Annotated in this window: 53 protein-coding genes and 1 tRNA gene (1 of these 54 cut by a window edge); 43 read left to right on the top strand and 11 right to left on the bottom strand. The window is 61.4% G+C overall.

What is annotated here, in order from left to right; all coding sequences use genetic code 11:
* The 17 genes from I2E13_RS05475 to hisE all read left to right on the top strand — a co-directional run.
* Positions 1-2278, top strand: partial view of a phosphoketolase family protein gene (locus I2E13_RS05475; RefSeq protein WP_195404423.1) — the 3' portion only. It extends 251 nt beyond the left edge of the window; 2278 of the gene's 2529 nt are visible here — the last part of the coding sequence; the start codon falls outside the window, past its left edge; the stop codon is at positions 2276-2278.
* Positions 2279-2598: 320 nt separating this feature from the next.
* Positions 2599-3537, top strand: a complete 939-nt coding sequence (locus I2E13_RS05470) for an AEC family transporter (RefSeq protein WP_124786581.1) — start codon at positions 2599-2601, stop codon at positions 3535-3537.
* A gap of 339 nt (positions 3538-3876) precedes the next feature.
* Positions 3877-4365, top strand: coding sequence for a hypothetical protein (locus I2E13_RS05465; RefSeq protein WP_118385235.1), 489 nt, complete (start codon positions 3877-3879; stop codon positions 4363-4365).
* A 38-nt stretch (positions 4366-4403) separates the two neighbouring features.
* On the top strand, positions 4404-5171 hold the full coding sequence (locus I2E13_RS05460; protein ID WP_118260373.1) for a GntR family transcriptional regulator: 768 nt from the start codon (positions 4404-4406) through the stop codon (positions 5169-5171).
* The gene (locus tag I2E13_RS05455) at positions 5156-5869 is read left to right on the top strand and encodes a GntR family transcriptional regulator (protein WP_195404422.1); all 714 of its coding nucleotides are present in this window, start codon (positions 5156-5158) and stop codon (positions 5867-5869) included. Before I2E13_RS05460 ends, I2E13_RS05455 begins: the two co-directional genes overlap by 16 nt.
* A gap of 193 nt (positions 5870-6062) precedes the next feature.
* Positions 6063-7178, top strand: a complete 1116-nt coding sequence (locus tag I2E13_RS05450; protein ID WP_195361938.1) for an SIS domain-containing protein — start codon at positions 6063-6065, stop codon at positions 7176-7178.
* A 60-nt stretch (positions 7179-7238) separates the two neighbouring features.
* Positions 7239-8300 (top strand): SIS domain-containing protein, encoded by a 1062-nt coding sequence (locus tag I2E13_RS05445; RefSeq protein ID WP_195404421.1) that lies wholly within the window; start codon positions 7239-7241, stop codon positions 8298-8300.
* Between the two features lie 73 nt (positions 8301-8373).
* Positions 8374-9210 carry a sugar phosphate isomerase/epimerase family protein gene (locus I2E13_RS05440; RefSeq protein ID WP_195404420.1) on the top strand — a complete coding sequence of 279 codons (837 nt, stop codon included), beginning with the start codon at positions 8374-8376 and terminating at the stop codon, positions 9208-9210.
* 170 nt (positions 9211-9380) lie between these two features.
* Entirely contained in the window at positions 9381-11096 is a 1716-nt protein-coding gene (gene hisG, locus I2E13_RS05435; RefSeq protein ID WP_195404419.1) for an ATP phosphoribosyltransferase, read from the top strand.
* Between the two features lie 105 nt (positions 11097-11201).
* The gene (gene hisD / locus I2E13_RS05430) at positions 11202-12623 is read left to right on the top strand and encodes a histidinol dehydrogenase (RefSeq protein ID WP_195404418.1); all 1422 of its coding nucleotides are present in this window, start codon (positions 11202-11204) and stop codon (positions 12621-12623) included.
* A gap of 1 nt (position 12624) precedes the next feature.
* Complete coding sequence (gene hisC, locus I2E13_RS05425; protein WP_195404417.1) at positions 12625-13740, top strand: histidinol-phosphate transaminase; 1116 nt, start codon at positions 12625-12627, stop codon at positions 13738-13740.
* Positions 13741-14328, top strand: coding sequence for an imidazoleglycerol-phosphate dehydratase HisB (gene hisB, locus I2E13_RS05420; protein ID WP_117779030.1), 588 nt, complete (start codon positions 13741-13743; stop codon positions 14326-14328). It begins immediately after the preceding gene.
* Positions 14329-14407: 79 nt separating this feature from the next.
* Positions 14408-15109 (top strand): glutamine amidotransferase-related protein, encoded by a 702-nt coding sequence (locus I2E13_RS05415; RefSeq protein WP_195404416.1) that lies wholly within the window; start codon positions 14408-14410, stop codon positions 15107-15109.
* Positions 15106-15849, top strand: a complete 744-nt coding sequence (locus I2E13_RS05410) for a 1-(5-phosphoribosyl)-5-[(5-phosphoribosylamino)methylideneamino]imidazole-4-carboxamide isomerase (RefSeq protein WP_195404415.1) — start codon at positions 15106-15108, stop codon at positions 15847-15849. Before I2E13_RS05415 ends, I2E13_RS05410 begins: the two co-directional genes overlap by 4 nt.
* Before the next feature lie 3 nt (positions 15850-15852).
* On the top strand, positions 15853-16635 hold the full coding sequence (gene hisF, locus I2E13_RS05405) for an imidazole glycerol phosphate synthase subunit HisF (protein ID WP_117769949.1): 783 nt from the start codon (positions 15853-15855) through the stop codon (positions 16633-16635).
* A gap of 141 nt (positions 16636-16776) precedes the next feature.
* The gene (hisI, locus tag I2E13_RS05400) at positions 16777-17106 is read left to right on the top strand and encodes a phosphoribosyl-AMP cyclohydrolase (protein ID WP_055285578.1); all 330 of its coding nucleotides are present in this window, start codon (positions 16777-16779) and stop codon (positions 17104-17106) included.
* Positions 17107-17151: 45 nt separating this feature from the next.
* Positions 17152-17469 (top strand): phosphoribosyl-ATP diphosphatase, encoded by a 318-nt coding sequence (gene hisE / locus I2E13_RS05395; RefSeq protein ID WP_195404414.1) that lies wholly within the window; start codon positions 17152-17154, stop codon positions 17467-17469.
* A 27-nt stretch (positions 17470-17496) separates the two neighbouring features.
* Here the strand turns inward: hisE and I2E13_RS05390 are convergent, their stop codons facing one another.
* Positions 17497-18408 carry a PHP domain-containing protein gene (locus I2E13_RS05390; protein WP_229057841.1) on the bottom strand — a complete coding sequence of 304 codons (912 nt, stop codon included), beginning with the start codon at positions 18406-18408 and terminating at the stop codon, positions 17497-17499.
* Between the two features lie 340 nt (positions 18409-18748).
* Here I2E13_RS05390 and larC2 point away from each other — a divergent pair, with 340 nt between their 5' ends.
* From larC2 to I2E13_RS05360, 6 genes are all read left to right on the top strand, one after another.
* Entirely contained in the window at positions 18749-19234 is a 486-nt protein-coding gene (larC2, locus tag I2E13_RS05385; RefSeq protein ID WP_229057840.1) for a nickel pincer cofactor biosynthesis protein LarC2, read from the top strand.
* Positions 19235-19287: 53 nt separating this feature from the next.
* On the top strand, positions 19288-19836 hold the full coding sequence (gene yfcE / locus I2E13_RS05380) for a phosphodiesterase (protein ID WP_195404412.1): 549 nt from the start codon (positions 19288-19290) through the stop codon (positions 19834-19836).
* 2 nt (positions 19837-19838) lie between these two features.
* Positions 19839-20699: a nucleoside triphosphate pyrophosphohydrolase gene (gene mazG, locus I2E13_RS05375; RefSeq protein WP_195404411.1), complete on the top strand. Its 861-nt coding sequence runs from the start codon at positions 19839-19841 to the stop codon at positions 20697-20699.
* Between the two features lie 189 nt (positions 20700-20888).
* Positions 20889-22178 carry a phosphopyruvate hydratase gene (gene eno / locus I2E13_RS05370; RefSeq protein WP_117629967.1) on the top strand — a complete coding sequence of 430 codons (1290 nt, stop codon included), beginning with the start codon at positions 20889-20891 and terminating at the stop codon, positions 22176-22178.
* A gap of 195 nt (positions 22179-22373) precedes the next feature.
* The gene (locus I2E13_RS10915; RefSeq protein ID WP_229057839.1) at positions 22374-23135 is read left to right on the top strand and encodes a hypothetical protein; all 762 of its coding nucleotides are present in this window, start codon (positions 22374-22376) and stop codon (positions 23133-23135) included.
* A gap of 20 nt (positions 23136-23155) precedes the next feature.
* Entirely contained in the window at positions 23156-24157 is a 1002-nt protein-coding gene (locus I2E13_RS05360; protein ID WP_195404410.1) for a Ppx/GppA phosphatase family protein, read from the top strand.
* Between the two features lie 150 nt (positions 24158-24307).
* Here the strand turns inward: I2E13_RS05360 and I2E13_RS05355 are convergent.
* A tRNA-Leu gene (locus I2E13_RS05355) sits at positions 24308-24392 on the bottom strand.
* A gap of 31 nt (positions 24393-24423) precedes the next feature.
* Entirely contained in the window at positions 24424-25047 is a 624-nt protein-coding gene (locus I2E13_RS05350; RefSeq protein WP_195404409.1) for a hypothetical protein, read from the bottom strand.
* 163 nt (positions 25048-25210) lie between these two features.
* Between I2E13_RS05350 and I2E13_RS05345 the strand changes: the two genes are divergently transcribed.
* Entirely contained in the window at positions 25211-25498 is a 288-nt protein-coding gene (locus I2E13_RS05345; protein WP_006235903.1) for a PTS sugar transporter subunit IIB, read from the top strand.
* A gap of 11 nt (positions 25499-25509) precedes the next feature.
* Positions 25510-25884, top strand: coding sequence for a VOC family protein (locus I2E13_RS05340; protein WP_117862613.1), 375 nt, complete (start codon positions 25510-25512; stop codon positions 25882-25884).
* Between the two features lie 74 nt (positions 25885-25958).
* Here I2E13_RS05340 and I2E13_RS05335 read toward each other — a convergent pair whose 3' ends face one another.
* Genes I2E13_RS05335 through I2E13_RS05325 form a run of 3 tightly spaced genes read right to left on the bottom strand, consistent with a single transcriptional unit; the run spans position 25959 to position 28584 of the window.
* Positions 25959-27254 (bottom strand): sensor histidine kinase, encoded by a 1296-nt coding sequence (locus I2E13_RS05335; RefSeq protein ID WP_195404408.1) that lies wholly within the window; start codon positions 27252-27254, stop codon positions 25959-25961.
* Entirely contained in the window at positions 27238-28023 is a 786-nt protein-coding gene (locus I2E13_RS05330; RefSeq protein WP_195404407.1) for a response regulator transcription factor, read from the bottom strand. Before I2E13_RS05330 ends, I2E13_RS05335 begins: the two co-directional genes overlap by 17 nt.
* 18 nt (positions 28024-28041) lie before the next feature.
* A complete protein-coding gene (locus tag I2E13_RS05325; protein WP_117769939.1) occupies positions 28042-28584 on the bottom strand; it encodes a UBA domain-containing protein in 543 nt (180 codons plus the stop codon).
* Positions 28585-28937: 353 nt separating this feature from the next.
* Between I2E13_RS05325 and I2E13_RS05320 the strand changes: the two genes are divergently transcribed.
* Both I2E13_RS05320 and I2E13_RS05315 read left to right on the top strand, forming a co-directional pair.
* A complete protein-coding gene (locus tag I2E13_RS05320; protein ID WP_195404406.1) occupies positions 28938-29177 on the top strand; it encodes a hypothetical protein in 240 nt (79 codons plus the stop codon).
* A gap of 85 nt (positions 29178-29262) precedes the next feature.
* Positions 29263-29988, top strand: coding sequence for a metallophosphoesterase (locus I2E13_RS05315; RefSeq protein WP_117840481.1), 726 nt, complete (start codon positions 29263-29265; stop codon positions 29986-29988).
* A gap of 15 nt (positions 29989-30003) precedes the next feature.
* On the opposite strand, the gene gluQRS is transcribed toward I2E13_RS05315, so the two are convergent.
* Entirely contained in the window at positions 30004-31023 is a 1020-nt protein-coding gene (gene gluQRS / locus I2E13_RS05310; protein ID WP_267472472.1) for a tRNA glutamyl-Q(34) synthetase GluQRS, read from the bottom strand.
* Between the two features lie 509 nt (positions 31024-31532).
* Between gluQRS and I2E13_RS05305 the strand changes: the two genes are divergently transcribed.
* The gene (locus tag I2E13_RS05305) at positions 31533-33479 is read left to right on the top strand and encodes a DUF2207 domain-containing protein (protein WP_195404405.1); all 1947 of its coding nucleotides are present in this window, start codon (positions 31533-31535) and stop codon (positions 33477-33479) included.
* Between the two features lie 411 nt (positions 33480-33890).
* Here I2E13_RS05305 and I2E13_RS05300 read toward each other — a convergent pair whose 3' ends face one another.
* Complete coding sequence (locus tag I2E13_RS05300) at positions 33891-34532, bottom strand: GNAT family N-acetyltransferase (RefSeq protein ID WP_195404404.1); 642 nt, start codon at positions 34530-34532, stop codon at positions 33891-33893.
* A 276-nt stretch (positions 34533-34808) separates the two neighbouring features.
* On the opposite strand from I2E13_RS05300, the gene purH reads away from it, so the two are divergent.
* The 4 genes from purH to I2E13_RS05280 all read left to right on the top strand — a co-directional run bounded on the left by purH (position 34809) and on the right by I2E13_RS05280 (position 39302).
* Positions 34809-36416 (top strand): bifunctional phosphoribosylaminoimidazolecarboxamide formyltransferase/IMP cyclohydrolase, encoded by a 1608-nt coding sequence (gene purH, locus I2E13_RS05295; RefSeq protein WP_195404403.1) that lies wholly within the window; start codon positions 34809-34811, stop codon positions 36414-36416.
* A 274-nt stretch (positions 36417-36690) separates the two neighbouring features.
* A complete protein-coding gene (locus I2E13_RS05290; RefSeq protein WP_229057838.1) occupies positions 36691-37398 on the top strand; it encodes a hypothetical protein in 708 nt (235 codons plus the stop codon).
* 179 nt (positions 37399-37577) lie between these two features.
* Complete coding sequence (locus tag I2E13_RS05285; RefSeq protein ID WP_117564915.1) at positions 37578-38249, top strand: response regulator transcription factor; 672 nt, start codon at positions 37578-37580, stop codon at positions 38247-38249.
* 9 nt (positions 38250-38258) lie between these two features.
* Entirely contained in the window at positions 38259-39302 is a 1044-nt protein-coding gene (locus tag I2E13_RS05280; RefSeq protein ID WP_195404401.1) for a sensor histidine kinase, read from the top strand.
* Positions 39303-39614: 312 nt separating this feature from the next.
* On the opposite strand, the gene I2E13_RS05275 is transcribed toward I2E13_RS05280, so the two are convergent.
* Positions 39615-40052: a universal stress protein gene (locus tag I2E13_RS05275; protein ID WP_117583590.1), complete on the bottom strand. Its 438-nt coding sequence runs from the start codon at positions 40050-40052 to the stop codon at positions 39615-39617.
* 249 nt (positions 40053-40301) lie between these two features.
* Between I2E13_RS05275 and I2E13_RS05270 the strand changes: the two genes are divergently transcribed.
* The 4 genes from I2E13_RS05270 (at position 40302) to I2E13_RS05255 (ending at position 46659) form a co-directional block, all read left to right on the top strand.
* Positions 40302-41282 (top strand): undecaprenyl-diphosphate phosphatase, encoded by a 981-nt coding sequence (locus I2E13_RS05270; RefSeq protein ID WP_195404400.1) that lies wholly within the window; start codon positions 40302-40304, stop codon positions 41280-41282.
* Between the two features lie 333 nt (positions 41283-41615).
* Positions 41616-44516 (top strand): ATP-dependent helicase, encoded by a 2901-nt coding sequence (locus tag I2E13_RS05265; RefSeq protein ID WP_195404399.1) that lies wholly within the window; start codon positions 41616-41618, stop codon positions 44514-44516.
* 365 nt (positions 44517-44881) lie between these two features.
* On the top strand, positions 44882-45904 hold the full coding sequence (locus I2E13_RS05260) for a hypothetical protein (protein ID WP_195364285.1): 1023 nt from the start codon (positions 44882-44884) through the stop codon (positions 45902-45904).
* Positions 45892-46659: a hypothetical protein gene (locus tag I2E13_RS05255; protein WP_195364286.1), complete on the top strand. Its 768-nt coding sequence runs from the start codon at positions 45892-45894 to the stop codon at positions 46657-46659. Before I2E13_RS05260 ends, I2E13_RS05255 begins: the two co-directional genes overlap by 13 nt.
* 240 nt (positions 46660-46899) lie before the next feature.
* Here the strand turns inward: I2E13_RS05255 and I2E13_RS05250 are convergent, their stop codons facing one another.
* Together I2E13_RS05250 and I2E13_RS05245 are read right to left on the bottom strand one after the other, a co-directional pair.
* Positions 46900-47832, bottom strand: coding sequence for a type I phosphomannose isomerase catalytic subunit (locus tag I2E13_RS05250; RefSeq protein ID WP_411161260.1), 933 nt, complete (start codon positions 47830-47832; stop codon positions 46900-46902).
* 73 nt (positions 47833-47905) lie between these two features.
* Positions 47906-48625 (bottom strand): GntR family transcriptional regulator, encoded by a 720-nt coding sequence (locus I2E13_RS05245; RefSeq protein WP_117565003.1) that lies wholly within the window; start codon positions 48623-48625, stop codon positions 47906-47908.
* Between the two features lie 304 nt (positions 48626-48929).
* Here I2E13_RS05245 and I2E13_RS05240 point away from each other — a divergent pair, with 304 nt between their 5' ends.
* The 7 genes from I2E13_RS05240 (at position 48930) to nhaA (ending at position 56513) form a co-directional block, all read left to right on the top strand.
* Positions 48930-50330 (top strand): glycoside hydrolase family 1 protein, encoded by a 1401-nt coding sequence (locus I2E13_RS05240; protein ID WP_055251261.1) that lies wholly within the window; start codon positions 48930-48932, stop codon positions 50328-50330.
* A 120-nt stretch (positions 50331-50450) separates the two neighbouring features.
* On the top strand, positions 50451-51803 hold the full coding sequence (locus I2E13_RS05235) for a PTS sugar transporter subunit IIC (protein ID WP_195404396.1): 1353 nt from the start codon (positions 50451-50453) through the stop codon (positions 51801-51803).
* A 153-nt stretch (positions 51804-51956) separates the two neighbouring features.
* Positions 51957-52259 carry a PTS sugar transporter subunit IIB gene (locus I2E13_RS05230; protein WP_195404395.1) on the top strand — a complete coding sequence of 101 codons (303 nt, stop codon included), beginning with the start codon at positions 51957-51959 and terminating at the stop codon, positions 52257-52259.
* Positions 52260-52268: 9 nt separating this feature from the next.
* Positions 52269-52601, top strand: a complete 333-nt coding sequence (locus I2E13_RS05225; protein WP_229057837.1) for a PTS lactose/cellobiose transporter subunit IIA — start codon at positions 52269-52271, stop codon at positions 52599-52601.
* Between the two features lie 241 nt (positions 52602-52842).
* Positions 52843-53796 carry an ROK family protein gene (locus I2E13_RS05220; RefSeq protein ID WP_229057836.1) on the top strand — a complete coding sequence of 318 codons (954 nt, stop codon included), beginning with the start codon at positions 52843-52845 and terminating at the stop codon, positions 53794-53796.
* A 167-nt stretch (positions 53797-53963) separates the two neighbouring features.
* Positions 53964-54887, top strand: a complete 924-nt coding sequence (locus I2E13_RS05215; RefSeq protein WP_195404394.1) for a manganese-dependent inorganic pyrophosphatase — start codon at positions 53964-53966, stop codon at positions 54885-54887.
* Positions 54888-55154: 267 nt separating this feature from the next.
* Positions 55155-56513, top strand: coding sequence for a Na+/H+ antiporter NhaA (gene nhaA / locus I2E13_RS05210; protein ID WP_195404393.1), 1359 nt, complete (start codon positions 55155-55157; stop codon positions 56511-56513).
* Positions 56514-56824 lie beyond the last annotated feature (311 nt).

Here is a 56824-nt window from a genome sequence, read left to right as displayed (position 1 = left end):
GTTCGGTCACGTCAATCGACTGATCGCCGACCACAACCAGAATGCTATCTTCTTGATGGGCCCTGGTCACGGTGGCCCCGCCGGTACTGCTCAGTCGCTGCTCGACGGTACCTACCGCGAGATTCGCCCCGACATCACCAATGACGAGGCAGGCCTGCAGAAGTTCTTCCGCCAGTTCTCTTATCCCGGCGGCATCCCGAGCCACTTTGCGCCCGAGACGCCCGGTTCCATCCACGAGGGCGGCGAGCTCGGCTACACGCTCAGCCACGCTTACGGTGCCGTCATGGACAACCCGAGCCTGTTGGCCGTGGCCGTGGTGGGCGACGGCGAGTCCGAGACCGGCCCGCTCGCGACCTCTTGGCAATCCAACAAGCTCGTGAACCCGGCAACCGACGGTATCGTTTTGCCGATCCTGCACCTCAACGGCTACAAGATCGCCAACCCCACCATCCTCGCCCGCGTGTCCGACGAAGAGCTCACCAAGTTCTTTGAGGGCATGGGCTATAAGCCGCACTTCTTTGTCGCCGGCTTTGACGACGAGAGCCACGCAAGCATTCATGCGCGTTTCGCTGCCCTGTTTGAGCAGGTCTTCGATGAGATCTGTGACATCAAGGCAACCGCGCAGGCCCAGGCCGCCGCAGGCGAGACCGTGGTCCGCCCGGCCTACCCCATGATTGTGTTCCGCACGCCCAAGGGCTGGACCTGCCCCAAGCAGATCGACGGCAAGAAGACCGAGGACTCCTGGCGCGCGCATCAGGTGCCGCTGGCGAGTGCCAAGGACACCCACGAGCACTTCCGCGTGCTGCGCGAGTGGCTGCGTTCCTACAAGCCCGAGGAGCTCTTTACGCCCGAGGGCCAGGTGCGCCCCGAGGTGACGGCCTTTATGCCGACCGGCGAGCTGCGCATCGGCGCCAACCCCAACGCGAACGGCGGTAAGGTGCGTCGCGAGCTCGAGCTGCCCGATATCCACGCCCACGAGGTCCCCGTCGACACTAATGGTCATGGCTGGGGCTCCACCGAGGCCGCCCGCGTCTTTGGTGAGTACACTGCCGACGTTCTGGCCAAGAACATGGATGACTTCCGCATCTTCGGTCCCGACGAGACCGCGTCCAACCGCCTGCAGGCTGCCTACAAGGTGACCAAGAAGCAGTGGGACGCCGGCTTCTACGAGGACGAGGCCAACGACGAGCTGCTGGCAGGCTCCGGTAAGGTCGTCGAGCAGCTGTCCGAGCACCAATGCGAGGGCTTCCTCGAGGCCTACGTGCTCACTGGCCGTTCCGGCGTGTGGAGCTCCTACGAGAGCTTTGTCCATGTGGTCGACTCCATGGTCAACCAGCACTGCAAGTGGCTCGAGGCTACCAAGCGCGAGATTCCGTGGCGTGCCCCCATCAGCGGCCTTAACATTTTGCTGTCGAGCCACGTCTGGCGTCAGGACCACAACGGCTTCTCGCATCAGGACCCCGGCTTTATCGACCTGCTGCTCAACAAGGCCAACGACACGCACATCGTAAACGCCTACTATCCGGCCGACGCCAACATGGCTCTCGCCGTGGCCGAGCGCGTCTACCAGTCCACTGACTGCGTCAACGCCATCTTCTGCGGCAAGCAGCCTGCTCCGACCTTCCAGACGGTCGACGAGGCCAAGGCGGAGCTCGCCGAGGGCGTTGCGACTTGGGAGTGGGCATCGACCGCCGATTCGCTCGCCGAGGCCGACGTCGTGGTCGCCACCTGCGGTGACGTGCCGACGCTTGAGGCTCTGGCTGCAACCGACATGCTGCGCGAGCTGGGCATCAAGGTATGGTTCGTCAACGTGGTCGACCTGCTCAAGATCCAGAACGTCTGCGAGAACGACCAGGCTCTCAGCGACGAGCGCTGGGCTGAGCTGTTCGGCTGCGGCGAGAAGCCCGTCTTCTTCGCGTTCCACGCCTATGCCGGCACGATTCGCCGCCTGATCTGGAACCGCCCCGGCCACGATGCCTTCCGCGTCCACGGCTACGAGGAGAAAGGCTCCACGACAACGCCGTTCGACATGCTGCGCCTGAACAACATGGACCGCTGGGCACTGGCCGCCGACGTGCTGCGCATGGTCGACGCCGATAAGTTTGCCGAGCAGATTGATAAGTGGGAGGCATTCCGCACCGAGGCCTTCGAGTTCGCGTGCGATGAGGGCTACGATCACCCGGCCTTCACCGACTGGGTCTGGCCCGACGCCGCAGCCGCAACAGCAGCCGACGGCGCGCTCTCCGCAACGCAGATGACCGCGGGCGACAACGAGTAAGTAGGCATCCGGGACGGTCTCGCGCTGGGGCCGCCTCCGGGCTGGTGCCCTTCCTCGGAGAAGTGGGCTTCGCGAACTTCTCCGAGGAAGGGCACCAGCCCGGAGGCGGCCCTCTCGACCGTTTCGATATGCGGGGGCTGATATTTTTTAATGTAATGGGGACTTTGCCGTTGCGGCCTTGGGGCTGCGCATCTTCCTTTGGTCAGCCAAAATTACATTGCCGGGGCCGGGGCGCCTGCTTTGTTTTGAGAAGTTCGCGAAGCCCACTTCTCAAAACAAAGCAGGCGCCCCGGCCCTCGTGGAATAGATAAGGGGGAAGCATGAGCTTTACGAGTGTGGCGCTTCAGATGTTGACGGTTTCGCTGCCTATTTTGTTGGGGTGGTGTATCGCCAAGCTGGGGTTTATGAAAGCGGAGTTCGAGCGCGAGCTGTCGCATCTGCTGTTGCAGGTGGCGCTACCGTGCTTGGTGCTTTCGTCAGCGCTGGGCGATGATGTGAAGCTTCCGAGCATTGCCGAGACGTTTTCGCTCATGGGTCTGTCCTTTGTGATGTATGTAGTGGCGACCGTTATCGCGTTTGCTGTCACCGCTGCTCTTCGCGTTCCCAAAGGGACAGAATGCTCGTATCGCTTCGCCGTGCTTTTCGGTAATGCCGGGTTTATCGGTTTTCCGGTTATTTCGGCGGTGTTGGGAAAACAAGCGCTGTTGTATGCATCGATTGCGCTTATCCCCCTAAACCTTCTTATGTTTACCGTCGGTGCCATGTTATTTAGCGGAATGGATGGCGGCCTTAAAAAGCAGATGCGCAATATTGCCGCCTGCTGCAAGAGTCCTGGTCTCATTGCAAGTGCCGTTGTGCTTGGGATCGTGCTAACCGGATGGACCGATTGGGGCGTGTTGGGCGACTCGATTTCCATCGTTGGCACCATGACCACTCCAGCGGCATTGTTGCTCATGGGATCGTCTATCGCCAAGTACCGTCCGCTCGAGATGCTTACCAACTGGCGCGCCTATGTCGCCGTGGCGTTTCGCCTGGTTGTCGTGCCGGTGGCATGTCTTGCCGTCGCGCGCTTGTGGCCCGGCATGACGCCCATGTTTATCGCGACGCTTGTGCTCGAGATGGCAATGCCGGTGGGTAGCAACGGTACGCTGTACTGCCTACAATACGGCAAGGATGCACGCCCCATGATGCAGTGCACGTTTTTGTCGATCATCTGCTCCATTTTGACTATCCCACTCGTAACCACGCTGTGCGGGTAGGCATTCGGGACGGTCTCGCGCCGGGCAAGGCCCTCTCGACCGTTTCGTTTTGCGGGGGCTGATTATTTTTAATGTAATAGGGACTTTGCTGATGCTGCCTTGGGTACTGTGCATGTAACTTTGGTCAGCCAGTGATACATCGCCGGGGACGGGGTGGGGTGCTTGGTTTTGGAAGTTCGCGAAGCCCACTTCCAAAACCAAGCACCCCACCCCGTCCCTCGTCCGTATGTTCTTCCGCTGGGCGAGCCATAGAGGCCGCGTACCGATAGGGTAAGGCGGCGACTTGAAATTGGTGCTATATTTGGCTTGAGTTGTTTAATGCTAGTACGGGAGGCTGATATGGGGCTGTTCAAGAAGAAAAACCCGCAGGATGCCTTTGATCCCGATGTGTTTACCATCACGGATACGATTTTGGACCCGCCGCGGTTTACGTTTTTGCCGGCTATCTACCAGGATGCCACGCATCGCAAGTGGGCCGTGCATCAGCGTGGTGCAGAGCCGAAGATTTTTGACTATGCGGACGTGTTGCAGTGCGAAGTGGCCGAGGCGGGCGATCCGGAGGCCGAAGAAGCGGTCTCTAAACAGGAATTTGCCCAGCGTATCCTGGCAAACCCTGCCAAGGCGGCGAAAATAAACGCTGCCAAGCGTAATATGTGTCTTGGTATGGGCGTTGTTGTGGCGGTTCAGACGGGAAAAGACGAGGTTTCCAAATTAGAGATTCCCGTTATGACCGACGAGGTCAAACGCGATTCAAGTCTATATAAGTCGTATCGGAATGTCGCCGAGAAGATCAAGGCCGAATTTGATGCCATGGGAGGGCTGGCCTAATTTTGGCGGCATACGTGTCTGAATGAGGAGTCTGTGCAATGGCAGGCGAATCTTATGCAATTCCCCCCAAAGATCGTGCTGTTGAGGGAATTCTTTGGTATATCCAGCACCATCAGCTTGCCGGCGGCGATCGCCTGCCGGCCGAGCGCGTGCTGTGCGAAGAGATTGGCGTTTCGCGTACGGCGTTGCGTGCCGGTATCACGCGGCTTATCTCGTGTGGAACGCTCGAGAGCCGTCGCGGATCGGGTACGTATGTGTGTCCTCCCAAGCCGTTGAACATCTTCCAGGAAACGTATAACTTTTCCGATGCTGTACGGACTGCCGGCCTGCACCCCTCTTCTCGTCTGGTTTCCACCGGGACCATCGAGGCGGATGAGGCGCTTGCCGACAAGCTTGGGGTGGCTGTAGGCGCTCCCTTGCTCCGCATGCAGCGCGTTCGACTTATTGAGGGCGAGCCGGCGTCAATCGAGACCGCTCACGTTAACCTGTCCCTGTGCCCATCGCTTCCCGAACACGATTTTGAGTGTGAGAGCCTTTACGATGTCTTGCTCAAAGAAGGTGGCGTGCGTGTTGAGCATGGACGTGAGCATATCTCCATCTCGCGTTTGAACGCCGAAGAGGCCGAGCTGCTCCAGCAAGAAGAGGGAACGCCGGTGTTCTATGAGAGCTCGATCGAATTTGATAAGGACATGCGTTTTGTGGAGCATTGCAAATCGGTGATTTTGCCCACAAAGTTCCGCTTTGCCGATAACGGCGAAGAGAACGGCATGAGGAGCGTGGCAGGTGAACAATGGCTGAAACAGTAGATGCCACCCCGGTTTATATGCGCATTCGACGCGGCATCGAGGAACGTATCGAGCGCAGTATATATCCCACGGGTTCCATGATTCCGTCCGAAAAAGACCTTGCCGAGGAATTTGGTACGACACGCTTGACCATCCGAAGCGCTGTCGATGAGCTGGTTCGGCGCGGGCAGATTCGCCGTGTTCGGGGAAAAGGTGCCTTTGTGGCGCAGAAAGTACCTGCTTTTTTTGAACGCACGGTCGGTTTCCGTGAATCGGTCCGTGCTTCGGGCGGCGAGCCGTCCGTCCGTATTCTCGCGCGTTCCAAGCGTTATGCGGGGCCATATTACGCCGACCTGTTTGGCATCGCCGAGGACGACCTGCTCTATTCCGTTCGACGCCTGAACTGCATAAACGGTAGCCCCGTATCGATTGAGACGGCGCTGATTCCCTGCCTGCTGTTCCCAACCATCGAAGATATTGACGTGTCGGTCTTCAGTTTGTACGAGACCTATGAGATGCTGGGCCGAAAGCCAGTCATGGCACAGGAAAAGCTCGATATCGAAGCGCTGGGCGCACGAGATGCCGGCCTCCTTGGACTGGAACAGGGCGATCTTGTTTTGCTTTTGGAATGCGTGAGCTATGACGCGAGCGGTCAGGCTATCGAGTATGTAAAGTCCTTCAATCGTGGCGATACGGGCGGCTACACCTATACGTACTAGCTGGTATTTTGTGAATAACGGCTGGGAAACTAACCAGTTTTGATCGTTGGGTCAGCTGTATATACAACCTTACAGGGCTCAAAATCGACCGTTCGCCGATGGGGATAAATTAATCGACAAAGAGGTATCAAAAAGCCGTAACCTGTAACTGTGATTGGTATCAAATACTAATGATTTGTTACGAGGTGAGACGATGAAGATGCTCGATTACGTTCAGCTTGCCCATGTGCGTATGGGGGAGAACCTCGAGCGTTCGTCTGAGCTGGTAGCGCAGCTCGTTGATATTTTCCAGTCCGGTTCTTTTGACGCGCTGCGCATCGTTGCTTCGGGTTCGTCGCGCCATGCCGCCGATTGCGCCCGCGATTACCTGCAAGATGCCCTGCAAATGCAGGTGTCCGTTGTGACGCCCGAGGCCTTCGTTGATTTTGAACACACCTATCCGCAGCATGCGCTCAACATTGCCGTTTCGCAGAGTGGCTATTCGACCAATACGATTGCGGCGCTCGATTACATGCGCGCACACGATATGGCTGCAGTTGCGCTCACGGCAAACGTCGAGGCACCCATCAAGGAACACGCTGACATCGTTCTTGACTACGGTGTGGGCGTCGAGTCGGTGGACTTTGTGACTCTGGGCGTCGAGGTTCTCGTTGAGTACCTGGTGCTCTTTGGTATTTACGGCGGTCAGGCGCGCGGAACGATTGACGCCAAGGGCGTTGCCCAGCGTCTTGACGACCTGCGCGAGGCTATCCAGGCCAATGCCGTGATGTGCAAGACCGCCGAGGCATATGTCCAAGACCACATGCTCGAGCTTTCTGAGCACACGCCCGCTATGGTCGTCGGCAACGGCCCCAACTATGGTGTTGCCGAGGAGGCAGCGCTCAAGCTGAGCGAGACCATCAAGATTCCTGCCATGCATCACGAAGGCGAGGAGTTCGTCCACGGTCCCGAGATGCAGATCGTTCCGGGCTATCTGGTGTTTATTGTCGACGATCCGCAGGGGTCGGAGCGTCTTGCGAATATCGCCGATGCGCTATCGAACGTTACGACAAAAACGGTGCTGCTCACGGCCCATCCCAAGGGTGGGGCTCACGAGGTTGTGGTGCCTCAGGTGGCTCCGCTGCTCAGCGCAATTCCCAATCTCGTGTTCTTCCAGACGATTGCGGCAATAATCGCCGAGCGTCTGAAGTCATGGGACGTTCACCCGTATCTCGATGCTGTCTCCAAGCAAATGGAGGTCAAGGCAGAGGGCTACGAAGAGTCAGTCAATGCGCTTAAGGCCAAAGCGGCTGAGTGTTACGGAATGTAAGCGGGTTTTGATGCCCGTTGGCATGGGGGATGTGGAAACAACCCCAGAAAGGAGAGACAAATGAAGGAAACCGAGAAGATCGAGATCATGCATTTCGACCAGGAGGGCTATCTCGAGGACGGCAAGGCGCTCTACGAGACCGGCAAGAAGATGACCGCGCTCGCCGACAAGGTCGCCGACGAGGGCTACGACGCCGTGTTCCTGATGGGCGTCGGCGGCACCTGGGACGAGCTCATGCAGCTCGAGTACCTCATGAACAAGTTCGGCGACCGCGACCTCGAGGTCTACCTGATCCACGCCGCCGAGTGGAACGTCATGGGCCACAAGCGCATGACCGAGAAGTCCGTCGTGCTCACCGCCTCCGAGTCCGGCACCACCCCCGAGGTCCTCGAGGCCGTCAAGAAGATGAAGGGCATGGGCGTGCGCGTCTACGCCATGACCAAGCCCGAGGGCCCCATCGGCCAGGCTGTGGGTGCCGAGAACTGCGTCGCCATGGCTTCTGACCATGGTTCGGGCGGCTGCGAGAAGGGCTACTACCTCGCCGACTGCTTCGGCCTGCGCCTGCTCAACCGCCGCGGCTGCTTCCCGCAGTTCGATAAGTTCATCGAGCAGACCAAGGATGTTTGGACCCACCTGGTCGACATCCGCAAGAGCTTCGAGCCGCGCGCCGAGGAGCTCGCCAAGAAGTACGCCCTGGCCCCCTACACCATGTTCATCGGCTCCGGCGCCCTGTGGGGCGAGACCATCCTGTTCTCGATGTGCATCCTCGAGGAGATGCAGTGGAAGCGCACCCGATACATCACCTCGGCCGACTTCTTCCACGGCACCCTCGAGCTCGTGGAGCCCGGCGTCCCCGTGTTCCTGTTCATGGGCGAGGACGAGAACCGCAAGCTCGACGAGCGCGCCCGCGCGTTCCTGACCCGCGGCGTGACCGGCGACACCGACATCAACATCATCGACACCGCCGAGTTCGCGATCCCCGGCCTTGACGACGAGTTCCGCGTCATCGTCTCCCCGTGGATCCTCTCCTCGCTGATCACCGATCGCCTTGCCGCTTACTACGAGACGGTCACCAAGCACAACCTGAACTATCGTCGTTACTATCACCAGTTCGATTACTAAGAGCAAATATCGTTTGTGTAATTGGGCCCCGCTCCTATATGGAACGGGGCCCCGTTTGGGTTGGAGAGTAATTATGAGCTACCCCCAGCTTGCCGTTATGAATATCAGCCATCGTTATTTTGACCTTGAGGAATTCTTTTCTTCGGCAGCGGCCTCGGGCTACACGTGTTGCGAGCTTTGGACCGGGGCGATGCATCTGTATGTCGATTGCCATGGATACGATTCGCTCGAGCGGGTACGGGAGCTGTCGCAGCGGTATGGGGTTCGGATTGTGGGGCTTTGTCCCGAACAGAACAACCCCAAGCCGTGGAATATCGCGGCGCGCGGGAATGGGGCGCGTACCCGCACGCTCGCGTACTTTAAGAACGTTGTAGATATCGCGGCGGAACTTGGAGCCGAGCAGGTCATGGTCTCGAGCGGCTGGGCATTTTTGAACGAGCCGATCGAGGACGCGTGGGGTCGCAGCGCCTCGATGCTGCGTGCGATTGCCGAGCATGCGGGAGAGCGCGGCGTGCGACTGGTGCTCGAGGCCCTACAGCCGGTTGAGTCGATGATCGTGAACTCGGCGGCCGATACGAAGCGCATGATCGAGGCAGTTGATCATCCGGCACTTAAGGCGTGTCTGGATTTGGGCGCTATGGCGGTGGCGGGGGATACCATCGACGATTATTTCGATCTGCTTGGCGATGATGTCGCCCACGTGCATTTTGTCGATGTTGCGGCAGATAGCACGACGCATCTTGCCTGGGGTGACGGCGACCGCGATATGCGCGCCGACCTGGATAGGCTGGTGGCGCGCGGCTATCGCGGAGTTGTTTCGGCCGAGACCTATGACTGGCGCTATTTTGCCGACCCCGCAGCTGCCGATGCGCAGGTAATGGCAGAGTATCGTCGTGCGATTGGCGTCTAGGCGGGGTTGGGTTGCGACAATCCGCTCCTATGTTTCCAAATGAATACGGTGTGAGCCGAGGAGGACGATTTTCCCCGCAAACACTCTAGTATGCTAAAGTACCCAGAAGACCGGCGGAGCTATGCCGGTCTTCTGCTCTATATGAACCGCAGCATGAGGAGGCTCACCAGATGACGGCCACACCGTGGGGATTCCGGGACATATTGCCCGAGGAGGCTCAGGCGCGCGAGGAGATCGCATGTACGGTGAAGGGCTGCTTTAGGGAGCATCATTACCTGCCGGTCGAGACGCCGCTACTCGAGGACAAGGGTTCGCTCGAGGAGGGCGGCCGCATTGCGGACACGCCGTTTAAGCTCTTTGACGATGATGGCCGCCTGCTGGTGGTCCGTCCCGACAACACATTGCCGATCGTGCGTCTGGTTTCGACCCGCATGCGCGCGGCCGACCTGCCCCTACGCCTTCGCTACGAGGCGCCGGTGGTTCGCGAGTGCCAGCGCAATGCCGGTGGCTCGCGTCAGTTTACGCAGCTGGGCTTTGAGCTTATCGGTGCGGGCGATACCGCGGGCGATGTCGAGATCGTCTCGCTCGTGGCCGAGGCCGTGCGTAAGCTGGCACTGCCCGATGCGCGCATTATCGCAGGTAGCGTGCGTCCGTTTAAGGAACTGCTCGCGGCGTGCGAGGATCGCGAGCTGGCTGCCGAGGCCCTGCGCTGCGTGCATGCTAACGACTTTGTGGGCCTCGATGCCCGCGTGGCGGTAAGCGTCGAGTCCGATGCCGTCAAGGCCGCCATTAGCGAGCTGCCGCGTCTGCACGGCGGTGCCGAGGTGCTCGACCGCGTGGACGCGCTGCTGGAGGCCGCCGGTATCGTCGCGCCGCTGACGCGCGAGCTGCGTGCCCTGGTCGAGGGCCTGGCACCCGAGGACGCCCAGGTGCTGTCGTTCGACTTCTCTATCATGAACTCTTTCGATTACTACACGGGCCTGGTCTTTAAGGCCTATGCCGGTGGCTTGCCCGATCCGGTCGGTTCGGGCGGACGCTATGACTCCATCTTTACCGGCGCGTTCGGCGACGGCATCGAGGTGCCGGCGGCGGGCTTCGCCTTTTCGCTCGAGCGCCTGGAGGCCGCGCGCACCTCGGCCGAGGATGCCGCTTCCGACGGCGATCACGCCGCGGGCCGTGGCGCTGAGGGCCCGCTGCGCATCGCCGTGCCCAAGGGCTCGCTTAAGGCTGACACGCTCGACGTGCTCGAGGCCGCGGGCCTGGATGTCTCTGAGCTGCGCGACCCCGGCCGTCACCTGATCGTGCGCGGTCGCGACACGCGTGCCGGCGAGGGCACGGTCGGCGATATCGAGTTTGTCATCGTGCGCCCCAGCGATGCGCCCGCCTTTGTGGGCTGCGGCGGCGCCGACTGCGGCATCTGCGGTTGGGACTCGCTCATCGAGGCAGACCTCAACCTGCTGCAACTGGTCGACCTGGGCTATGGTCTGTGCACCTTTATCGAGGCGGAGCCCGCGTGGCGCGCCGGCCAGGCCGAGCGCAACTATGCCCGTCGCGGGTCGCTTCGCGTGGCCACCAAGTACCCGCGCATCGCGAGTGCCTGGTATGCCGAGCGAGGCGTGAACGCCGACATAGTTTCGCTGCACGGCAATATCGAGCTGGGGCCCATCGTCGGCATGACCGATCGCATCGTGGACATTACCGCCACTGGTGCCACCCTGCGCGACAACGACTTGGTCATCACCGGCCGCATTATGGACTGCACGGCCCGCTTCTTTGTCAATCCGGGCGCCGCACGCCTGGATCCGCGCGTGCGCAACCTGGCAGATCGCCTGGCCGCGGCCGTGAAGGACAAGCATTTTGAGCCCGTCGCGGGCTCGGCACAATAGCGCGAGCGCGCACGGGCGCCCCAACGTCCGGGCTGCGGGCCGATTGGCGCCGCCGCCCGGTCTCTCGTTTTTCGAACACAACCTCGACCGATAGGGGATACCGATATGAAGACCATCAAGCTTGCTCCCGGTGAGCGCCTCGTTACCAACCAACTCAACCGCAAGGGCGTGCTGCCGCAAAACATCGTCGACGCCGCTCGCGATATCGTGGCCAACGTGCGTGCCAACGGCGATGCCGCGGTGCGCGATTACTGTCAGCGTTTTGACGGTGTTGAGCTGCAGAGCTTCCGTCTGCCGCAAGAGCAGATCGATGCCGCGCTCGAGGGCCTCGACCCGGCCTTTGTCGCCGCGCTCGAGAAGGCCGCGCGTCAGATTCGCGAGTTCCACCAGCGCGAGGTCGAGCAGAGCTGGTTTACCACGCGCCCGGATGGCACGATGCTCGGCGTTAAGGTGACCCCGCTCGCGGCTGCCGGCATCTACGTGCCGGGCGGTCGCGCGCAGTATCCCTCCACCGTGCTCATGAACGCCATTCCCGCCAAGGTCGCCGGCGTCAGGCGCGTGGTCATGGTGACCCCGCCGCAAAAGGACGGCCTGATCAGCCCCTACACGCTTGCCGCGGCCAAGCTCGGCGGCGTGGACGAGATCTATATGGTGGGCGGCGCCCAGGCCGTGGCCGCGCTGGCGTACGGCACCGAGACCATTCCGCGTGTCGACAAGATTACCGGCCCGGGCAACGCCTTTGTCGCTGCGGCCAAGCAGATTGTTTCGGGCGATGTGGGCATCGACATGGTCGCCGGCCCGTCCGAGGTCTGCGTGCTGGCCGATGCCACGGCCAAGCCCATGGTGGTCGCGGCAGACCTGATGGCCCAGGCCGAGCACGATCCGCTGGCAGCCTGCTACCTGGTGACCTGCGACGAGCAGTTTGCGCGCGAGGTCGAGGCCGGCATCGACATCCTGGTGGCGCAGTCCCCGCGCGCCGAGATCACGCGCGCCTCGCTCGATAACGAGGGCACCATCGTGGTTGCCGCCGACATGGCTGCCGCCGTCGAGGCCGTGAACACCGTGGCGCCCGAGCACCTTGAGCTGCACTGCAAGGACGCGATGGGTCTGCTCGGCGGTATTCGCAACGCCGGCGCCATCTTTGTGGGCGCTTGGAGCTCCGAGCCGCTCGGCGATTACGTCGCTGGCCCCAATCACACGCTGCCGACCGGCGGCACGGCCCTGTTCTCCAACCCGCTTTCGGTGGAAGAGTTCGTTAAGCGCTCGAGCGTCATTTGCTATACGCCCGAAGGCCTGCTTTCCGACGCTCCTGCTACGCAGCGTCTGGCCGAGGCCGAGGGTCTATGGGCGCACGCACTTTCCGCCGCTCTTCGTCGCCGTGTGCTGGAACAGGGCGAGGATGCCGTGAGTGCCGAGTCGCTGGCCGCGGCCGACCTGACCAAGGTCGCCTGGCCGGGCGATACGACCGCGACGGTCGCCGAGGGCGTGGACCTGGCTTCCGCTAGCGCGACCGGCGAGGAGGCCTAACATGGCCGAGCTGACGCCGCGCATGAAGGAGCTCGTCCAGCCCTACCTGTCTGGCATCGAGCCCTATGATCCCAACTTTACGCCCACGCGCATCAACCTTTCGGCAAACGAGAACACCTATCCCGTGCCGGTCGGCGTGCGCGAGGCGGTTGATGCGGCGCTTGCCGCCACACCGCTCAACCGCTATCCCGATCCCATGTCCAACGACCTGCGCGACGAGCTGGCCGCCTGGCATGGCGTGACGCGCGAGAATATCTGCGTGGGCAACGGCGGCGACGAGCTGCTCTATAACTACCTGCTGGCGTTTGGCGGCACGGGGCGGACCCTGCTCAACTGTCCGCCGTGCTTTAGCGAGTATGCGTTCTTTGCATCGCTCTGTCAGACCGAGGTGCGCGACGTGTGGCGCGACCCCGCGACCTTTGAGCTCGACCAGGCAGCTGTGCTCGCGGCCGCACCCGAGTGCAACCTTGCGATCGTGAGCTCGCCCAACAATCCCACGGGCGATGTGGCGCCGCTCGACTTTGTCGCTGCCCTGTGCGATGCGTGCCCCGGCATGGTGATGGTCGACGAGGCCTACGTTGAGTTTGCCGACGATTCGTTTGGCGCGGCCACCACGGCGCAGGGACTTATCGCCGAGCATCCCGACCTGGTGATTCTGCATACGCTGTCCAAGGCGTTTGGCGCCGCCGGCACACGTCTGGGCTATGTGATCGCGGCGTCCGAGGTCATCGACGTGTTCGCGGCGATTCGCCAGATCTACTCGGTCAACGTGCTGAGCCAGGCCGCAGCGCTTGCCTGCGTGCGTGCCCGCGATGCATACGCGCCCGTGGTGGCGCAGGTTGCATCCGAGCGCGAGCGCGAGCTGTGCGCCCTACGCGCAATGGCTGCCGAGGGCCTGCCCGTGGAGGTATGGCCGAGCGCGGCGAATTTTGTGCTCGCGCGCACGCCGCATGCCACGCGCGTGCGCGAGCGTCTGCGCGACGAGTATTCGATTTTGGTGCGCGACTTTAGCTACGCGCCGGGGCTCGCGGACTGCCTGCGCATTACCGTGGGCACCCCGCAGGAAAACGACGAGGTGCTGGCCGCGTTTGCCGCGCTGGTGAAGGAGGAGATGTAGATGGATCGCTATGCCGAGGTAACCCGCAAGACGGGCGAGACCGACATTGTCGTAAAGCTCGACCTGGACGGATCTGGCGTGTGCGATATCTCGACCGGCGTGCCGTTTTTCGACCACATGCTCAATGCTTTTGGCCGCCATGGTCTGTTCGATCTGACGGTGCACGCGGTGGGCGACGTGGAGGTCGATGCGCACCACACCGTCGAGGACACGGGTATCGTGCTGGGCGAGGCGTTTTGTCAGGCGCTGGGCGACAAGGCGGGCATTACGCGCTTTGCCGACGCGGCGATCGCCATGGACGAGACGCTTGTGATGGCTGCTGTTGATATTTCGGGCCGCGGGCAGGCCTACTGCGAGCTGCCCGTGCCCACCGAGCGCGTGGGCAGCTTTGATACCGAGCTGGCCGTCGAGTTCTTCTACGCCTTTGCGCGCGACGCCAAGCTCACGCTGCATGTGCGCGAGCTGGCGGGCGGTAACTCGCATCACATTATCGAGGCCGCCTTTAAGGCCGTGGGCCGCACGATGCGCCACGCCTGCGAGCTCGATCCCCGCGTGCAGGGCATCCCCAGCACCAAGGGCTCGCTGTAACCGCTACAAAGGTAAAACCACTACGAAGGTGCCTGTTCCCTTTGTGGTGGTTTTGGACAAGACGAGGAGGAGGGGTCGCGTGGGCGAACCGAAGATCGTGGTGGTCGACTACCACAAGGGCAACTTGTCGAGCGTCGTGCGCGGGCTTGCGCGCGCCGGTGCCGCTGCCTGCACGTCGGACGACCCGGAGCAGATCCGCCGCGCCGGCGGCCTGGTCATCCCGGGCGTGGGCGCGTTCTATGACGCGATCGCCTTTATGCGCCAGAGCGGCGAGGAGGCGGCCGTGCTCGATGCCGTCGCCGCCGGAACTCCGCTGCTCGGCATCTGCCTGGGTCTTCAGCTCTTTTTTGAGCGCGGCAACGAGGGCGTGCCTGCGGACGAGGGCGTGGCCGCGGATGGCGGCACCCCCGAGCAGGCTGGCGGCCCCTGGGTCGATGGCCTGGGCATTATGCGCGGCTCGTGCACGCGCTTGGAGTCGAGTCGCCTGAAGGTGCCGCACGTGGGCTGGGACCAGGTGCACATGACGCCCGCCGGGGCGGCCGATCCGTTGCTCGCCGGTTTTGCCGAGGGCGCCAACATGTACTTCACCCACAGCTACGCGGTGGCCGACGACGCCGATGCCGCTGATGTTTTGGCGTGCACGCACTACACGCGGAGTTTCCCGTGCATTGTGCGTCACGGCAACGTGTGGGGCTGTCAGTTCCATCCCGAGAAATCCTCGGCCCTGGGACAGCGCATTCTTAAGAACTTCGTCAACATCGTCGAGGAGGTTGGCCGATGATCCTGTTTCCCGCAATCGATCTGATCGGCGGCAAGGTTGTGCGCCTGGAGTGCGGCGACCGCAGCCGCTGCAAGGTATATTCCGACGACCCCGTCGCCGTCGCCCGCTCGTTTGCCGAGCAGGGCGCGAACTGGGTGCATGTCGTCGACCTGTCCGCTGCTTTTGGCGAGGACGAGGACGCGTGCGCTGCCAACTCGGCGGCGATTAAGGCTATCTGCGGCGTCGACGGCCTGTCCGTGGACGTGGGCGGCGGTGTCCGCTCGCTCGCGCGCATCGACGAGCTGGCCGGCTATGGTGCTCGCCGCATTGCGCTGGGCACCGTGCTGGTGACCGAGCCGGGTTTTGCCGAGGTGGCAGCCCAAGGCTTTGGCGAGCTGCTGGTGGCAGACATCGCCGCGCGCGACGGTCAGGTCAAGGTGAACGGCTGGCGTGACGGCGCGGGCGTGGTGCTCGACGATGCCGTGGCGCAGCTTACCGAGCTGGGCTTTAAGCATCTGGTGTATACCGACATCGCGCGCGATGGCATGCAGACGGGCATCGATGTGGCGGCGTATCGCCATGTTGCCAAGGTCGCGGGCTTTCCTGTCGTGGCTTCGGGCGGCATCTCTACGCTCGATGACATTCGCGCGCTGGCTGCGGTGGGTGAGGACGCCATCGAGGGTGCCATTACCGGTCGTGCGCTCTATGAGGGCAACTTTACGCTGGCCCAGGCGCTGGCCGCCGCCCGAGGGGAGGAGTAGCCCATGCTTACCAAACGCGTGATTCCCTGCTTGGACGTCAAGGACGGCCGCGTGGTCAAGGGCGTCAACTTTGTGAGCCTGCGCGATGCGGGCGACCCGGTGGAGCTAGCCCGCGCCTACGACCGCGAGGGTGCGGACGAGGTTGTCTTCCTGGACATTACCGCCACGAGCGACAACCGTGCGACGACCATCGAGATGGCGGCGCATGCGGCCGAGGAGCTGGCTATTCCCTATACCGTGGGCGGCGGATTTCGCGACCTGGCGGGCATGCGCACCATGGTTGCCGCCGGTGCCGACAAGGTATCGCTCAACTCGGCGGCCGTGCGCGACCCGTCGTTGATTAGCCAGGCTGCCGCGGCGTTTGGCAGCCAGGCCGTGGTCGTGGCGATCGATGCCAAGCGCGTCGGTTTGCCCGGCGCATCTGGTGCCGACAAGTGGGAAGTCTTTACCGCAGGAGGCCGCAACGCCACGGGCATCGACGCGGTGGCGTGGGCCGAGGAAGCGGCTCGTCGCGGCGCCGGCGAGATCTTGCTGACCAGTATGGACCGCGACGGCACCAAGGCCGGCTTTGACCTGGCGCTCACCCGCGCCGTGGCGCGCGCGGTGCCGATTCCCGTCATCGCGAGCGGCGGCGTGGGCACGCTCGAGCATTTTGCCGAGGGTGTGATTGAGGGCGAGGCTGACGCCGTACTGGCGGCAAGCGTCTTTCACTTTGGAACCTTCAGCATCCGCCAGGTGAAGGAATATATGGCGTCGCAGGGCATTCCTGTGAGGTTGGACTTCTAGTGCTGCGGCTTGCCCAGGCACCGCATCTTGCCGCTCAAACCGTCGCTCGCGTACCAAAGTACGCGTCGCTCCTCTTTTGCGGCAACCTGCGGCACCTGGACAACCCTCACCGACCTGCGAAGTTTGAATTTGGGGAGAGAAATGGAAGAGATAACCGATCCTTCAAAGCTTACATACGACGCCAAGGGGCTGATTCCTTGTGTTGTTCAGCAGTATGACACTGGCGAGGTGCTTATGGTTGCCTGGATGAACGAGGAATCGGTGGGGCTGACGCTTAAGACCGGTACCACGTGGTTTTGGAGCCGCAGTCGCCAGGAGCTCTGGAACAAGGGTGCGACGAGCGGCAATATGCAAGAGGTCAAGGAGCTCTGGGCCGACTGCGATAGCGATACGCTGCTGGTCAAGGTCGACTCGCCGGGTCCGGCCTGCCATACCGGCAACCGTACCTGCTTCTTTAAGAAACTCGCGTAGGGCGGGCGCTCGATTAGACGCTCGGCCACCAGAAAGGATTGAACTATGGGTGTGCGCACCGCAAACGTTCAGGATGGAAATATCGGAGAGACGCTGACAGGTCTGGCCGAGGTGATTCACGGTCGTCGTGATGCATCGCCGCAGGAAAGCTATACCGCGCGTCTGCTGACCGACGTCGAGGATGAGCTGCTCAAGAAGCTTGCCGAGGAGTCGAGCGAGGTGATCATGGCCTGCAAGGATAACGATCACGATCACATCCGCTACGAGGCCGGCGACCTGATCTACCACCTGCTCGTAACCCTTGAGCGCTACGGTATCACCCTCGACGAGCTTGCCGGCGAACTCAACGCCCGCCGTCACTAGTCATTGGGGACGTTCTTAAACGACTAGTTAGGCGAGGGGTGTGGATTCCCATTCGCCGGTGGGGTGGGGGACGTCGAAGGTTCGGTAGCCACAGTCGTAGGCGTGTGCCTGGGTCTCACGGATGTTCCAGCAAATGTCGCAGGCGCGGTGTGCGTCCGAGCCAAAAGTGATCGGCACCTCGGCGTGGGCGAAGCAACGCAACAACCCGGTCGTGGGATAGTAGTCGTCGAGTCCCTTGCGCGGTGCGGCGGTCGAGACCTCAACGCGGCGGCCCGCGTCGTGTGCACACTCTGCCATCTGCCCCCAGAACGGCGCGGGGTCAAAGTCGGGCGCAAAGCCCTCTTTCGAAAAGCGCATGACCAGGTCGGGGTGAGCCATTACATCAAAGTTGAGCGGGCTCTCGCAGGCGCGGCACCAGTCGTCGACGTAGCGCTCCCACACGCCGCGCACGCCCAGGTTTTCCCAAACGTGCAGGTCGGTGTCGTCGTCGATCCAACCGCAAAGGGAATCGGGTGTATCGGGGCGAGCGACGTTTTCCGTTTTCGCCGTACCCGCGGCACCGGTCATGATATCGCCTGGGTTGCCAATCCAATGCACGCTGCCAAGGCGTACGACGGCGCCCTGGGACCAGCGCTCTACCAAGGGCTCGCAACCCTCGTACCAATCGCATTCAAAACCGTAGATAAAGGTGAGCTCCGGAGCGATCTGCGCGGCGAGTTTGCGGGCGTCCTCAAAGGCCAGACGATGTGCCGTCAGGTCACCCTCGACAACCTGTACTTCGCAGTTGGCGTCCATGCTGGCGGGCAGGGTGAGGTGATCGGTCGAGACCATGACGCGGCAGCTGGCCGCAGCAGCGGCGCGAACGTTGTCCTCAAACGAGGCATGACCGTCCGAGAACGAGGTGTGGGTGTGGCAATCGACCAGCGGGCAAGCAGGCATGGCAGCTCCTTTGCGTCAAGCGAATCCGCTTCATTGTAATGGCGTAGCTCTCAACACGCCGGACACGCCGGGGGTCGAAATCGATTGGAAAGGCTGCGCGACGCGCGGTGCGGCCTCGCTTGCGCTCTCAAAACGTGTACATCAGCCTCCAAAAGCTGCAAAAAATGACATGTTTGGAGGCTGACGTACACGTTTGAGTGGAGCGGGCCGGCATTGGAGCGCGCCAGCACTTGCGCCCAGCAAAAGTCGCACCTATCCCATGACGCCGCCCCTGCGCCGCCCGCGATGTGCTAGCGTTTGGATGAACAAAACGAGCCCGCGCGGAAAGGAGCCGGACCGTATGCCATGCGATAGCACATCCCCGCTGTCCCGCGAGACCGATGCGCCCGAAACCATCGTCAAGCTGGAATGCGATATTGATGACGCGTCGCCCGAGGTGCTTGCCTACGCCGCCGACCGCCTGCGCGAGGCGGGTGCGCGCGAGGTGCACTGGCTGCCCGTCTATTGCAAGAAAGGCCGTCCCGGCTGGCAGCTGCAGGTAATCTGCGCCCACGAGGACATCGAGCGCCTGCAGACGATCATCTTTTTGGAAACCACGACCAATGGCATCCGTCGCCAGGTCATGGAACGCGTTTGCCTGCCACGCCGCTTTGAGCAGGTGACGACGCCATGGGGCGAGGTGTCCGTCAAGGTGGCCACCCTGCCCGACGGCAGCGAGCGTGCAGCGCCCGAGTACGAGGACTGCGCTCGCCTTGCCCGCGAGCACGGTGTGCCGCTCCAGCGCGTGATGCAGGCAGCACAAGCCGCGGCTCTGCAATTTGAGTGACACGGTCGGCGACGCGCCACACCCACCCCATCAACCTCACCGAAAGGACCACCATGAAATACCTCATCGCCTCCGACATCCACGGCTCGGCATACTGGGCTGAGCGCCTCTGTGCCGCCATCGAGTCCGAGCAGCCCGACCGCATCGTTCTGCTGGGCGACCTGCTCTACCACGGTCCGCGCAACGACCTGCCGCGCGATTACGCCCCCAAGCACGTGATCCCGCTGCTCAACGCCCTAGCCGACCGCATCATCGCGGTGCGCGGCAACTGCGACGCCGAGGTCGACCAGATGGTCCTCGACTTTCCCGTCATGGCGGACTACGCCATGCTGTTCGACGAGACCGGCCGCGAGCTGTTCCTGACGCACGGCCATGTCTTTGGCGCCGGCATGCACAACAGCGTCGACCATGCGCCCGCGTTGCCCGAGGGTTCCGCGCTCGTCTACGGTCACACGCACATCAAGGTCAACGAGGAAAGCGCTGCGCACCCGGGTCTGTGGCTTTTCAACCCCGGCAGCGTGAGCATTCCTAAGGACGGCTCGCACAGCTACGGCATCTACGAGGGCGGCGCGTTCCGCCACGTGATCCTGGAGGAGGACTAACCATGGCCGAGCATATGGCTCAGCAAAATGCCGAGGGCTCGCGCGATCTGTCCACGCTGGTCGACGCGTCGGCCGAGCTGCAGCATCTGGTGCAGACCATCTGGCGCCTGCGTCAGCCCGACGGCTGCCCATGGGACCGTGAGCAGACGCACCGCAGCATTGGCAAGAACATGATCGAGGAGGCCTACGAGGCGCTCGACTGCATCGAGACCGACGACGCGGCACACCTGCGCGAGGAGCTCGGCGACGTGCTCATGCAGGTCGTACTGCATGCGCAGATTGCAGCGGACACCGGTGAGTTTACGCTGGCCGATGTGGCGCGCGATATCGACGCCAAGCTCATCCGTCGTCACCCGCACGTGTTTGGCGATGCGGATGCCGACAACCCCGACGAGGTGCTCAAGATTTGGGACGAGGTCAAGCTTGCCGAGAAGGCGGCCAAGGACAAGGCCGTGGCGACAGGCAAGGCGCTGCCCGAGGGTCTGCTCGACGGCGTACCCACACATCTGCCGGCGCTGATGCAAGCTCAAAAGGTGTCGCGCAAGGCGGCGGCCGTGGGCTTTGAGTGGGAGACGGTCCAGGATGTGTGGGACGAGGTCGCCGAGGAGCGTGCCGAGTTTGAGGCCGAGGCTCCCGGCTCGCCCGAGCGCGAGATGGAGTTTGGCGACCTGCTCTTTGCTCTGGTCAACGTTGCGCGCAAAGAGGGGATTGACGCCGAGAGTGCCCTGCGCGCGAGCACGGCCAAGTTCCGCCGCCGCTGGGCTGCGATGGAGCAGATGGCGGCTGACGCCCACGTGGATCTTGCCGAGCTTTCGACCCACGGCCTTAACGACCTGTGGGATGCCGCAAAGGCGGAGGAGTAAGACTGCGGGAACGACGGGCTGACACGCCTCATCGTTCCCGCTAAATTTTTCGAAAATCAAGTGTATCCCTCGGTTAACTTAGGGCATAATGCAAAAAGTGCGACATGGCTAACTTACGGAGGCGCACCGACGGTGCACGGTCAGCCGGTCGCTTGCATCCACTATGTTTCCAAGTGAGAGGGAGACAACATGAGCGATATTTTGGACGTCTACGGTCGCGAGGTGCTCGACAGCCGCGGCAATCCCACCGTCGAGGTCGAGGTCGTGCTCGAGGACGGCAGCTTTGGCCGCGCAATGGTGCCTTCGGGTGCTTCGACCGGCGCCTTTGAGGCCTGCGAGCTGCGTGATGGCGACAAGGGCCGCTATCTGGGCAAGGGCGTCTCTCGGGCCGTCGAGCACGTCAATAACGAGTGCGCTAACGCCGTCGTGGGCCTCGACGCCTTCGACCAGCGCGCCGTCGATGCCGCGCTGATTGCCGCGGACGGTACCCCCAACAAGACCAAGCTCGGTGCCAACGCCATCCTGGGCGTGTCGCTGGCCGTCGCCCGCGCCGCTGCCGAGTCGGCGGGTCTTTCGCTGTACCAGTACCTGGGCGGCGTCAACGCCCATCTGCTGCCCACGCCCATGATGAACATCCTCAACGGCGGCGTGCATGCCGACAATAACGTCGACTTCCAGGAGTTCATGATCATGCCAGTGGGCGCCCCGAGCTTTGCCGAGGGTCTGCGTTGGTGCGCCGAGGTCTACCACACCCTCAAGGGCGTGCTGCACGAGGCAGGCCTGGGCGGCGGCGTGGGCGACGAGGGCGGCTTTGCGCCCAACCTCAAGACCAACGCCGAGCCGTTCGAGTACATTACCAAGGCCGTCGAGAAGGCTGGCTTTAAGCCCGGCGTTGACTTCATGTACGCCATGGATCCGGCCTCGACCGAGTTCTACAACGCCGAGACCGGCATGTACGAGCTCAAGGGTGAGGGCGTGGAATACACGAGTGCTCAGATGGTTGATTACTGGGAGAAGCTCGTCGACACCTACCCCATCATCTCCATCGAGGACGGCATGGCCGAGGAAGACTGGGACGGTTGGGTCGAGCTTACCCGCCGCATTGGCAACAAGGTGCAGCTGGTGGGCGACGACCTGTTCGTCACCAACACCGAGCGCCTCAAGAAGGGCATCGAGCTGGGTGCCGCCAACGCGATCCTGGTCAAGGTCAATCAGATCGGCACGCTCACCGAGTCGCTCGAGGCCATCGAGACCGCCAAGGAGGCCGGTTACGCCTGCATCGTGAGTCACCGCTCCGGCGAGACCGAGGATTCCACGATCGCCGACCTGGTCGTGGGCGTCAATGCCGGCCAGATCAAGTCGGGCGCCCCGTGCCGCAGCGACCGTATCGCCAAGTACAACCAGCTCATTCGCATCGAGGACGAGCTCGAGGGCAGCGCGCGCTACGCCGGCAAGGCCGCGTTCTACAACATTCGCTAAACGGGCGAATTTGGCGAGGAGGAGGCTGACTCGGTTCCGCCCCGCCTTGGCTGGACGCCGCAAAGCGCTGTGGGCGCTGGGCCATATGGCTCAGCGCCTTTTTTATGTCGAGCAAAGGCTGGCGAAGGCGGTGCGGGCGCTCGTGCTATAACTAAAGGACTTAGCGCAAACAAACCTCAACCGCACAAGGCGCACATGGATCAGATTTACGACAACAGGTACTATTCCGCCGGTTCGCGCGAGCCGTCGCCTCGCCCTGCGCGCACGGTGCAGCTCGGTGGGTCCGCCTACGCCGGCGCCGACCGCTCCACGCAGCGCCCGACAAGTACCTCGCGCCCCAATGCTCAAGTGAATACTTCGACAGATGGACCAGTACGTCCGACACGTTCGTCGCATTCGTCGCGTCCGTCGGCCCAGACGCACGACAAATCGAGCAGACCTTCGAGCCGTCTTTCGGGCTCGGACTTTATGCGCTACGCCAACGACAATGCGGTGGTCAAGGCGATCTATGACTTTACGCATGGATCTCTGCGCCCGCTGTTTATCGGTATCGTGGTGGCGCTGGCGCTCGTGAGCCTGTATTTCCCCGTGCGCGACCTGTACGTGGCAAAACGCTCGAGCGACATCTTGGCCAAGCAGGTTGAGATTCGCGAGCAATATAACGACGAGCTGCAAAAAAGCGCCGACAAGCTGCTCTCGGAGGAGGGTATCAAGGACGCGGCGTCCGAGGACCTGGGCCTGGTGATGCCCGGCGAGAAGAAGATTGACGTGCTAGGCTTGGACGACGATTCGGACTCGTCGTCGAGCAAAAAGTCCTCAAACGCCAAGAAGGCCAGCGAAGTGGTCAAGGAAATCGAAGAAGTCGGCAAGGACGCGCCGTGGTACATCCAGGCGCTCGACATGCTGTTTGGGTTTAACGGCGTCGAGGGTCAAACGGTCGTGTCCAACGGCAAATAGCGCCCGGAGGGGAGCCCGCAATGACAAATTGCAAACGCTATAAGGTGGCCGCGATCGACCTGGGAACGGTGTCGTCGCGACTGGTGTTGGCCCAGGTCGAGGGCGGGGCGATTGTGGAATCGTCCAAGCATACCGAGATTACCGACCTGGGCGAGGGCGTGGACGCGACGGGGCGCTTTTGCGAGGCGGCTGTCGAGCGTGTGCTCGCTGCGTGTCACATGTTTGTGGACGAGGCCCGTGCCTTTGGGGCCGTGTGCGTCTGCACCACCTGCACGAGTGCCGCGCGCGATGCGTCCAATGCCGCGCTGCTGCTGGACGGCCTGCGCGATCTGGGGCTTGAGCCACAGGTGATTCCGGGCGAGGTCGAGGCGCGCCTGACGTTTTTTGGCGTGGCGCACGACTTTGCCGGCGAGCGCATCATTGTTGCCGATTCGGGCGGCGGGTCGACGGAGCTTGCGACGGGCGTATACGCTCCGGAGCGCGGGGTCTTTGCGCTGGAGGGCACGCGCTCGCTGGACATTGGCTGCCGTCGTGTGACGGAGCGCTTCTTCTCCGCGTTGCCGCCTGCGGACGACGAGCTTGCTGCCGCTGCCAACTGGGCGGGCGAGCAGTTTACGGCGTACTTTGAGAGCCTGCCCAACAACTTTGAGCGCGCCGAGCGCTTGGTCGCGGTGGGTGGCACCGTCACCACGCTCGTGGCGCTCGTTCACAAGCTGGAGCCGTATGATTCGAGCTTCGTGCACCTGCGCGAGCTTTCGATGGATCAAGTTTCGGCTGCCATCGAGCGCATGGCCGCACTGGACGTTGCGGGCATCGCCGCTCTGCCAGGTGTGCAGCCCAAGCGTGCGGGCGTGATCTTGGCCGGCGCCGTGGTGATTCGCGAGCTCATGCGCGCCGGCGGCTACAAGACGCTCACCGTAAGTGAGAACAGCCTCCTCGCCGGCATGGCCGCCACCATCAACGAGACCCTCGACGGCACAACCCCCACCATCGGCTGGCCCCCCAGCCTCAACGCCCTTTAACCATCCCCTCATAAGTTGCGGTGAAATACGGACTAAAATCGCCCTTTCGGGCCCCAAACAGTCCCTATTCCACCGCAACTCACCATCTGTATCGGCATCCAAAAGAAACGGGCCCGCATCCCCAGGGGACACGGGCCCGTAACCAATACATGGTAGGGGCGGTGGGACTCGAACCCACAATCCTTGCGGCGAGGGATTTTAAGTCCCCTGCGTATGCCAATTCCGCCACGCCCCCGTGAGACTAGAAGTCTAGCACAAGCCGTCCGTTACGCGTTGACGGCCATCGAGTGTTGGCCCGACTTCTCCAGGAACTCCTGGAACTTGGCCTCGTCGCCCTTGTTCTGGTACTGCAGAGCCAACAGGTACTCCAGGCGGCAGCGTTTGACCGGGTCGTCGCCGACATCCTCGAGCATGCGCTCCAGCTCGGGAATGTCGTTGTGACGCTTGAGGATCATCGTGTCGTACATCAGCTGGCACTCGTGCGCGACCGCCTCGGCCTGACCGCCCTCAAAGCCCTTGATTTCGTGCAGCAGCTCCTTGGACTTTTTGCGGTCCTCCTGGCCAACGTAGTAGTTAAAGGCCTTGATCACCAGGTCGACGCGCTGCATCTTGGGCAGGTTGAGTCCCAGCAGCAGGTCGAACATCTCGCCGGCGCGCTCGTGGTCCTCGCGCAGCAGATAGGAGTTCAGACGCAGGTAGTCGCGGTTGTAGCGCGGGTACAGCGTGCTGGTGAGTTTGCCGTCGAGCAAACGATCGAACTCGGCCCACTGTTTGGCGGCCATCAACTGTTGCAGGCGTTTAAACGTAGTGCGTTTTTTGACGCTAAAGAACACCGACACGGCGATACAGATGATAACGACGGCGGTCCAGAGTGTGCGGGAATCGGGCATGTTAGGATCCTTAGTCGCTCATAAAGCGAGCGGTATGACAACACGTACTAGATGTATTATACGCAGCGCACAAGCAAACTGGCATAAAAGCTCATCGAGGCTGAGTGCCATCGCTCGCTGCGGTACACTTACCTAAAGTAAACCATGAAGGGAGACATTACCTATGAAGAAGATCGTTTTGGCTTGCGGTGCTGGCGCTGCTACTTCCACGCTCGTTGCCCAGAAGGTCGCCACCTTGCTCGACGCCAACGGTTACGCCGACAAGTACGAGATCGTGCAGTGCGCCATCTCCGAGGCCAAGGACTACTGCGACGAGGGCGCCGATCTGCTGATCGCCACCACCGTTGCCCCTGAGGGCCTCACCTGCCCATACGTGAGCGGCGTGCCCTTCATGACCGGCATGAACCGCGTCGCTGCCGAGAAGGCCGTCCTCGACGTCATGGCTCAGTAGGCGCTGACTGTATGAGTGAGCAGAACGCCAATCCGGTCGAGCTCTTTGGCATGCGCGTTGCCCATGTGGGCATTAACGCCACCGACCCGGCAGATGCCCTGGGGATCGCGGAGCTGTTCTCGACGATGATGGGCCTGCCCGTTATCGAGACCCCGGTTTCGTACTTTAACGATTCGCTGATCGAGGTCATGAAGCAGAACGGTCGTGGCACCAAGGGCCACATCGGCTTTGCCGTCAACGACATCGATGCGGCCGAGAAGTGGTTTGCCGAGCGCGGGCTCGAGGTCAACGAGGAGTCGCGCGTGCTGCTGCCCGACGGCGGTACCAAGCTCGTGTACTTTAAGCGCGAGTTCGCCGGCTTCGCCGTGCATCTGTGCCGCGAGTAGCGCACAAGCTGCCATAGCTAGCAAAAAGGGATAGAGCCGCCTGGCCCTATCCCTTTTTTATGCCGAGGGGCTTTCTACCGCGGCAGGCGAATCGTAAAGCGGCTGCCGACGCCCTCGACTGAGGTCACGCCAATGACGCCGCCGTGGCTGTCGACGATCCACTTGGCGATGGCGAGCCCCAGACCCGAGCCCTGCGCGCCGGCATCGCGCGCGTTGTCGGCGCGGTAGAACCGTTCGAATGCGTGAGCTGCGGATTTCTGGTTCATGCCGATGCCCTCGTCCTCAACACTTATGTCGATCGTGCCCGCGCCCGCATCCGGCGTCACGCCAAACGAGATGGATGTGCCCGCGTCCGAATACTTGGCGGCGTTTTGCACGATCACGCGCAGAGCCTGCTTCACGAGCGCCACGTCGACGGGCGCGTCGCAGCGCGGGTCGCTGGCAAGCAAGGCGTCAAAAGCCAGCCGATACGTGTGCTCGGCATCGATCATCTGTGACTCCTCGCATACCTCGCCGACCAGTGCGGCCAGGTTGGTATTCGCACGCCGCAGGACCGTGCGCCCGGCATCGCCGCGTGCCAAAAACAGCAGCTGCTCCACGAGCTCCTGCATATGCTCGCTTTCGGCCTTGAGGGACGCGATGGATTCCGCCAGCACGTCCGGGTCATCTTTGCCCCAGCGGTCGAGCATGTTTACGTAACCCTGAATCACCGCGATGGGCGTTCGTAGCTCGTGGCTTGCATCGTTGACAAAGCGCATCTGCTGCAGCTTTGCCTCTTGCATCTGGCGCAGCAGGCGGTTGAGCGCGACCTCGATGCTCGCCAGGTCGGCGTCGCCGGTGGTGACGCTCGGCGAGTCGACGCTTGCGCGCTCGATGGCCTGCTCCAGCGTTTCCATCTTGCCGCCGGAGAGCTGCATACGGCTGAACTCGTCTACGCGCAGGGCCAGGTCGTTGAGCGGTGCCATGGTGCGGCGCACGCGGCGGGCGCCGCCGAGCATGTTGAGCACGCTGATGACCTGCCCACCTGCAACGACAAGATAGAGGGGCCACAGCGCGATGAGGTCCTGCGCGAGGGGGAAGGTCTTGGTGGTGCGCGCAAGCTCGACGGTATAGGTGAGCGTGGCGGGGTCCCAGCCGTGCGCGGGCGTCAGCGACATGCCGTGGACGGCGGCACCGGGGATCCATCCCGCGGTAAACGCGCCGTCGGGCAGCGTTTGGTTATAGCCATAGATGAGGATCGCCGCCGCAGCAACCAGCAGCCACAGGTCGAGCCAGATGTAGCTCGCCAGGCGGCGCCACATGTAGCTCCAGTTGATGGCACGGGCGATGGAGGTGACGCGCTTGGTCTCGGCGTTACGCGCGGCAGACATAGCCCACCCCGCGCACGGTTTGGATGATGCGGGCACCGCCGGCGTCTTCGATCTTGGCGCGCAGGTGCGCGATGTGCACGTCGACGTTGTTGGTGTCGCCCACGTATTCGTAGCCCAGCGCCTCGTGCGCGATGCGCTCGCGCGTGAGCACGGTTTCGGCATGCGTCATAAGCAGGGCGAGGACGTCGAACTCGCGGGCCGTGAGCGCGATGGGCGAGCCGCCGACCGTGACTTCGCGGCGGTCGGGGTCGAGCGCAACCGAGCCCACGGCGAGCGCAGCGGGGGAGGGCGCGGCGGAAGCCTGGGTCGAGTCGCCGACCGGGGGCATCGCAGCGGCTCCGGCGCCCGCGCCGCCTGCCGTGCCCGCCCCAGTACCGGCGCCGACCGCGCCCGAAGCCGCCCGTACGGCTTCCGAGCGCTTCAGCGCCACGCGGATCCGTGCGAACAGCTCCTCAATCGCAAACGGCTTGGTCAGGTAATCGTCGGCGCCGGCATCGAGCCCGGCCACTTTGTCCATCACGGCATCGCGCGCGGTGACCATAATCACCGGCACATCCTTGTGCTTGCGTACGCGCCGCAGCACCTCCATGCCGTTGAGCTGCGGCAACAGTACATCGAGCAGAATCAGATCGTAGTCGCGCTCCAACGCCAGGTCAACGGCGGTGCGGCCGTCAGCGGCGTGCTCCACCTGGTAGCCTTCGTGCTCCAGCTCGAGTGTCACAAAGCGGGCGATTTTCTCCTCGTCCTCTACGATCAGGATCCGTGCCATTCATGCCCCCGTCTGCGATTACTTGTCGTCGTTGAGATTTTGCTTGATGTCGTCCGCGGCGTTAGCAGCGCTATCCATAAGGTTGTTGATGCTGCCGGGCACGTCGCCGTCGCTGTCGATGCGGTAGCGCATGCCAAAGAACAGGCCAATCAGCATCAGCCATATCGTGGCGCCCCAGGCAAACAGCGCGACGATGGGGATCAGGATGGGGATGTTGAGGATGATCGCATCGCGGCGCGTGGCGATAAACTTGGTGTCCAGACTCAGGCGGAAGAGCTTTTTGAGGTACTCCCACACGCCGTCCATCTTCTTGGAGAAGTCGGTCTTTTCGCTCGACTTTTCGTAAGCGACCTGCGCGGCGACCATCTCGGCAGAGGGCTCATCGACTGGCGCGGACTCGGTGGCGGCATGCGCCGACGTGGTCTGGGTCTTGCCCTGCGACTCGAGCCAAATGATGGCATCCAAAACGTTGCCGTCGGCAGCGTCGAGCGCCGCCTTGGCATCGGTGTAACTCACGTTGCACTTGGTGCGGATGGTTTCAACTTTTTCGAGGTCGTCCATGACCTGTCCTTTCGTTCGATGGGCGCGACGCCGGGCAATTTGCTCGGGCGCGAGCGTTGCGTTCGGCGGTTTGCGTTGCGCCGCCCCGCCCTTGGTCGAACTCTATAGTGCAGGTTATAGATTAAGCGATTCTTGAGCCAAGATTAATGTTGGATGAGTTTTTGGGTGGCAGTGGGAAAAGTATTAGACCTCGATAGCGGGAGATGGGGTGCCGGTACAAAACGGCGTCAAGGGTTGGTCGAGCAGGCGGTTTCTCCATTGATGTCTGCACGGCATGTGACACTTACTCTGCCGCTTCGTTCTGCCACGGCGGCATGCATCTGAACAACGACCCTCTAAGGAGTTCGATATCGATGGGCGACAACGCAAAGCATCTCGCAAAGAAGTGCGTTAAGGACGCAGGACCGTGCCTTGCGCTGTGCGTAGCCGGCGCAGCGGTCGCGCTGCTGGCTGTTCGGGGGCCATTCGACGTGCTTCGAAGTGCCAGCTCTCTGCACGTTTGCATGGCCCTTGCCGGCGCCATGATGACCGGCGGCGTGCTCGATCTGGTTTTTTGGGTGCTTGATCCGTTTGGATGGAAGAACGAAGGGTAAGCCCTAAGGGATGGAAGGGCTGGAACGGCTGGCTTAGTGATCGTGCAGAATGTGGGCTAGCGACTTACAGGGAAGTGGTGATCCGATGACGGTCTATGTGACGGGCGATATTCACGGCGGCCTCGACATGCAAAAGCTGCGCGATTGGGATCTTGGGGAAAGCCTGACGAGCGACGACTATCTCATCATTGCCGGCGATTTTGGCTTTCCGTGGGATTTCTCTGTCGAGGAGTGCGCCGACATCACTTGGCTGGAGTCGCGCCCCTATACCGTGCTGTTCGTCGACGGCAACCACGAACGTTTCGACCACTGGGCAGAGCGCCCCATGGAGTTGTGGCACGGTGGGCTGACGCAGCGTTTGTCGGACACCTCGCCCATACGGCGCCTGACGCGCGGCGAGGTTTTTGAGCTCGACGGCTCAACGGTCTTTACCATGGGCGGCGCCACGAGCGTGGACAAGGAATACCGCATTCCGTATTCCAGCTGGTGGCCGCAGGAGCTGCCGGACGAGCGCAACTTTGAGGAGGCGCGGACAAAGCTCGACAGCGTGGGCTGGAAGGTCGACTACGTGATCACCCACACCTGCCCTACGCGCATGCTTTCGCCCACGCTTTATCCGGCGCCCGGCTGGAATTGCCCCGCCGTTGATCGGCTTACGGCGTTTTTCGATGAGCTGGAAGATCGCTTGGACTACAAGCGCTGGTACTACGGGCATTTTCATCGTGATGCCAACCCGGCCGAGCGCCATACCGTGCTCTACGACTGCATCGTTCGCCTGGGCGACGAACTCCAGCCTTGGGATGTTGCGTAGGGGGGGTGTATTTGGCTACTCGGTCGTTACAGTGATGTTCTCTCGGTGCGCGCGGATGACGTCCCAGCTAAAGTGCTCGACCAGCCGCTCGGCAGAGCGCGGCGTGGTGTCCGGCGCGATGCCCGTTTGCCCGGCGAGCCAGCCCAGCAGCGCTTCGGGCGTGCCAAAGCGGGCGCGGAGTTCGCCCAGGTCCAGATCGCGGTCTCGTTTGGAAAGGCGGCGGCCGTCCGGTGCCATGAGCAGCGGAATATGTGCGTAGTGCGGCGTGGGCAGTCCCAACAGGTGCTGCAGATAGATCTGGCGCGGCGTGGACCCCAGCAGGTCGCATCCGCGCACGACCTCGGTGACGCCCATGGCGGCGTCGTCGACCACCACGGCTAGCTGATAGGCAAATACGCCGTCGCTGCGGCGGACCAAAAAGTCGCCGCACTCGGTGGCGAGCGCCTCGCATTGGGCGCCGTACGTGCGATCCACAAATTCGATCACGTCGTCTGCGAGGTCGTCGACGGTGGGCACGCGCAGACGTGTGGCCGGGGCGCGCAGGGCGCTGCGGCGGGCCACCTCCTCGGCCGAAAGACTTCGGCAGGCGCCACGGTAGATGGGCGTGCCGTCGCTCGCGTGCGGTGCACTCGCGGCGTGGAGCTCGGCGCGTGTGCAAAAGCAGGGATAGGTGAGGCCGGCGTCTTTCAGCCGGCGCAAGGCGCTCTCGTACAGGTCTAGGCGGTCGTGCTGATAGTAGGGGCCTTCGTCCCACTCCAGCCCCAGCCAGGCCAGGTCGTCAATCAATTGAGCGGCAAGTTCGGGGCGCTTGCAGCGATCGTCCAGGTCCTCAATGCGTAACACGATGCTGCCGCCCTGGCTGCGGGCCGAAAGCCACGCGCACAGGCAGCTGAACACGTTGCCCAGGTGCATGCGGCCCGAGGGTGACGGGGCAAAACGGCCCACGACAGGCGCGGGGGCGGGGACGAGCTTGCTGTTGGTCGCCGTCGACGTGGCCACGGCGGGCGTTGCTATGTTGCATGCGTTGATATCCATGCGGACGAGTATAGCGCGGGGTGAGGTGAGGGGAGGCGTCGTCGATGCTCGCAAGTTGCCGCGGCCGCGCGTTGCGCGTGCCGGACCACCGGCTCGGCACCTTAATCGTCGTCAATCAATCTAGCCCTCAAACGACAGAAACCCCGGCAGCTCTTCGCAACTGCCGGGGTTTCCGCGGAAAAGGGGGACATGATCCTCGAGCGAACGGCAAAGGGGCAAACCATTTTCGCTCAACTGCTTTATGCCCCTCGCTCGCCGGCTTAATCGGCTCACGCCGCGCCCACACAAAGCCGCTACACCTGTGATGGAGCTATGAAGTGGTATCTATTGCCGGAGCGGGCTATGCCAAGGAGTGTCCCAGATTGCCGGCAGATAAGGAACGTCCCCAGGTGCCGGCCGCGGGCGTAACTTTTGTCCTGTTTAATACTCCGCTGGCCTAGATGCTCGTCATGTGCGCCCGTAAACGTGGGACAATAACGCTGTTGGTACCACAGACAAAGGATGTGCCTATGAACGCCCCCGTTGCCCAGCCCTGTCGGCAGCGCCGCCTGTTTGCGCGGTTCGCTTCCGTCTGCGCACTCGTCGCGCTTGCGTTGTTGCTGCTGCCTGCCGCCGCGCACGCCGACGGCTACTCCATGAGCCAAACCTACATCGGTGCCACGGTCGAGGCCGATGGCTCGCTGACCGTTGTCGAGGGACGCCAGTTCGATTTCGACGATGACATTAACGGCGTGTATTGGGATATCAATACAGGCTCTAACCAGCAAGGCGGCTCGGTGGTCGTCAATGTGCTGAGCGTCGAGGAAGACGACACTGCGTTTAACAAGGTCGACAGCGCAAATAAAGGCGACGACGGCGTTTACACGGTGGAACAGTCCGACGACGGCGTAAAGATTAAGGTGTTCAGCCCTCACGAGAGCGGCGACAGCGCAATCTACTACGTGAGTTATTCCATGACCGGTGCGGTTATGAACTGGGCCGATACCGCCGAGCTCTACTGGAAATTCGTCGGCGACGGCTGGTCGGCGGATTCCGATGACGTCGAGATGGAAGTCTACTTTGCAAATGCCGCTGCCGGGACGGCTGCCGTCAAGGGCGATAACTTCCGCGCATGGGGCCACGGCCCACTGACGGGCGACGTGTCGCTCGATGCGGACGAGCCCATGGTCACCTATACCATTCCCTGCGTGCATGAGGGCGAATTCGCCGAGGCACGCATCGCCTTCCCCAGCGACTGGGTGCCGCAGCTTGCCGTCTCGGGCGAAAAGCGCATGTCGACGATTCTGAGCGAAGAGAAGGAATGGGCCGACGAGGCCAACGCTCGCCGTGAGCACGCGCGTGCGGTTGCCGGCGCGATTGCCGTGGTGTGTGTTGTCGTGGCGGTTGCCTATACCGGTGTGATCGTGATGCTTAAGCTGCGCAGGCCCAAGCCCAAGCCGCTCTTCCAGGACGAGTACTTCCGCGATGTGCCCTCGGCCGACCATCCCGCGGTGCTTGCAGCTCTTATGAGCTGGAACGACGTGCCCGATCAGGCATATATCGCCACGCTTATGAAGCTCACCGACGACCGCGTGATCAAGCTGGAAGAAGCGACCGAGACCAAGAAGAAGGGTCTGCTCCGTCGCGAAAAAGAGGAGCAGACGTATCGCATCACAGTGACCGACGAGGCCTGGAAGGCTGCCAAGAAGGACGGCATCGATCGCGATGTGCTCAAGGTCTTCTTCGCCGGCGTTAAGCCCGATAAGGACGGAGTCCGTTCGCGCACGTTTAGCGAGCTGGAGGAGTACGCTAGCGAGCGCACCACATCTGTTGGCGACAAGCTCGAGGACTATCAGAGCACAGTTAAGGGCAAGCTGGAGGCGCGCGAGCTTATTGCATCGGATGGCACTATCGCGATGGTGGCCGGCCTGGTTCTCGGCATCATCATTGTCTTTGGCATTCTGGGCTCTCTGTTCTATACCGACTTTGCGGACGCCAACGTCGGTGCCGCTATGATCTCGATCCCCGTTACGATCGTGGGCTTTGTCCTGAGCTGCACCTTCCGCCGTTACACGCCGGAGGGCGCCGAGGTGGCGGCTCGCTGCAAGGCGCTCAAGCATTGGCTCGAGGATTTCACACGCCTAAAGGAAGCCGTCCCGGGCGATCTGGTGCTGTGGAACAAGCTGCTGGTGATGGGCGTTGCCCTGGGCGTTTCGAAAGAAGTGCTGCGACAGCTGGCCGAGGCCGTGCCTGCGGACCTGCGCAACAGCGACGATTTCTACGACAACTACCCCTGCTACTGGTGGTATTACCATCACTACGGCAACGAGTCCCCGCTCGATTCGTTCAACGATGTGTACCACGAGACCATCCGCGAGCTGGCTTCGAGCTCCGATAGCTCGAGCGGCGGCAGCGGCGGCGGCTTCTCTGGCGGCGGTGGTGGCGGCGCCGGCGGAGGCGGCGGCGGAACGTTCTAGTGAGCGCTTGCTTTGGGGTGGATCTTTCTGGGCGGTTGCCAGGGAAGATTCATCCCTTTTTTGTGCATCGAAACGGGTCAAACTTTCCGCTGAGGACCTTCGCGCAAGGGGCAGTGGACAAAAAATGCCAAATATGAGTACTGTTGCTGCGTTGGTCACATATGTTTGCACATAATAATGGGCTCCTAATGAGAGTACTTCTCATTAGGAGCCCATTTTATTAAACATTTGGGGAGTTACGTCAGCTCGTGCAGCTGGTCGTCATGCCTACAAGCATCAAAAATGCCCCAAATCGCTGCTACTAAAAAGGTAACAGTACTCATATTTGATGTTTTTTGACCACAGCTATTTGCAGATCACCAAGGCTACTCATTGGGGACAGACTTAAATGACTAGGTGTGGCTGCCTGGGCTAGGCTGTTAGGTCGAGTTCGTAGAGGAAGCTTTCGCGCGGCATGTCGTGACGGCGCTCTTCGCGGTTGGCGCGGTGCGTGGCCGTGCGCTTAAAGCCGTGCAGCTCGTAGAACTTCCACGAGCAGTTGGAGTCGGTGTACAGGTGCGCCCTCGTCGCTCCAAGCGAGGACAGGTGCGAGACTGCGGCATCGAGCAGAACCGTGCCAACGCCCAGGCCATGGACATCGCGATCCACGGCAAGCAGCGTGACCTCGTTGTCGTGCGGCAACGGGCTGCTCTCGAGCAGACGGTTGTTGGTTCGGATGGTTGCGCGTACAAACGAGAGATACTCGGCGCAGGCATCAGGCTCCAGCTCGCGCATTTGCGATAGCAGAGCGCGTTCGGTGTCCATCCAATGTTCCTTGACGGTGGCGCCGGAACTCTGTCCCGCGCGCGCGAGCGCAATGCCACGCGCCTCGCCGTCAATCACTGCAACCTGCGAAAACGTCGAGGATGAAAGGCAGTAGGCGAGGTCGCACGCGGCCTCAAGGCGGTTGTACTCATCGTTATCCGAATTGTTATGCCAAAGCTGCTGCAGAATCAGCGCGATGGCGTCGAAGTCTTCGGTATCAAACGGTCGGTAGAGAACCCGCGAGACCATGGTGCCTCTTTCTTTTGCGGATGCATATCGAGCACAGTTCTACCACGCTATTGGCATCTAATTATGGTGCCCCTGTGTTCCATGAACTCACCGTGCCCGGTGCCGTGCCCATCCCCCCGCTCGCAAACTTTTTCTGCACAGCCGTGCGTTGCGGGATGCAACGTCGCGCTCGATGCGCTACATTGAATCAGTATTTTCAATGCCGCTGCGCGAGCGCTGCAGATCGACGTATCACCGACTCACAGAGCACGGCGGCGTACCAGACAGGAGGACTGCATGGGATCTGATGTGAAGATCGCACGCGCGTTGATCTCGGTTACCGATAAGACGGGTGTCGTCGATTTCGCACGGACGCTGGTTGATGACTTTGGCGTCGAGATCATCTCTACGGGCGGCACGGCTCGTGCCATCGAGGACGCGGGCGTTCCCGTAACCCCCATCGAGGAGTTCACGGGCTATCCCGAGATGATGGACGGCCGCGTTAAGACCCTACACCCCAAGGTTCACGGCGCGCTGCTGGCCCGCCGCGATTCCGAGCAGCACATGCAGGAGGTCGCCCAGCACGGCATTAAGCTGATCGACCTGGTCGTCGTCAACCTGTACGAGTTCGAGAAGACCGTCGCCAACCCCGAGGTCACCTTTGCGGATGCCATCGAGCACATCGACATCGGTGGCCCCTCCATGTTGCGCTCTGCCGCCAAGAACGCCGCGAGCGTTACCGTCATCTCCGACCCGGCCGACTATGATGCCGTCCTGGCCGAGATGCGCGAGACCGGTGGCTGCACCACGCTTTCCACCCGTCGTCGCCTGCAGGTGAAGGTCTACCAGACCACCGCCGCCTACGACACGGCTATCTCCCGTTGGCTTGCCGCCCAGGCAAGCGACGTGGCGGACACCTCTGCCAAGCTCGAGATTTCGCTGGAGAAGGTCGACGACCTGCGCTATGGTGAGAATCCTCAGCAAAAGGCTACGGTCTACCGCTTTGCCGAGGGCTGCGAGAACACCGCGAGCTCTCAGTTCCCGCTTGTGGGCTCCGAGCAGATCCAGGGCAAGCCGCTCAGCTACAACAACTATCTGGACGCCGATGCCGCCTGGAACCTGGTCCGCGAGTTCGACGAGCCGGCCTGCGTGATCCTCAAGCATCAGAACCCCTGCGGTTCCGCCGTTGCCGAGGACATCACGGCCGCCTACGACCGCGCTTTCGCCTGCGATCCCAAGAGCGCCTTCGGCGGCATCATCGCCTGCAACCGCGAGGTTCCCTTTGAGCTGGTTGAGCACTTCGCCGACCAGAACAAGCAGTTCGTCGAGGTCATCATCGCCCCGAGCTACACCGATGAGGCGCTCGAGCGCATGGCCAAGCGCCCCAACCTGCGCGTGCTGGCTACCGGCGGCGTGGACCACGGTGCCCAGGTGGAGCTGCGCTCCATCGACGGCGGCATGCTGGTGCAGGAGGTCGACCACGTGACCGAGGATCCCGCGACCTTTACGTTCCCCACCGACCGCAAGCCCACCGACGCTGAGATGGCCGAGCTCGAGTTTGCCTGGAAGGTCTGCAAGGGCGTTAAGTCCAACGCCATCCTGGTCTCCAAGGGCAAGGCCGGCATTGGCATGGGCCCGGGTCAGCCCAACCGCGTTGACTCCGCACTGCTTGCCTGCGAACGCGCCGAGGACTTTTGCGAGCGCGAAGGCGTGGAGAAGGGCGGCTTTGCCTGCGCAAGTGACGCGTTCTTCCCGTTCCGCGACAACGTCGACGTGCTTGCCGCACACGGCGTGACCTGCATCATCCAGCCCGGTGGCTCCAAGCGCGACGACGAGAGCATCCAGGCCTGCAACGAGCACAATATTGCGATGGTTTTCACGGGTGCCCGCCACTTCCGCCATTAAGTAGGGAGGTGGCGCTGCGGCTTGCCCAACCACCGCACCTTGCCGCTCATTCGTCGCTCGCGTACCCAAGTACGCGTCGCTCCTCTTTCACGGCAATCTGCGGCACTTGGGCAACCCTCGCCGACCTGTTAGGTTGACTGGGGAGGATGGGATGTTATCTCGTCTCTTGGACCGCCTCGCTTCTAAAATAATCTCTGCAAAAGACGGCCGCTCCGTTTGGAGGGCCGTCTTTTTGGTATAAGAGGACGGAATGACTAACACGAAAGGTACAACCATGCCCCAGATTGATGATGCCGAGCTGTTTGGCAATGCCGAGGATCAGCGTGCGTACGAGGACTTTTGCGCCAATCAGGAGGCGGTCGAGAAGTTTACGCTCGACAAGCCCGCGCTTGTCTGCCGTTGGCGCATGTCCAACAAAAAGGTACCCATGCTCAACCGCCACATTCGCGCGCTGTCCGAGCGTCTGGTGCAGGGCGAGCCACTTACCCATAACATGCTCAGCTGGGCCAAGCAGCACGTTGAGTGGTCGCTAGCCGAGGGCGACTATACCGCGCACGACGGCGTGCTCATGCTGGTGATCGACATCAACGGCAACGCCGCCATGACAGTGGGGGAGTACGAGCCGCTCGCCGATACGTCAGCCAAGGCGCTGCGTGCCCGCTCTGCCGAGGCCCGTTCCGAGGCCGACGAAACCGGCGTGGCGCCCGAGCTGCTTGCCGCCGTCAACGACGGCGAGCTGGCCTTTGTGGCGCCGGCGGACGAGTGCCTGTGCGGCACGGCGACACTCATCGAGCAGCTGGCCCAGACCAAGGGCATCCCGGTCACGCGCGTAGACATTCCCGCACAGCTCAAGGGCGCCTTGTTCCTGGTAAGCGACGAGCACGGCGTGGTGCCTGCCACCGACGCCGACGCCGCCGAGTCTGATGCCGCGACGGTCGCCTTCTTCGCCGACGGCTACGAAAAGCTTCGCGCCCGCCGCTAAATGATTATTCTGGGACGGGGATTAAAGAATCATTTTGGTTCCCGCCACCGCTGCGAGTGCGAGGCGGACAAAACGCCCCCGCTCGCGAACAGTTCTGTCACCTTGGCGACGTGCGTGGCGCGCACCTGCAGTTTCGCAGCCATAATGGTGGCAAGACAACCAAGAGGGGAGCGGAATCCATGGCGCTAATCTATATCGTTGAGGACGACGAGCCCATTCGTCGTGAGCTTGTCGACATCCTTGCCCGCGCCGGGTTTGAAATCGAGGCCTGCGAATCGTTCGAGCATGTCTCGCGCGATATTCTCGCCGCCGCGCCCGACCTGGTGCTGCTCGACCTCACGCTTCCCGTCAAGGACGGCCAGCATATCTGCCACGAGGTTCGCCGCGAATCCGAGGTCCCCATCATCGTCCTCACCTCGCGCACGACCGAGATCGACGAGGTCATGGCCATGACGCTCGGCGCGGACGACTTTGTTCCCAAGCCCTATAGCGCGCGCGTGCTCGTGGCGCGCATCAACGCACTGCTGCGTCGCACCGCGGCGTCAGGCGAGCGCAGCACGCTCGTCCACAAGGGGCTGGAGCTCGACCTCGCCCGCTCTATGGTCACCAACACGGCGACCGGCGACAGCACCGAGCTCACCAAAAATGAGCTGCGCATTCTCTCGCTGCTCCTGAGCCGCGCGGGCAAGATCGTCTCGCGCTCGGCCATCATGCAGGACCTGTGGGACTCCGACGCCTTCGTGGACGACAATACGCTCACCGTCAACATCAACCGCCTGCGCACCACGCTCGAAAAAATCGGCATCAAGGGGTATTTGACGACGCATCGCGGCCAAGGCTATTCGGTCTAGGGGCCGGCTATGTCGTTTGGCAAGTTCTTTAAAGATGCACTGCTTCCCGTCGCCGTGTGGACGTGCGGCGTGCTGCTGAGCTGCTTTGTGCTGACGGTCGCCGGCGCACCCGTTTCTATCGTGGTCGTGGCGGTTGGCGTGTCCTTTATCTTCGGTATGCTCGGCATCGTGATCGAGTACGCTCGCCGTCGCCGTTTTCTGCGTCAGTTGGAGCGCGCGGCAGAGGAGCTCGAGAGTCCCGCATGGGTGCAGGAGATGGTGCAATGCCCGACCTATGCCGAGGGCGAGCTCGAATACGAGGTCTTGCGCCGGGTGGGCAAAGCTGCCTGCGACGAGGTTGCCGAAGGCCGACGTCAGACCGATGACTATCGCGACTATATCGAGAGCTGGGTCCACGAGGCCAAGCTGCCCCTGGCGGCGGCCCACCTGATTTTGGAAAACCTGGACGGCAGCGAAGACGACCTGTCGCGTGTGGATGACCTGGGTCGCGAGCTGGCTCGCGTTGAGCGCTATATCGACCAGGCGCTGTACTATGCGCGCTCGGAAGTCGTGGAGCGCGACTACCTGATTCGCCGTTGGGATCTCAAGACCTTGGTGACGGGCGCGATTAAAGCCAACGCGCGCGAGCTTATCGCGGCGCACGTGGCTCCGGTGTGCGAGAACCTCGACTTCGAGGTCTTTACCGACGAGAAATGCCTGGAGTTCATCTTAGGCCAGCTTATTCAGAACAGCATCAAATATGCGCGCGAGGACGGCGCAAAGATCGTGTTTTCGGGCGCGTTGCTGGACGAGGGCCTGGCGAGCGAACGCATCGAGCTTACCGTCGCGGACAACGGCTGCGGCGTGAGCGCGGCCGACCTGCCGCGCGTGTTCGAGAAGGGTTTTACCGGCGACAACGGCCGCACCACCAAGCGCGCAACGGGCATCGGCCTCTACCTGGTGGCGCGCCTGTGCTCCAAGATGGGCATCGACGTCACCGCGGCATCCGAGCCCGCCGAAGGCTTCGTCGTAACGTTCGCCTTCTCGACGAACAAGTTCCAATACTTTGAGTAGCCGGGCCGTCTTGCGCTGCGGACGGCTATGTTCCCGAACGTGAACTTAGCTAAGGCAACTGGCGTTATGTTCCCGAACGTGAACATAACTATGAGGCTCAAATGGATCTCCCAAAACAAAAACGTGCAGCCCAAACAAAACGTGCCGCCCCAAACGGGGCGGCACGCCATCTTTTATCAGCCAACTCGCTGAAGTAAGGCTGCGAAGGCCGCGAGGCCGGGAGGGGTTTCCTAAGGGCACATCCCGCAGCCGCAACGCGGCGAGGACGTGCCCGTGGAAACCCCGCAGGCCCCGCGGCCGGTGGGAGCAACGCTACTTTACGACCAAAATGTCGCAGTCGGTATTGCGCAGCAGGAACGTCGAAATCGAACCCAGAAGCGCATACTTGATCGAGGACAGGCCGCGAGCGCCGCAGAGCACCAGGTCGGGCTTGACCACGTCGAGCATCTCGTCTTTGAGCGTCTCGCGAATACGACCGGCGCGTATCATGACCTCGACCTCGGGAATATCGGGATTGGCCTTGGCCTCTTCGAGCTGCTTTTCGATGGAGTTCTTAAAGGCCTCCTCCAGACCGTTGACCAAATCGACCGGATAGGAGCCGGCGCTCTCGAGCGCCGTGGAATCGATAACGTGGCCGATAATCAGCTTGGCGCCGTTGTTCGCGGCGACCTTGATGGCGCGTGCGAGCACAAAATCCTGCTGCTCAGTACCGTCGAGTGAAACAAATACCTTGGTGTAACCCTCGTTCATGGTTTCCTCCTTGGTCTATCGCACGGGCGCGGGGCTCGTGCGTCGGGCGGGCGCGGGTGCGTTGACCGCCGGACACTTTATCTTGTTGCAGTTATACCCAAGGATTTCGGTTTAACTGCTCGCAATTCTGTGAACGGGCGAGTTTTTTGGTAAGGGTAGGCGCGGTCGCACCGCCAACGGTTGATAATGGGACATCGCCCGCATCGTCCGCAGAACATCTACCGGCGGGTGTCTAACGAGGGGGTCCCTTTGGATATTATCGAGCTTCTAAAATCTGCCTTCATGGGCCTGGTCGAGGGCATCACCGAATGGCTGCCCGTTTCGTCGACGGGCCACATGATCTTGGTGGACGAGTTCGTCAAGATGAACGTGAGCGAGACGTTCTGGAATATGTTCCTGGTCGTGATTCAGCTCGGCGCCATTCTGGCCGTCTGCGTGCTGTTTTTCCACGAGCTCAACCCGTTCTCGCCCAGCAAGGGCAAGGAGGGCCGTCGCGACACCTGGGTGCTGTGGGGCAAGATTGTGCTCGGTTGCATTCCTGCGGCGGCGATCGGCCTGCCGCTCAACGACTGGATGGAGGAGCATTTCTACAACGCTCCCGTCGTGGCGCTGGCGCTCATTGTGTACGGCGTGCTGTTTATCGTGATCGAGAACTGGCGCGCGAGCAAGCGCGAGGAAATGGCCGTTGCCGGTTCGTTTGGTTCGCGTGCTGTGGTGTCGGGTGGACGTCCCGCCGGTGCGCACTTTGCGGCGCCCCCCACGGCCACCGCTGAGGATGAGGACGATGACGAGAATCTGGACTTTGGTTCCATCGCCACGTTCGAGGATCTAAGCTGGAAGACTGCGCTGGGTATCGGCTGCTTCCAGGTGCTTTCGCTGGTGCCTGGTACGTCTCGCTCCGGTTCTACCATCATCGGCGGCCTGCTGCTGGGCTGCACGCGTTCGGTGGCGTCCAAGTTCACGTTCTTCCTGGCCATCCCTGTCATGTTTGGCGCGAGTGCGCTCAAGCTGGTCAAGTACTTCATCAAGGGCGGCACGTTCGGCACCAACGAGATCGCCATCTTGGGCGTGGGCTGCGTTGTTGCCTTTGTGGTTTCGCTCATCGCCATCAAGTGGCTCATGGGCTTCGTCCGCCGTCACGACTTTAAGTGCTTCGGTGTTTACCGCATCATCCTGGGCATCGTAGTGCTCGCATACTTCTTCGTTCTGGAGCCGATGCTCGGCCTTTAACTTAGTCGACGCTGCGCGGCGGCCAGAGCGACAGCTTGTCATTCAAAGAGGGTGGCATGACCAAAAGGTCTATGCCGCCCCCTTTTCATGCCAATTTGTTCGCCCTGACCGTCGCTCGCTGCTGCTGCCATGACATCGGCGGTTTCGTGATTGTCAATAGATTGGTGCAAAGTAACCTGACCCCATTGCGCCAAATCCGCTGGGGCGGGCCTGACGGTGGCGCACGGAGTCGTGGTGTGATTTGCGTCGGTGTCCGCGCGGCTCGGTATACTGGTACGGCTCAAACTATGGCGCTGCCCGCAGGCGCGCCGTCCGTCAGATGAGGAGTCGCCCATGACCCAGCCCTTGCCCTGGGAAAAGAACGCCGCGGTACCCGTGCCGCCTGCGCCGGAACCCGTGCCGCTCGATGCATACACCGCCCCCGCTGCACCGGAGCCCGAGCTCGTTCCGCTCGACATCTACGACGCCCCGGCTCCGGCGCCCAAACCTGCCAAGCCGCTCGTCGATATCGATAGCCTTAACCCCGCCCAGCGCGAGGCGGTCCTGACCACCGAGGGCCCGCTGCTGGTCCTTGCCGGTGCTGGCTCGGGCAAGACCCGCGTCCTGACCTTCCGCATCGCTCATATGCTCGGCGACCTGGGCGTTAAGCCTTGGCAGGTTCTTGCCATCACGTTTACCAACAAGGCCGCTGCCGAGATGCGCGAGCGTCTAGCGGCGCTCATTCCCAGCGGCACTCGCGGCATGTGGGTGTGCACCTTCCATGCCATGTGCGTGCGCATGCTGCGCGAGGACGCCGACCTGCTGGGCTACACCGGCCAGTTCACCATCTACGATGACGACGACTCAAAGCGCATGGTGCGTGACATTATGCAGGCGCTCGGCATCGAGCAAAAGCAGTTCCCCATCAACATGATCCGCAGCAAGATCAGCTCGGCCAAAAACGCCATGATCGGCCCCGAGGACATGCTCAAGAGCGCCGATAGCCCCAACGACAAAAAGGCCGCGCAGGTCTACCTGGAGCTGGAGCGCCGCTTGCGCGCCGCCAACGCGATGGACTTTGATGACCTGCTCGTGCGCGCGCTCGAGCTGCTGCGCACCCGCCCCGAGGTGCTCGACAAGTACCAAGAGCGCTTCCGCTACATTAGCGTCGACGAGTATCAGGACACCAACCACGTCCAGTACGAGATCGCCAACCTGCTGGCCGCCAAGTACCAAAACCTCATGGTCGTGGGCGACGACGACCAGTCCATTTACAGCTGGCGTGGCGCCGACATCACCAATATCCTGGACTTTGAGAAGGACTTTAAAAACTGCAAGACCGTCAAGCTGGAGCAGAACTACCGCTCCACGGGTCATATCCTGAGCGCCGCCAACGCCGTGGTGCGCCATAACTCGCAGCGCAAGGACAAGCGCCTGTTTACGGCCGAGGGCGATGGCGAGAAGATTCAGGCTTTCCAGGCGAGCGACGAGCGCGACGAGGGCCGCTGGATTGCCGGCGAGATCGAGAAGCTGCATGCCAAGGGCATGAGCTACGACGATATCGCCGTGTTCTACCGCACCAACGCCCAGTCGCGTATCCTCGAAGATATGTTCCTGCGCGCGGGCGTGCCCTACAAGATCGTGGGCGGCACGCGATTCTTCGACCGTGCCGAGATCCGCGACGTCATGGCCTACCTCAAGATGATCGTGAACCCGGCCGACGAGATGAGCGTAAAGCGCGTCATCAACACGCCGCGCCGCGGCATCGGCTCCACCTCGATCCAAAAGATCGAGCAGCTGGCGCGCGACAACCGCTGCTCGTTCTTCCAGGCCTGCGAGATCGCAACAGCCGAGACGGGCATGTTTAGTGCCAAGGTGCGCAACGGCCTGTCGAGCTTTGTTTCGCTGGTGCGCGAGGGCCGTCGCATGGACGGCGAGCTCAAGGACGTCGTCGAGATGATCGTCGACAAGACGGGCCTGCTGCAGGCCTTCCGCGCCGAGGGCACCATGGAGTCCGAGAGCCGCGCCGAGAACATCCAGGAATTCCTGGGCGTCGCTGCCGAATTTGAGGAGACGCACGAGGATATCGAAGGTACGCTCGAGAGCTTGGAAGAGCTGCGCGCTGCCGGTGTTGCCGATGTGCCTGCCGACGCTGAGCCCGAGCCCGTTGTGGTGAGCGCGCCTGCGCCCGAGCCCGGCCCGTCTGCGCCCACGTCTTCGTTTGAGGCGCTCGTTGGCGCGCGTGACGCCGCGGGTTCCAATCCGCTCGACAACCTGGCGGCCCCGGCGCTCTCGCCGCAGGATGCCCTGGCTGCCGCTATCGCGGGCAACGCCTATGCCGCACCGGCAGAGCTGCCCGCGGGCGCCGTGCATGCCGACGAGATCGAGCGCACCTACGGCCCGCTCACCTGCAAGGCACTGCCGGCACTCATGGAGTGGCTGGCCCTGCGCTCCGACTTGGATTCCCTGGCCGGCGAGACTCATGCCATCACCATGATGACCATTCACTCCGCCAAGGGCCTGGAGTTCCCCGCGGTGTTCGTGGCCGGCATGGAGGAAGGCATCTTCCCGCACGTGCACGACTTTGGCGGTAGTGACGATCCGGGCAAGCTCGAGGAGGAGCGTCGCTTGGCCTACGTCGCCATTACGCGTGCTCGCAAGCGCCTGTTCTTGACCTATGCGGCCACGCGTCGCACCTACGGCTCGACTTCTGCCAACCCGCGCTCGCGCTTCCTCAACGAGATTCCGTTCGAGGACATCGAGTTTAGCGGCATCGGTTCTGCCGGTTTTGAGGGCACGGGCTGGGAGAAACGCGGCGACCGTCACGGCACCTTTGGCTCGGGCATGGGTTCGGATATGTATGGCGGCAAGGTGTTTGGCTCGCATACGCGCTCGACCGGCGGTTCCGGTTCGCGCGGTGGATCGAGCTTTGACGATTTCTTTGGCGGCAGCAGCTACGGGACCGAGCGCCATCGTGGGGTCTCGCCCGACGCCGGCCGTGTTGCCTCGACCTTTGGCTCGGGCGCGCCGCGAGCCAAAAAGCCGTCGTCCAAGGTGTCCCCGACGGTGGAGCGCAAGGTCGATCGCGCCAGCGCATCGCAGGACTTTGCCGCGGGCGATACCGTGAGCCATAAGACCTTTGGCACGGGTACCGTGATCTCGGTCGCCGGAGACATGATCGAGGTCCAGTTCGAAAAGACCGGCCAGACCAAAAAGCTCATGAAGGGATTCGCTCCGATCGTCAAGCTGTCATAATCCCGGCGGACCTGGGCGGGCGTATGGGGCAACATCGCCTGCTCGGGCAGTCCTGCTCGCACGGAGAGCACATTAAGTGCTCTCCGGCTCGTGCGGAACTCGCGATCGATGTTGCCCCATACGCCCGCCCAGGTCCTTAGATAACGTTGCTTGCGAACGTCGCTTTGCCCGTTCGCTTTTTGGTCTGGAGGGCCGGGTGGGCTGAATACTTAGACATGGCAAGGGGCTCCCCCGTTAAAGAACGGGGGAGCCCCTTGTTGCGTTTTGAATGGTGCGCTTGGCTTTGATGATTGATGATTTTATACGATTCAGTATAATTTCAGATGGACGCTAAAATGTAACCGAAATGAAAACGGTGATTGTACATGCTGATAAACTGCCTCCCAAAAAGACTCTTCTCTTTAGAGCTCGCTATCGACCCGGAGCCAGTTGAGATGCAGATTCCTCGCATGTATCTTGAGCGGTATTCGCTTCGCTTGGCACGGCTCGGCATGTCTAAACAGGGCCGTTTTATTGTTGCGGAACCAAAGGAACCGCCCAGTGTCATTTCGGCGCGAAATCTCGTCAGTGCGGTGCGCAAGTTAGATGTTCACCCGGTGGTAATTTGCTGGGATGCTATGGATTTAGGTTTTATGCGCGCGCTTTCTTCGGAGGGAATCGCATATATCCGAGATGAGCGAAATGCGTTCCTGCCGTTTATCGGAGCCGTTATTTCCGATGAGGTGCTGGGTGCTTCTCCCGCTGCTCCGCTTTCGCCCCAATCTCAACGAATCGTCCTAAATCTCATTGCGGGACGATGGGTTGACTGCTCCGCCGGCGACCTAGCGCGTCTGTGTGGCAAAAGCGCGGCAAGCGTCAGCGGCTATCTTTCGGAAATCGCCGCTATAGCTCCTGGGTTGATTATGCGGGACGGCAAAAAGCGTATATTGTGCGACGCCGGGCTGTCGACCGAGACGTTGCTAGATGGGTTTGAGGACTATCTTCGCACGCCAGTTTTAGAGCGAATCCGGCTCAAGAAGGTTATCGAGAGAACAGAGCTACGTGCCGTTGATGCGCTGCTTTCCGGTGTGTCTGCCCTTAGCTATATGTCCGACCTTGCCCATGAAGACTCTGCTCCAACCATTGCTCTCGAAAAATATCAGCTAGAGGCCTTGAAAGAGCATATGGGCGACAGATGGCTGGAGGCTCAGTGGTACGAACCGGCGGCAGTTGTGATTGAGGTCTGGTCGTATCCCGTGGACGCGCCGTCCGATATTAGTTTTGATGCGACGGGTTTGCAGTGTGTCGACCCGTTTTCCTTATACGTTGCTTGCGCAAAAGCAGATTACAAAGAAGATCGTCTGCTCGACGCGGTCGAACAGCTCAGGAGGACGATATGTCAAAAGTGAGGGGAATAGAGCGATTTGCCGATGCCATGAGCGGCTGTAAAGGCGGTTACGTCCTTATTGGTGGAGGGGCCTGCAGCGTTCTATTTGACAATGAGGGCGATTCGTTTAGAGCTACTGAAGACTTGGATATCGTCGTAATTGTTGATGGGGAAGGCGTTGAATTCGCCACTGCATTGTGGGCATTTATCAAAGCTGTCGGATATGAGACTGGGAAGGTCGGCGATGGAAAGTGCACTTACTATCGGTTCTGTTTGCCCGAAGGATCAAGGCAAGTCCTAGACTATCCCGGCCAAATTGAGCTATTCGCCCGACATCCTGATTTTGTGCTCGAAGATGAAACGAGCGAAGTGGCACCTCTTTCCTTTGACGGGGCCGTATCAAGTCTTTCGGCAATTATTCTCGACGATGGCTACTACGAATTTATTCGCGACAACGCAACGAACGTAGAGGGCATTACGTTGCTCGATGCGCTCCATATCATTCCCCTCAAGATGCGTGCACACATTGATATCAATAGGAGCTATGAAGAAGGGCGCCATTGCAACGATAAAGATCGACGAAAGCATCGCTCGGATATTGTTCGACTTGCGGGTTTGTTGCCGCCTTCGGCTCGCTTGGAGCTAATAGAGCAAATGAGGGCTGACGCCGGAGACTTCTTTGCGGACTTTTCTTCTTATGTAAATCGGCAGACCGATCGTAAAGAGAGAGCGCGTCTTCAGGACACATTATCGTTTCTCGAAAAGGTCTACCTATAGGCACCTTGATTCGTTATGTATGGTGAGGGGCTCTCCCGTTTGATGAGCGGGGGAGCCCCTTGTTGCTTTTTGATTGTCGTAACTAGCCAGAGGCTCGCCGGGACGGGACGCGGGGTTTGGTCGATCGCGAGTTCCGCACGAGCCGGAGAGCACTTAATGTGCTCTCCGTGCGAGCAGGACTGTCCGAGCAGGCGACCAAACCCCGCGCCCCGTCCCGGCGAGCGCTTGGGGACCGGTGGCCTACAGGTGGCTGATGATCAGTTCCATCTTGCCTTCGAGGTCGATGGAGCTGACGGTGCTCGGGGCCAGCAGGTGGCTTCCCTTGTGGACGGGGTCGCCGCAGACGGTGCCTTCGCCGTCGATGACCGACAGACACATGAAGGGCCAGCGCTGGTCGAGGGTTTTGCTGCCGTCGACGCGCACACGATCGACGGTGTAGCAGGAGTTAGACTCGAGCTCGGTCACGCCGTTCACCTCGGGCGCGGTCACCGTGCCGTCGGTCGGAGCCTGGGCATCAAAGTCGATGCAGTCGAGGCTCTGCTCAATGTGCAGTGGGCGCAGCTTGCCGTCGGTGCCGGGACGGTCGTAGTCGTACAGGCGATACGTCACGTCGCTCGACTGCTGCGTCTCCAAAATGAGCGTGCCGGTCTTGATGGCGTGCACGGTACCGGAATCAATCTGGAAAAAGTCGCCCTTGTGGATCGGCAGTACGTTGAGCATGTCGTCCCAGCGGCCGTCCTCGATCATCTGCGCGGCCTCGGCGCGGTCGTGCGCGCGCTGGCCGACAATGATCGTGGCACCGGGCTCGCAGTCCAGCACATACCAGCACTCGGTTTTGCCCAGGCTGCCGTTCTCGTGCTTGGCGGCGTACTCGTCGTTGGGGTGAATCTGGATCGAAAGGTCGTCCTTGGCGTCCAGAATCTTAATAAGCAGCGGGAACTCCTTGCCCTCGCAGTTGCCAAAGAGCTCACGGTGCTCGGCCCACAGCCACGACAGCGTGTGGCCGGCATACGGGCCCTCCGCAATCTGGCAGTCGCCGTTGGGATGGGCCGAGATGGCCCAGCACTCACCGATGGGACCCTCGGGAATGTCGTAACCAAATACGGTTTCGAGCTGGCGGCCGCCCCAGATCTTCTCGTGGAAGATCGGCGTCAGTTTAATCAAATCGGACATGTTCATACCCCCATGGTGTTGTGCGGTTGCCCACTCTAAACGAGCCATAACGAGCGCCCGCATGACTACAAAACTATGCCAACGTTACGTTGTGCAGCTCAAAGCGGTCACCGACGTTGCGCGAGATCGAATGCTCAAAGGCGGTGCCGCTATCCAAAAAGCCAATCTGGTTGAGCTCGAGCAGGGGAGAGCCGGGTTTGGTGTCCAGGCGCTCAGCCTCTTCCTCGGTTGCCGCTACGGCGCGAATGGTGCGGTGGAAGCTCGAAATCTTCAGCCCGCATTGCTCGCGGATAAAGCTATAGATCGATCCGTACAGGTCCTTCTTTTTAAGGCCCGGGATCAACTCGAGGGGCATATAGGTGTACTCGATAACGATGGGCTTCTCGTCGACCTGGCGCACGCGCACGATGTGGTAGGCAAAGTCATCCTCGGCAATTCCCAGCTGGGCAGCGACGTCCGCCGGTGGATTGACAATCGAGAAATCGTAGACCACCGAGGTCACCTTCTCCCCGCGGTGCTCATATGAAAAGCCCTGGGCACGGTCGTTCTTGCCCTGGAAAAACGCCTTGCCGGGAAGTCCCGCCGTGTCCTTGACGTAGGTGCCCGATCCGCGCCGGCTGGTAATAAGGCCCTCCTCGGTGATCTGCTCAATCGCTCGTTTAACGGTGATTTTAGAAACGCTATAGAGCTCACAGAACTCAACGACGGTGGGCAGCTTGTCACCCGGCTTAAGAGCGCCGTCCTCGATGCTTCGACGAATATCCGCAGCTATCGCCTCGTATTTGGGAATCATGGAACCCCCTTTCCGACATACATGGATACAAAAGTAAGTATAACCCTCTGCGAGGCATCCATATAATTCTTATCTAAGAAGTTCGAGAAAGAAAAAAGAAAAAGACGCTTTACTTATAAAATTAGAGCGCTATAGTTGTAGCCAACGAACGGAACCCTGCCGAACGGCAGGACCGACCGTTTGGGGACGGTTTTGTTTTGGCGGGCTGAATATCCAGATATCCGGTGCGCGCCCGCGCCGGATAACCTGCCAAGGCAAACCCGTCTCCAACCGGAAGCTCTAGAACACGAAAGCGAGGACTTCGATGGCACAGTATCAGCTGCCCCGTGACTTCTTCTTTGGCGCCGCTATGTCCGGCCCGCAGACTGAGGGTCAGTGGAACCAGGGCGGCAAGCTCGAGAACCTGTGGGACACCTGGTCCATCCAGGATCTGGATTCGTTCTATAACCGCGTTGGCTCTTATGCTGGCAATGACTTTATGGCTAAGTACCAGGAGGACCTTCGCATTTTGAAGGACTTGGGCCTGGATACCTACCGCACCTCCATCCAGTGGAGTCGCCTGCTCGATGCTAACGGCAACCTCAATGAGGAGGGCGCCGCGTGGTATCACGAGCTGTTCCGTGCCTCTCGCGAGGCCGGCCTGGAGCCGTTCGTCAACCTGTACCACTTTGACATGCCCACCTACCTCTTTGACCGTGGTGGTTGGGAGAGCCGCGAGGTCGTCGAGGCTTACGCTCATTACGCCGACGTCGCCTTTCGCGAGTTTGGCCAGGAGATCAAGTACTGGTTCACCTTTAACGAGCCCATCGTCGAGCCCGAGCAGCGCTATCAGGAGGGCGTGTGGTACCCGCAGCTCCATGACTATAACCGCGCTCGCACCGTGCAGTATCACATCTCGCTGGCACATGCGCTGGCCGTGGCCAACTACCGCCGCGCCTATGACGAGGGCGCCGTTCGCGCCGACGCCAAGATCGGCATGATCAACTGCTTTACCCCGGTCTATACCAAGGAGAACCCCAGCGAGGCAGACCTCGAGGCCGTGCGTATGACCAGCGGTATCAACAATCGCTGGTGGCTCGACCTTATTACCAAGGGCGAGCTTCCCGCCGACGTGCTCGACAGCCTGGCCGAGGGCGGCGTTAAACTTCCGTTCCGTGCCGGCGACCAAGAGATCCTCAAGCAGGGTGTTGTCGACTGGCTCGGTTGCAACTACTACCACCCCACGCGCGTTCAGGCCCCGGCGAGCAAGATCGACCAGTACGGTCTGCCGCACTTTGCCGACGAGTACGTGTGGCCTGACGCCGTTATGAACGAGAGCCGCGGCTGGGAGATCTACCCGCAGGGTCTCTACGACTTTGGCATGGACTGCGCTAAGAATTACCCCGATCTTGAGTGGTTTGTGTCCGAGAACGGTATCGGCATCATGGACGAACACAAGAACCGTGACGCCGAGGGCACCATTCAGGACGATTACCGCGTCGACTTTGTGCGCCAGCACCTGGAGTGGGTTGCCAAGGCAATCGCCGAGGGCGCCAAATGCCGCGGATACCATTATTGGGCCGTCATCGATAACTGGTCTTGGGCTAATGCCTTTAAGAACCGTTACGGCTTTGTCGAGGTCGACCTTATGGACGGCTACAAGCGCCGCCTTAAGAAGTCGGCAGCTTGGCTCAAGCAGGTCGCAACGACCCACGTGGTTGACTAGCGACCAGGCGAACGCCCAGACCGCGCGCCGCCGCGCGCAAAACATGGCACATCTGGTGGCAAAGGGCGACAGACCACCGTGCGCATAGGAAAAGGCCGGATTTGATAGTTAGGAGCAATCATGGCCAGTGAAAACGGAAAGAGCTTCCTCGACAAATTTGCCGAGGTCTCTGCGAAGGTGGGAAACCAGGTTCACCTGCGTTCCCTGCGCGATGCCTTCGCGACCATCACGCCGCTCTATATCCTTGCGGGTATCGCGGTTCTTATTAACAACGTCGTGTTCCCTCTGTTCCCGCTCGATGCGGCGGGTCTTGCCAATCTTCAGACCTGGGGTTCGGCAATTACGCTGGGCACCCTCAACGTCTCTGCCATTATCTTGGCCGGATTGATCGGCTACAGCCTCGCTAAGAACGAGCGCTTCGATAACCCGCTTGCCTGCGTGGTCGTCGCCATCTCCGCTTTCGTTATCATGATGCCGCAGCAGATTACCGCCACGCTTGCCGCCACGAGCCCGCTGCTCACCGACAAGATCACCTCTGCCGAGGTCACTGGCGCCCTTTCGACTGCCAACACCGGCACCAACGGCCTGTTCGCGGCTATTATCATCGCCCTGCTCTCCGTTACGCTCTTCATCAAGATTTCCGGCGTCGAGAAGCTTAAGGTCAAGCTGGGCGAGGGCGTGCCTCCCGCGGTCTCCAACTCCTTTAACGTCATGATCCCGATGCTGCTCAACCTTTCGATCTTCGCTGTTGCCGCGGCCCTGCTTGCCGTGTTTGCCGGTACCGATCTGTGCACCATCATCTCCACGTGCATCTCCAACCCGCTCAAGAGCATCATGAACGCCGGCCCGTGGGCCGTCATCCTCATCTACACCCTTGCGAACCTGCTGTTCTGCGTCGGTATTCACCAGTCCACCATCTCTGGCGCTACCGTCGAGCCGATTCTGACCATGCTCATCGTCGACAACATGGCTACCTTTGCCGCCGGCGGCACCATCCAGCCCGATCACTACATGAACATGCAGATCGTCAACAGCTTCGCCCTCATTGGCGGCTCGGGCTGCACCCTCATGCTCCTGCTCGACACCTTCCTGTTCTCCAAGAACAAGGCTTCCAAGACCGTTGCCAAGATGGCTATCGTTCCTGGCCTGTTCAACATCAACGAGCCGGTCATCTACGGTTACCCCGTCGTGTACAACCTGCCGCTCATGATTCCGTTCGTGCTTCTTCCCGACCTGTTCATCGGCATCACCTATGCTCTGACCTGCGCGGGCATCATTAGCCCCTGCATTGCCCAGGTGCCTTGGACCATGCCTCCCGTCGTCAACGCCCTGCTTGCCACGGGCTTCGACTGGCGCGCTGGCGTGTGGCAGGCCCTCGAGCTTGTCATCGGCATGGCTGTCTACCTGCCCTTTATGAGGATCTCCGAGAAGGCCATCGCCAAGCAGGAGGCCCTTGCCGAGCAGAACGCTTAAACGTCGCTCTCCCTTTCACCGTTGCGGGCGCCGGTACGCGGTGCCGATGCCCGCGGCTCTCTCCTTGTGTAAAGACGCAGGGGGTGGGCACAATAGCCGCAAGGAATAAAACCAGTTGTCGTCTGCGCGCCGCGCAGTTATAAGGAGAAAACCATGAAGAAGATCATGCTTTGCTGCAACGCCGGCATGTCCACGAGCCTGCTGGTCCAGAAGATGCAGTCCGAGGTCGCGAACCGCGGTCTGGACATCGAGGTCGAGGCTCGTCCCATGAACGAGGCCCACGATCACCTGGACGAGTGCGACATCCTGCTGCTCGGCCCGCAGATTGGCTACACCAAGGGCGATTTCGAGAAGGAGGCCGCCGGTCGTTTCCCGGTCGAGGTCATCAACATGGTCGATTACGGTCGCATGAACGCCGCCGGCATCATCGACCACTGCGTCAGTGTGATGGGCTAGGTGCAGCACATGGAGGATATGAACGAGCTGCAGATGACCTGCTTCGAGATCATCAGCTACGTCGGCACCGCCAAGAGCATGTACATCAATGCCGTGCAAAAGGCCAAGGAGGGCGATTTTGACGCCGCCGAGGAGCTTATCAAGCAGGGCGACGAGGCTTACAACGGTGGCCACGATGTCCATATGGGGCTCCTTAAAAAGGAGGCCAACGGCGAGCGTAATGGCGAGGCCCCGTTGATTCTGCTGCATGCCGAGGACCAGATGGCCGGCACCGAGACCATGCGCGTCATGGCCACGGAGCTCATCGAGGTCCACAAGCTGCTGCAGGCACGTGAGGCCTAGCCGGCGTTATCGCCGCGACGGACCGTGCGGTTCACCAGACAATTCAGTCCCTTTCACGGGTGCCGGGAGCCTCCGCCTCCCGGCGCCTTTGTATTCGGCGAAGGCCTTGCGCGACCTGTTGGGCGGGCATGTGCGTTTCCCCAGATAAAACCTGCCAAAACAAACCTGTCCCTTTTTGGTAGGTTTCTGCCTTGGGAGCGGTACCATACAGGCAATGTTTAAACGAGAAAGGTGGGCTCCCATGGAACCTAAGCAGTACTACATCGGCATAGACGTCGGCGGCACTTCGGTTAAGGAGGGCCTGTTCGATGAGGATGGTAACCTGCTTGCCAAGGCCAGTGTTCCCACGCCTCCCATCGTTGACGCTGCGGGCTTTGCCGCGGTGACCGAGGCTATCGACCAAGTGGTCGCCAAGGCCCAGATTCCGCGCGCCTTTGTGGCGGGCATTGGCCTGGCCGTTCCGTGCCCCATCCCGGCATCGGGCGATGCCAAGGTCAAGGCCAACATTGCTATTAACCTGCCCGAGCTTAGGATCGCCATTCAGGAGCACTGCCCCGACGCGGTCGTTAAGTACGAGAACGATGCCAACGCCGCTGCCATGGGCGAGGCATGGCTCGGTTCTGCCAAGGGCGTGCAAAACGTGGTGATGGTCACCATCGGTACCGGCGTGGGCGGCGGCGTTATCGTCAACGGCGACGTGGTGTCGGGCGTTGTGGGTGCCGGCGGCGAGATCGGCCATATGTGCCTGAATCCCGACGAGGAGCGCACCTGCGGCTGTGGCGGCCATGGTCACCTAGAGCAGTATTCCAGCGCCACCGGTGTGGTGAGCAACTACCTGGCCGAGTGCAAGAAGGCGGGCGTCGAGCCCATCGAGCTCACCGGCCCCTCCGATTCCAAGGACGTGTTCCAGGCCTGCCGCGAGGGCGACAAGCTCGCGCTTGCCGCGGCCGATACCATGGCCGACTATCTCGGTCGCGCCCTGGCGCTTATTGCCAACGTGGTCGATCCCGAGATGTTCCTCATCGGCGGCGGCGCATCCGCCTCGGCCGATGTCTACCTCGACAAGGTCCGCGAGCACTTTAAGCAGTACGCGCTTTCTGCCTCGCGCGAGACGCCCATTAAGGTCGCCTCGCTCGGAAACGACGCCGGCATTATCGGTGCCGCCTACGTAGCCCTGCGCGCCGCCGGTAAATAGCTGGTGCAAGGGGGTCAGGTTACTTTGCACCAACATGGTGCAAAAGGGACAGCCTTGGCCCCCATGCCTGCCCCAAAATATGCCGTGGCCCTTCCGTCTGCGAAGGCTCGGCATCGGCGTGCTACCATAGCTACGTCCAAGTACACATATTCAAGTGGAGGATATCCATGGCAAACGTTCTTGTCTTTGGTCACCAGAACCCCGATAACGACGCCATCATGAGCGCCGTCGTCCTGTCCCAGCTGCTCAACCAGGTTGAGTATGCCGGCAACACCTACGAGGCTTGCGCCCTTGGTCAGCTTCCGGCAGAGTCTGCCAAGCTGCTCGCCGACACCGGCATCGCCGAGCCCCGCGTGATTGATTCCGTCGAGGCCGGTCAGCTCGTCGTCCTCACCGACCACAACGAGTCTGCCCAGTCTGTCGCCGGCCTTAAGGACGCCACGGTCTTTGGCGTTGTCGATCATCACCGCATCGGCGACTTCGAGACCGCCGGCCCGCTGCACTACATCTGCCTGCCCTGGGGCTCCAGCTGCACCATCGTCACCAAGCTCGCCGGCGTGCTCGGCGTTGAGCTCTCCGATGTACAGGCCAAGCTGCTGCTCTCGGCCATGATGACCGACACGCTCATGCTCAAGAGCCCCACCACCACCGATGTCGACCGCGTCGTCGCCGCCAAGCTCGGCGAGCAGGTGGGCGTCGACCCGGTCAAGTTTGGCATGGAGGTCTTCCTCACCCGTCCGTCCGGCTCCTTCATTGCAGCCGAGATGGTCGGCAACGACATCAAGATGTTCGAGCCCGCTGGCAAGAAGCTGCTCATCGGCCAGTACGAGACCGTCGACAAGACCCGCGCACTCGGCATGATCGACGAGATCCGCGAGGCCATGCGCTCCTACGCCGCCGAGAAGGGTGCTGACGGCATTGTCCTGTGCATCACCGACATCATGGAGGAGGGTTCGCAGGTCCTGCTCGAGGGCGAGACCGAGGCTGCTCAGAAGGGCCTGGGCATTGCCGACGAGCACGACGGCGTCTGGATGCCGGGCGTCCTCTCCCGTAAGAAGCAGGTCGCTGCCCCCATCATGGCCGCCTGCTAGGTTTAGTTGACCAAACGCCACGACCGGATCGCGGACGTCCCGCGCTCCGGTCGTTTTTTGTGCACGGTGCCGCGTCGTCTCTTGGACAGGCGTGCCCGTGCCGTTGAGCAAATAATGTTCAACCTGTGGTTCCGCTTTTCGGCCACGCCTGCGTGCTTGTCGTGCAGGGTAGGCTAGATGCAAGCGTAAAACGTTAGAGCGCGGCGCCGCCACTTGGGCGGGCCGTGCTTTTTTAAGACGGGAGCTTTCCCGTGAAAGGAGCCGCCCATGGCAGCAACCGAGCAGCTGTTCAACGTCCGTGAGCGCAAGCGCTTTGAACGTCACGACATCTGGGAGCGCATCGCCGAGAACGGCACGATTTCCGCCGCCGTCATGGTCTTCGCCGCTATCGCCGCCGTTATCTGCGCCAACACCGATGCCTACGAGGCCATCCATCACTTTTTGGAGACCCCGCTGTATGTGGGCCTGGGCAACCTTACGGCTGGTCTCACCGTTGAGCTTTTCGTCAACGATTTCCTCATGGCGATTTTCTTTTTGTTGGTGGGCATCGAGCTTAAGTACGAGATGACGGTCGGTGAGCTCAAGAATCCGCGTCAGGCCATGCTTCCCATGCTGGCGGCCGTGGGCGGCGTTGTCGTTCCCGCCTGCATCTACCTGATCTTTAACCATGCCGGCGCCCGCAACGGTTGGGCCATCCCCATGGCAACCGATATTGCCTTTGCGCTGGGCGTGCTGTCGCTTTTGGGCAATCGCGTGCCCAACGGCGTGCGCGTGTTCTTCTCGACGCTCGCCATCGCCGACGACCTCATCTCCATCGCCGCCATCGCCATCTTCTACGGTCAGAGCCCCAGCCCGTTTTGGCTGGGTGCCGCCGCGGTCGTGACGTGCGCGCTCGTGTGGCTCAACAAGACGCAGCACTACCGCCTCGCCCCGTACTCGGTGCTGGGCCTGCTGCTGTGGTTCTGCATGTTCAAGAGCGGCGTGCATGCCACGCTTGCTGGCGTCATCTTGGCCTTTACCATCCCGGCCAAGTGCGGTGTTAAGCTCGACAGCCTTACCGATTGGCTGGGCGAGTGTCTGCCGTTGCTCGATGACCGCTACGACGACGAGGCGCACATCCTGGGCCAGCACGACTTTACCGTCTCGACCACCAGGGTCGAGCGCGTCATGCACCGCGTCACCCCGCCGCTCATCCGCATGGAGCGTCTGATCTCCACGCCGGTCAACTTTGTGATCCTGCCGATCTTTGCGTTCGTGAACGCGCAGGTTCGCCTAGTGGGCGTGGACATGAGCACGCTGCTCACCGACCCGGTGACGCTCGGCGTGTACTTTGGCATGCTGCTGGGCAAGCCGATCGGTATCTTTGGCATGACGTTTGCCCTGGTTAAACTCAAGATTTCCGAGTTGCCGCACAACGTCAACTGGCACATGATCGCCGGTGTGGGCATTCTGGGCGGTATCGGCTTTACCATGTCGATCCTCATCAGCGGCCTCGCCTTCCCGACGGCCCAGTTTGAGGTCTTGGCTGCCAAGGCCGCCATTCTTGCCGGATCCGTTACCGCCGCGGTGCTGGGCATGATCTACATGAGTGTGGTCTGCAAGCATCCCTCGCCCAAAGACGAGTAAGAGCGCGAAAACCGGCTCCAGAACCGATTCGGGCGCGTTCAAAATGCGGATTCGGGCGGTGCTTGCCGCCTGCCAGACACGCCAGTGGTCAAAAAACGCCGTTTGTGAGTACTGTCACAAACGGCGTATCATTTTAGGTGCGGAAAATAATGAACAAAGTTATAAGAACTGTACGTTAATGAGTGACCATCGACTTCCAATTTGGCGCTAGCTGACGGTGATTAGGAAGTTTCAAGGTGGCGCGCGCAGACGTGGTGTAAGAGTGTCCTGAGGTCCGTCGCTGCAAGCTCCGATGTTACTCCTTCTTGAGG

Origin of the sequence: Collinsella aerofaciens (assembly GCF_015554145.1) — a bacterium.
Classification (GTDB): Bacteria; Actinomycetota; Coriobacteriia; order Coriobacteriales; family Coriobacteriaceae; genus Collinsella; species Collinsella aerofaciens_AA.
The sequence above is the reverse complement of the archived record's forward strand: the minus strand, read 5'-3'. Positions and strand labels throughout refer to the sequence as shown.

Bases quoted from the DNA above. Each gene is read 5' to 3' on its own strand.
- I2E13_RS05470 (WP_124786581.1), top strand. From the start codon at position 2,599: ATGAGCTTTACGAGTGTGGCGCTTCAGATGTTGACGGTTTCGCTGCCT.
- I2E13_RS05465 (WP_118385235.1), top strand. From the start codon at position 3,877: ATGGGGCTGTTCAAGAAGAAAAACCCGCAGGATGCCTTTGATCCCGAT.
- I2E13_RS05460 (WP_118260373.1), top strand. From the start codon at position 4,404: ATGGCAGGCGAATCTTATGCAATTCCCCCCAAAGATCGTGCTGTTGAG.
- I2E13_RS05455 (WP_195404422.1), top strand. From the start codon at position 5,156: ATGGCTGAAACAGTAGATGCCACCCCGGTTTATATGCGCATTCGACGC.
- I2E13_RS05450 (WP_195361938.1), top strand. From the start codon at position 6,063: ATGAAGATGCTCGATTACGTTCAGCTTGCCCATGTGCGTATGGGGGAG.
- I2E13_RS05445 (WP_195404421.1), top strand. From the start codon at position 7,239: ATGAAGGAAACCGAGAAGATCGAGATCATGCATTTCGACCAGGAGGGC.
- I2E13_RS05440 (WP_195404420.1), top strand. From the start codon at position 8,374: ATGAGCTACCCCCAGCTTGCCGTTATGAATATCAGCCATCGTTATTTT.
- hisG (WP_195404419.1), top strand. From the start codon at position 9,381: ATGACGGCCACACCGTGGGGATTCCGGGACATATTGCCCGAGGAGGCT.
- hisD (WP_195404418.1), top strand. From the start codon at position 11,202: ATGAAGACCATCAAGCTTGCTCCCGGTGAGCGCCTCGTTACCAACCAA.
- hisC (WP_195404417.1), top strand. From the start codon at position 12,625: ATGGCCGAGCTGACGCCGCGCATGAAGGAGCTCGTCCAGCCCTACCTG.
- hisB (WP_117779030.1), top strand. From the start codon at position 13,741: ATGGATCGCTATGCCGAGGTAACCCGCAAGACGGGCGAGACCGACATT.
- I2E13_RS05410 (WP_195404415.1), top strand. From the start codon at position 15,106: ATGATCCTGTTTCCCGCAATCGATCTGATCGGCGGCAAGGTTGTGCGC.
- hisF (WP_117769949.1), top strand. From the start codon at position 15,853: ATGCTTACCAAACGCGTGATTCCCTGCTTGGACGTCAAGGACGGCCGC.
- hisI (WP_055285578.1), top strand. From the start codon at position 16,777: ATGGAAGAGATAACCGATCCTTCAAAGCTTACATACGACGCCAAGGGG.
- hisE (WP_195404414.1), top strand. From the start codon at position 17,152: ATGGGTGTGCGCACCGCAAACGTTCAGGATGGAAATATCGGAGAGACG.
- I2E13_RS05390 (WP_229057841.1), bottom strand. From the start codon at position 18,408: ATGCCTGCTTGCCCGCTGGTCGATTGCCACACCCACACCTCGTTCTCG.
- larC2 (WP_229057840.1), top strand. From the start codon at position 18,749: ATGCCATGCGATAGCACATCCCCGCTGTCCCGCGAGACCGATGCGCCC.
- yfcE (WP_195404412.1), top strand. From the start codon at position 19,288: ATGAAATACCTCATCGCCTCCGACATCCACGGCTCGGCATACTGGGCT.
- mazG (WP_195404411.1), top strand. From the start codon at position 19,839: ATGGCCGAGCATATGGCTCAGCAAAATGCCGAGGGCTCGCGCGATCTG.
- eno (WP_117629967.1), top strand. From the start codon at position 20,889: ATGAGCGATATTTTGGACGTCTACGGTCGCGAGGTGCTCGACAGCCGC.
- I2E13_RS10915 (WP_229057839.1), top strand. From the start codon at position 22,374: ATGGATCAGATTTACGACAACAGGTACTATTCCGCCGGTTCGCGCGAG.
- I2E13_RS05360 (WP_195404410.1), top strand. From the start codon at position 23,156: ATGACAAATTGCAAACGCTATAAGGTGGCCGCGATCGACCTGGGAACG.
- I2E13_RS05350 (WP_195404409.1), bottom strand. From the start codon at position 25,047: ATGCCCGATTCCCGCACACTCTGGACCGCCGTCGTTATCATCTGTATC.
- I2E13_RS05345 (WP_006235903.1), top strand. From the start codon at position 25,211: ATGAAGAAGATCGTTTTGGCTTGCGGTGCTGGCGCTGCTACTTCCACG.
- I2E13_RS05340 (WP_117862613.1), top strand. From the start codon at position 25,510: ATGAGTGAGCAGAACGCCAATCCGGTCGAGCTCTTTGGCATGCGCGTT.
- I2E13_RS05335 (WP_195404408.1), bottom strand. From the start codon at position 27,254: ATGTCTGCCGCGCGTAACGCCGAGACCAAGCGCGTCACCTCCATCGCC.
- I2E13_RS05330 (WP_195404407.1), bottom strand. From the start codon at position 28,023: ATGGCACGGATCCTGATCGTAGAGGACGAGGAGAAAATCGCCCGCTTT.
- I2E13_RS05325 (WP_117769939.1), bottom strand. From the start codon at position 28,584: ATGGACGACCTCGAAAAAGTTGAAACCATCCGCACCAAGTGCAACGTG.
- I2E13_RS05320 (WP_195404406.1), top strand. From the start codon at position 28,938: ATGGGCGACAACGCAAAGCATCTCGCAAAGAAGTGCGTTAAGGACGCA.
- I2E13_RS05315 (WP_117840481.1), top strand. From the start codon at position 29,263: ATGACGGTCTATGTGACGGGCGATATTCACGGCGGCCTCGACATGCAA.
- gluQRS (WP_267472472.1), bottom strand. From the start codon at position 31,023: ATGGATATCAACGCATGCAACATAGCAACGCCCGCCGTGGCCACGTCG.
- I2E13_RS05305 (WP_195404405.1), top strand. From the start codon at position 31,533: ATGAACGCCCCCGTTGCCCAGCCCTGTCGGCAGCGCCGCCTGTTTGCG.
- I2E13_RS05300 (WP_195404404.1), bottom strand. From the start codon at position 34,532: ATGGTCTCGCGGGTTCTCTACCGACCGTTTGATACCGAAGACTTCGAC.
- purH (WP_195404403.1), top strand. From the start codon at position 34,809: ATGGGATCTGATGTGAAGATCGCACGCGCGTTGATCTCGGTTACCGAT.
- I2E13_RS05290 (WP_229057838.1), top strand. From the start codon at position 36,691: ATGCCCCAGATTGATGATGCCGAGCTGTTTGGCAATGCCGAGGATCAG.
- I2E13_RS05285 (WP_117564915.1), top strand. From the start codon at position 37,578: ATGGCGCTAATCTATATCGTTGAGGACGACGAGCCCATTCGTCGTGAG.
- I2E13_RS05280 (WP_195404401.1), top strand. From the start codon at position 38,259: ATGTCGTTTGGCAAGTTCTTTAAAGATGCACTGCTTCCCGTCGCCGTG.
- I2E13_RS05275 (WP_117583590.1), bottom strand. From the start codon at position 40,052: ATGAACGAGGGTTACACCAAGGTATTTGTTTCACTCGACGGTACTGAG.
- I2E13_RS05265 (WP_195404399.1), top strand. From the start codon at position 41,616: ATGACCCAGCCCTTGCCCTGGGAAAAGAACGCCGCGGTACCCGTGCCG.
- I2E13_RS05260 (WP_195364285.1), top strand. From the start codon at position 44,882: ATGCTGATAAACTGCCTCCCAAAAAGACTCTTCTCTTTAGAGCTCGCT.
- I2E13_RS05255 (WP_195364286.1), top strand. From the start codon at position 45,892: ATGTCAAAAGTGAGGGGAATAGAGCGATTTGCCGATGCCATGAGCGGC.
- I2E13_RS05250 (WP_411161260.1), bottom strand. From the start codon at position 47,832: ATGTCCGATTTGATTAAACTGACGCCGATCTTCCACGAGAAGATCTGG.
- I2E13_RS05245 (WP_117565003.1), bottom strand. From the start codon at position 48,625: ATGATTCCCAAATACGAGGCGATAGCTGCGGATATTCGTCGAAGCATC.
- I2E13_RS05240 (WP_055251261.1), top strand. From the start codon at position 48,930: ATGGCACAGTATCAGCTGCCCCGTGACTTCTTCTTTGGCGCCGCTATG.
- I2E13_RS05235 (WP_195404396.1), top strand. From the start codon at position 50,451: ATGGCCAGTGAAAACGGAAAGAGCTTCCTCGACAAATTTGCCGAGGTC.
- I2E13_RS05230 (WP_195404395.1), top strand. From the start codon at position 51,957: ATGAAGAAGATCATGCTTTGCTGCAACGCCGGCATGTCCACGAGCCTG.
- I2E13_RS05225 (WP_229057837.1), top strand. From the start codon at position 52,269: ATGGAGGATATGAACGAGCTGCAGATGACCTGCTTCGAGATCATCAGC.
- I2E13_RS05220 (WP_229057836.1), top strand. From the start codon at position 52,843: ATGGAACCTAAGCAGTACTACATCGGCATAGACGTCGGCGGCACTTCG.
- I2E13_RS05215 (WP_195404394.1), top strand. From the start codon at position 53,964: ATGGCAAACGTTCTTGTCTTTGGTCACCAGAACCCCGATAACGACGCC.
- nhaA (WP_195404393.1), top strand. From the start codon at position 55,155: ATGGCAGCAACCGAGCAGCTGTTCAACGTCCGTGAGCGCAAGCGCTTT.